The sequence below is a fragment of the Micromonospora arida genome (assembly GCF_003857035.1).
In the GTDB taxonomy this organism is placed as follows: domain Bacteria; phylum Actinomycetota; class Actinomycetes; order Mycobacteriales; family Micromonosporaceae; genus Micromonospora; species Micromonospora arida.
The window spans coordinates 56,348-114,018 of record NZ_QGSY01000275.1; the positions used below are offsets into that span (position 1 = coordinate 56,348).

Here is a 57,671-nt window from a genome sequence, read left to right on the forward strand (position 1 = left end):
CGGCCGCTGAGAGCCGGGGGGTGGGCGTGGTCATCGCGGGCGTCTACAACTCGGGCCTGCTCTCGCGGGACCGGCCGCCGGCCGACGCCGTCTACAACTACGAGCAGGCCCCGGCGGCGTTGATCGAGCGGGCGCGGCGGATCGCCACGGTCTGCGAGACGTTCGGGGTGACACTGCCGCAGGCGGCACTCGCCTTCGTCCGCCAGCACCCGGCCGTGGTGTCGACGGTGGTCGGTGTCCGCACCGAGGCGCAGGTCACCGAGACGGTACGACGCTCCGATGTCGCCGTACCCGAGGAGCTGTGGGACGACCTGGCGGCGGCCGGGCTGCTCACCGTGCCGCCCGGCCGGCTTCCCCTCGGTCCTGCCTGACTGACGACGACGTCCACCTTTGCTCTGCACCCGCGGATGCGACGGTGACGACGACGTCCCGGTCGGGACCGGCTCCGTTACTCGGACACCGGTCCCGACCGGGACGTCATCTGTTACCGCGACAGCCGCAGGGTCAGAGCGCGGTGAACCGCCACAGCTGGTTCGTCGCGTTGCTGCAGGTCCACTGCAACACCCGGGCGCCGTCGGCCGTGGAAGCGCCGTTGACGTCCAGGCAGAGCCCGCTCAGCACACTCTTCACCGTGTACACGCCGGAGGTTCCGGTCGCGGTGGCGGTGAACTTCTGCTGGTTGCCGTTGTTGCAGGTGGCCTGCTGGACGAAGGCACCCGCCGTGGTCGAGCTGCCGACGACCTCGACGCACTTGCCGCTGTGCACCGCCTTGAGGTAGAGCGCGCCGTTACCGGCGTCGACGGCCTGCCACTTCTGGTTGTTGCCACCGGTGGACGCCCACTGGGTGATCTGGGCGCCGTCGGCGGTGGAGACACCGCTGACGTCCATCAGCTTGTTGCTGTGCTGCGCCGTGACCGTGTAGGTCTTGCCGGCCAGGCCGGTGCCGGTGCCGGTGCCGGGTGTCCCGACGCCGTTGCCGCCGAAGGTGTGCGAGTCCAGATCGAAAGAGTTGTTGCTGTTCTTGAACACCATGTAGAGCGTGTGCGTACCGCCGAGGGCGGCGACGCTCACCGGTGTCGTGGACTGGTAGTTGTCCCAGCCACCCGTGCTGGGCACCGTGGTGGTGGCCAGCAGGGTGCCGGTCGGCGAGTCGGCCCGTAGCTCGACCGAGCCGCCGCCGGACGGCGACGACAGCCGGTAGCTGACCGTCGAGATCCCCGACAGGTTCATCGGGTTGAACGCGATCCAGTCGTTGCTGGAGATGTCACCGACGCGCTTGGTGCTCTCCGCGGCCGCCTGGTCGACCACCCGGATGCCGGACTGGCTGCTGAAGTACTCGGACTGCTTGTGCTTCGGTTGCAGGATCGCCTGTGCGGTGCCGGTGAGCGGGGACCCGCCGCCCGAGCCGCCGTTGTCGGTGTACCGCGCGTTCAGCACGTAGAACAGGTTGGCGCCATCGGGGTGCCCACCGAGCAGGTCGGTGGAGATGGTGCCCGAGCAGCCCGGGTACTCGGTGGTCTCGTGGGCGTGGTCGTCGTGACCCAGCGCCGGGTTGAGGAACACCTTCGAGCAGTCGACGGTTCCGCCGTCCGGATCGGTCACGGTGATCTGGTACGACACCTTGTCACCGAAGGTCAGCATGCCGCCGTTGCCCGGTGTGGTGATGGTGACCACCGGGGCGCTGTTGCCGACGGTGATCGGGACGTTGGCGAAGCCGGTCTTGCCGGCGCTGTTGGTGACCTTCAACTGGGCGGTGTAGTTGCCGTTGGAGGTGTACACCTTCGACGGGTTTGCCGCCGTCGAGGTGGTGCCGTCGCCGAACGTCCACAGGTAGCTCAGCGTGTTGCCGTCCGGGTCGGACGTGCCGGCGCTGCTGAACTGGACGGTCAGCGGTGCGCTGCCGCTGGTGGGCGTGCCGGTGGCCTTGACGATCGGTGACCGGCCGCCCTGGTTGTAGTCGATCCGGTAGAGCCCGGAGTCGCTGTTGCCGCCGCCGAAGTTGGTGCCCCACTCCAGCAGGTAGAGCGAGCCGTCCTTGCCGAACTCCATGTCCATCGGCTTGTTGAACCGCACGTTGGGCAGGAACGGGTTGGTGCGGGTGACCGCCGACGAGGAGTCGAAGTGCACCTCCTTGACGTAGTTGCGCGCCCACTCGTAGAAGAAGTGCACCCCGTCGTAGTAGGGCGGGAACTTCGTCGCGGAGGGGTTCGACGCGTCGTACCGGTAGACCGGGCCACCCATCGGCGCCGAGCCGCCGGAGCCCAACTCCGTAAAGGTCGGCGAGGTGCCGTAGCCATACCACATATTGGGTGCGACGACCGGCTTCAGGCTGGTCAGACCGGTGTTGTTCGGCGAGTTGTTGACCGGCGAGCTGCAGTTGAACTTGGAGCCGACGACGCCGGTGTCCGGGTTGAACGGCGCGTACGGCTGGTTGTCGCCGTGGCAGAACGGCCAGCCGTAGTTGCCGGCCTGCTTGATGACGTTCAGCTCGACCAGGCCCTCGGGCCCGCGGTTGGTGGTGGGCGGGTTCCGATCCGGTCCGTAGTCGGCCAGGTAGACCCAGCCGTTGGCCGGGTCGATGGAGAAGCGGAACGGGTTGCGGAAGCCCATCGCGTAGACCTCGGGCTTGGTCTGCGCGGTGCCCTGGGGGTAGAGGTTGCCCGTCGGGATGGTGTAGCCACCGTTGGCCGAGGGCCGGATGCGCAGCAGCTTGCCGCGCAGGTCGTTGGTGTTGCCGGCGCTGCGGGCGGCGTCCAGGTTGGACTTACCCGACCGCCAGTCCAGCGGGGCGTAACCCTGCCAGTTCGGGTCCAGGTTCGGCGGCGTGTCGTCGCCGGTGCCGATGAAGAGGTTGCCGTCCGGGCCGAACTTGATGTAGCCGCCGGTGTGGCCGGGCTCCGGGAACGTCCGGTCCCGGTACGCCGGAATGTCGATGATCGTCACGCCGCTGGACGTGTTCAGCGTGTCACCGCTGACCGTGTAGCGGGAGACCCGGTTGACGTCGGTGCTGCTGCTCGCCGGCGAGTGGTAGAGGTAGATGTAGCCGTTGGTGGCGAAGTTGGGGTCCAGCGCCATGCCGGTCAGGCCGTCCTCGCCGCCGGTGTAGACGCTGAGCGTGCCGGCGGTGACGGTGCTGTTGGTGGAGGGCTTGAAGATCTTCACCTGGCCGCCGCGCTGGACGTAGAAGACCCGGCCGTCCGGTGCCACGCCCAGCGCCATCGGGTCGACGGTGTTGTCGTCGAGGGTGCGCTTCTCGAAGTTGCCCCAGACGGTGCCGCCGCAGTCACCGGCGGCGTTACCGGCCGCCCACTTGATGCCACCGAGCACGTGATTCTGGAAGTTCGCCTCGCTGTAGGAACCGATCGCGTGGCCCATCGCGGTGGCCCACACCCGCCCGCCACTGGTGTTGCGGCACCAGGAGATCGGATGATCCGGGCCCATCGCCCGGGATCCCGGGTTGTACGTACGCTCGTCGGCGGTCACCAGCACGTGGACGTTGCCGCGGGGGTTGGCGTCGAAGTTGTACCACTCTTCGCTGCGGGTCCACCGATCCGGCAGGCTGGCCGTCGACGGGTGCTTCTTGTCGGCGACGATGGCGGTGCCCTGGAGTACGCCGGGGGAGTGCTCGGGCATGTGGGCGCCGCCGTTGATGGTCTGGTCCCACCACGGGTACTCGGACTCGATGCCCATGTCGAGGGCGTTGTGGATGCCCACGATGCCCTTGCCGCTGGCGAGGTAACCCTCCACCGCCTGGCGCTGCGCCGCCGAGGTCCAGACCATGCCGGAGGTCTGGAGCATGACGATCACGTCGAAGGTAGCCAGGTTGCTGGCGGTGAAGACGCTCGAGTCCTCGGTGGCCACCACCTCGAAGTTGTTCGCGGTGGCCTGCTGCTGGATCATGCTGATCCCGGCGGCGATCGAGTCGTGGCGGTAGCCGGTGGTCTTGCTGAACACCAGGGCGCGGAAGGCGGGGGCCGCCGACGCGGGTGGGGCGAGGCCGAGCGCCAGTAACAGGCCGGCGATCACCGAGATGAGCAATGTGTTACGACGCATGCCGTCTCCTAGGTTGGGCGGGCGTAGGGATTGCGACCACGGGCCCTGCGACGCGTCAGGTTGACCCTGGACACGTGCGGGGACACGGGCGCGCTTGTCTGCCTCATGCCGTTCGCCGCAACGGCAGTCAGACCTGCGGGACGTCACACAGCGTGATGGTGGCCGTGGTGCTCGTCCCGTGGTCCACGAGGTCAGGATGAGCTAGAGATCGAAGACTGTCAATGCACAAAGTAACGTCCGACGTCCTGCCCGGTGGACGGCGGTCGCGCTCGGCCCCTTTTGCTGCGGCACCGCCTGTCGATCGCGACCCGGCCTGCGGTCGGGCTTGATCGAGGATTGCGGACCCGCATCCAAACATCTATCTTCATACGTGTGATGTTTCGCGGATGTCAAGGGAATGTTTGCACCGCAAGAACGTAAGTCCTCGCTGTTGGCACGAAAGTTTGTTGTCCAGCGCCTCGAAGCCGCCGTAGTGTGGCATTTAATCTTGTCGATGACTACTGTCTGTGAGGGCTTTCGGGATGTCAGATCCGCCGCCGACGCCGCTTCTCACCCTTCGGGGCATCGGCAAGTCCTTCCTCGGAGTGCGCGTTCTCGACGGTGTCGACCTCGATGTCGCGCCGGGCGAGGTGCACGCCGTGGTCGGCGAGAACGGTGCCGGGAAGTCCACCCTCATGAAGATCGTCTCGGGCGGGTACGCCCCGGACGGGGGCACTGTCGAGTTCGCCGGTGCGAGACGTACGTTCCGTGGCCCGCGCGACGCGCAGCGGGCCGGCATCGGCATCATCCACCAGGAGTTCAACCTGCTCCCGGAGCGCACCGTAGCGGAGAACGTCTACCTGGGGCACGAGCCGGTCCGACGCGGGCTCGTCGATCGTCGGGGGATGCTCGACCGCACCACGCGGCTGCTCGCCTCGGTCGGTGAGACCACGTTGCCGGCCGACGCCCGGGTGGGGCAGCTGGGCGTCGCGCAGCAGCAGGTCGTCGAGATCGCCAAGGCGCTCGCCCTGGACGCGCGTCTGCTCATCATGGACGAGCCGACCGCCGCGCTGGCCGACCACGAGGTCGAGTTGCTCTACGGGCTGGTGCGCCGACTCCAGGAGCGGGGCATCGGGCTGCTGTACGTCTCGCACCGGCTCGCCGAGGTCTTCGACCTGTCCGGTCGGATCACCGTCCTCAAGGACGGCCGTCGGGTCACCACAGTGGACACCGCAGACACCACCGCAGACGAGCTGGTGCGGCACATGGTCGGCCGGGAGCTGTCCAGCTACTACCCGGACCGGGCCGCCCCCGAGGACCGGGGCCCGGTGCGGCTCAACCTTCGCGACGCGGGAAACCGGAAGCTGCGGGACGTCAACCTCCAGTTGCGCGCCGGCGAGGTGCTCGGTATCGGTGGCCTCCAGGGCTCCGGGCGCTCGGCGCTGGCCCGCGCGATCTTCGGGGTGTCACCGTTCACGACCGGCGACGTCACGCTCGACGACCGGCCGGTCCGACTGCGCTCACCCCGCACCGCGATGCGGGCCGGCATCGCCTACGTCACCGAGGACCGCAAGGGCGAGGGGATCGTCCCCCGGCAGTCGGTGCTGGACAACGCGCTGCTCGCCAGCCGGGCCGTCTTCGCCGCCCGGTCCGGTCGGGCGGCGAGGACCACCCGGGTACGCGAGTTGCTGGCCGCCGTGGAGATCCGTGGCGCCGGCGACGACCAGGAGATCCGCTTTCTGTCCGGCGGCAACCAGCAGAAGGTCGTGCTGGCCCGATGGCTCGCGCTCAACCCGCGGATCCTGCTCTTCGACGAGCCGACCCGGGGGATCGACGTGGGAGCGAAGTCAGCCATTCACGATCTCGTCCGCCGCCTTGCCCGTGATGGCGCGGCCGTGCTGATGATCTCGTCCGATCTACCGGAGCTGCTGGGGATGAGTGACCGGATCGTCGTCATGCGGGACGGCCACGTCGCGGGCGAACTGCCCGCCGGCGCGACCGAGGAGGAGGTCGTCGCGTTGGCGGTCGGCACCGTGCGGGAGCCGGCCCAGTGAGCGCGAGGAGTGAGCCGGGTTTGCGAGCCCCGCAGTCGCGAACCGAGGTGACCCAGTGAGCGCGAGGAGTGAGCCGGGTTTGCGAGCCCCGCAGTCGCGAACCGAGGTGACCCAGTGAGCGCACTGTCGCTGTTGCCGGCCCGGCGTTCCGTACCGGGCGTGTTCGTGGCCCTGACCCTGACCCTGACGATCGGCTGGCTGGTCGTCCTGCTCGACGGGGGTCAGCTCTTCAACCAGTCCACGACGGTGAGTCTGCTGCATGTGGCCGCCGGCCTCGGCCTCGTCGCGGTGGGCCAGACCCTGGTCATCCTGGGAGGCTCGCTCGACCTCTCGGTGGCGTACGTGATCAGCCTCAGCACCCTCGTCGCGGCCGAGACGATGAACGGCAGCGACGGCGCGGTGCTGCCGGCGATCGGCCTGGTGCTCGTCGTCAGCGCCGGCGTCGGGCTGCTCAACGGGCTGCTCGTCACCAGGTTCCGGGTCAACGCGTTCATCGCGACCCTCGGCGTCGGGCTGCTGCTCAAGGGTTACCTCGACAACGGCTACGACGGCCCGGCCGGCACCACCGCACCCTCGCTGGTGCACGCGCTCGGCTACCAGCGCATCGGGCCGCTGCCGGTGTCGTTCCTGCTGCTGATAGCGGTCACCGCGGCGGCCTGGTTCGCGCTCTCGCGGACCCGCTTCGGCCACCACCTGGTCGCCGTCGGCGGGGATCCGGAGGTGGCCCGGCTCTCCGGCGTCCGCAACGACCGGGTCCTCGTCACCGCCCACGTGCTGTGCTCGATGTGCGCAGGGCTCGCCGGCATCTACCTCGCCAGTCGGCTCGGCTCGGGCGCCCCACGCGTCGGCACCGAGGGCCTCTACGACCTGGAGTCGATCGCCGCGGTGGTGATCGGCGGTACCGCCCTCGCCGGTGGGCGCGGCGGCGTCATCGGCACGGTCGGTGGGGTGCTGCTGCTGGCCAGCATCGACGCCATCTTCAACCAGCTCGAGGTCGACGCCTTCTTCAAGCAGGTGATCCGGGGCGTCATCATCATCGCCGCGGTCGCCGTCTACGCCCGCCGGGCCATGCGAAAGGCGGCCTAGCCATGCAGACCGTCCAGCCCCGTTCCCTGCCGCTGCGTCTGCCGCGGGTGCGTCCCGGTGGTGTCCTGCCGATCCTCGCGATCCTCGCGGTGCTGTTGGTGCTCGTCGGCATCCGGCAGCCCGACTTCCTGGCCCCGCAGTCGCTGATGTCCTTCCTCGGCCGTTCGGCACCGATCATCCTGCTCGCCGCCGGTCAGTACTTCGTGATCGTGTCCGGCGAGTTCGACCTCTCGGTCGGTTCCCTGGTCACCGCTCAGGTGGTGGTCGCCGCCCGGCTGATCGACAGCGACCCGGCGCGTACCTGGCCGGTGGTGCTGCTCCTGCTCGCCTTCGGAGTGCTGGTCGGGCTGGTCAACGGCCTGATCACGACGCGGCTGCGGGTGCCGTCGTTCATCACCACCCTCGGCATGTTCCTGATCCTCGTCGGCGCGGTCTACCTCTGGTCCGACGGCGCCCCGAAGGGTGGGCTCTCCGAGGAGTTCCGGCGGTTCGGCCGGCGGGCCTTCGAGGACGTGCCGCTGCTGGGCCGCGTGCCGTACGCGCTGCTGGTCCTGGTGGTCCTGGCGGTGGCGGCCGTGCTGCTGATGCGCTCGGACTTCGGTCGGACGCTGGTCGCCGTCGGCGACAACCCGCGCACCGCCGAGCTGAGCGGTGTACGCGTGTGGCGTACCCGGACCTTCGCCTTCATCCTCAGCGGGCTCGCGGCGGCGGTGGCGGCCATCCTCCTGGGCGGCTACAGCGGTGTGTCGTTCCAGGCCGGTGCCGGCCTGGAGTTCGGTGCGATCACCGCTGTCGTCCTCGGTGGGGTGGCGCTCGGCGGGGGTCGCGGCGCGGTCGTCGGGGCGATGCTCGGCGCGCTGACCCTCGAACTGCTGTTCGCCCTCATGAATTTCTACGGCGTCTCCGGCGCCCTCAGGTCGACCGTCCAGGGCGCGATCATCCTGCTCGCCGTGGCGGTCTCGGCAACCCGTTCTTCGTCGAGATAAAGGGGAAACCATAGTGCGACGTTCCATGGCGGCCATTGCCGCTGTCACCCTGCTGTCCCTTGCCGCCTGTGCCACCGACGAGCCGGCCGCGAGCCCGTCGGGAAGTGCGTCCGCCGCCACCGGGTCCGGCACCGGGGACCAGTCGAAGTTCTTCGTGCAGGCCGACTACGACGCCGAGTTGGCGCTGCTCGACGCGGCACCGACGGGCCCGGCCGACAAGCCGTGGGAGCAGGTGCTCAACCCGACGATGGTCGACACCGCCAAGTTCAAGAAGAACGGCCCACACAAGATCTGCTTCTCGAATGCGGCCCTGAACAACCCCTGGCGGCAGGTCGGGTTCAAGACCATGCAGGCCGAGGTGGAGGCGCAGAAGAGCCGCATCAAGGAGTTCGTGCACGTCGACGCCGAGGGCAAGGACCAGAAGCAGATCGCGGACATCAACGATCTGCTCGGCAAGGGCTGCGACGCGCTCATCGTCTCGCCGAACACCACCGCCACGCTCACCCCAGCCGTCGAGGCGGCCTGCAAGGCCGGGCTGCCGGTCGTCGTCTTCGACCGTGGTGTCAACACGAAGTGCCCGGTGACGTTCATCAACCCCATCGGCGGTTACGGGTTCGGCCACGTCGGGGCCGAGTTCGTCAGCCAGAAGATGAAGCCCGGCGGCAAGGTCCTCGCCCTGCGGATCCTGCCCGGCGTCGACGTCCTGGAGACCCGCTGGTCGGCGGCGAAGGTGGCGTTCGACAAGGCGAAGGTCGACGTCGTCGGTGTCGAGTTCACCGATGGTGATCCGGCCAAGACCAAGAAGATCGTCGACGACTACATCCAGCGGTACGGCACGATCGACGGGGTCTGGATGGACGCCGGAGCGGTGGCCGTCGCGGCGGTCGAGGCGTTCCAGGACGCGGGCAAGCCCGTTCCGCCGATGAACGGTGAGGACCAGCTCGACTTCCTGAAAATCTGGAAGGACAAGAAGCTCACCGCGATCGCGCCGACCTACCCGACCTACCAGTGGCGTACGCCGATCATCGCGGCGCTGCGGATCCTCGACGGCCAGCAGGTGTCCAACCCGTGGAAGCTGCCGCAGCCGACCGTCACCCAGGACAACCTGGACCAGTACATCGACGCGGGCATGCCGCCGCTGCACTACGCGATGTGCGGCTGCACCGACCTGCCCGGTTACCCGCAGCGCTGGAAGTAGGGTCCGATGTACGCCATCGGCGTCAACCCCTGGGTCTGGGCCTCGCCGGTCGACGACAAGGCCCTGGCCGAGCTGATCCCGCGGATCGCCGCGTTCGGCTTCGACGCGATCGAGTTGCCGATCGAGCAGCCCGGCGACTGGGACCCGATCCGTACCCGGGACCTGTTGGCGGAGCACGGCCTCGTCGCCGCCGGCGTCTGCGCGGTGACCCCGCCGGGGCGGGAGTTGGTCGACGCCGCGCCAGCGGTCGTCGAGTCGACGGTGGCGTACCTGAAGGGCTGCGTGGCGAGCGCGGCGGCCGTCGGCGCTGGATGCGTCGGCGGCCCCGCGTACGCCTCGGTCGGCCGCACGTGGCGGATGTCGCCAACGGCTCGCGCGGCCTGCTACGCGGATTTCCGGCGGGCCCTGGCGCCGGTGGCCGAGCAGGCCGGCGAGTTGGGCGTGAGCATCGGTGTCGAGGCGTTGAACCGCTACGAGACGAGCGTCGTCAACACGATCGAGCAGACGATCGAGTTGATCGACGGGCTACCGCCGAACGTCGGCATCATGATCGATACCTACCACATGAACATTGAGGAGGCCGACCCCTACGCGGCCCTCGCCGTCGCCGGCCGGCACATCAAGCACGTCCAGGTCAGCGGCACCAACCGGGGTGCTCCCGGCGCTGACCACTTCGACTGGCCCCGCTTCTTCACGGTCCTGCGGGACACCGGTTACCAGGGTGCGATCTGCATCGAGTCGTTCACGGCGGAGAACGAGGCCATCGCCACCGCCGCGGCGATCTGGCGTCCGTTGGCCCCCTCGCAGGACCGTCTCGCCACGGACGGCCTGCGCTATCTCCGGGAGATCCTCGGATAACTGCCCGACCCGTCACCCCCGCGCTGGTCGAGGCCGTTGCGCCACCCCCACCCCGTTCTCACGTCAGGAGCACCGTCCCGTGTCCTCGTCCCTTTCGTCGCTGCGCCGACTGCTGGCCGGCGCCGCCGCGACAGCGGTGACCGCCCTGGTCGCGGTAACCGCCTCGGTGTCCCCGGCCCAAGCGGCCACCACCACCCTCTACGCGTCGCCCGCCGGCACCGGCACCGTGTGTTCCGCCAGCCAACCGTGTTCGCTGACCGCCGCCCAGACCGCGGTGCGGGCGATCAACAGCGCGATGTCCGGTGACATCGTCGTGGAGTTGGCCAACGGCGCGTACCGGCTGTCGTCGCCGCTGCGGTTCACCGCTGCCGACTCGGGCAACAACGGCTATCAGGTGATCTGGCGGGCGGCCTCCGGCGCACGTCCGACGATCACCGGCGCCCGGGCGGTCACCGGCTGGTCGCTCGTCGACTCCGGGAAGAACATCTGGCGGGCCAACGTCGGCGCCGGGCTCGACTCCCGTCAGCTCTACGTCAACGGGGCCGTGGCCACCCGGGCACGTACCGCCGTGAACCGCTCCGACTTCACCTTCACCACGTCCGGCATGCGGTTCACCAACGGCGCGCTCAGCTACCTCAACAACCTCGGCAACCAGAACCGGGTCGAGGTGGAGAGCGTCGGTTCGTTCACCGACCGGTACTCGCCGGTGCAGAGCATCAGCGGAAACTTCCTGACGATGCAGCAGCCCGCGTGGAACAACAACACCTTCGGGTTCGACACCCTCTCCAGCCCGCACCGCGCCGGCCCCTTCTACCTGACCAACGCGTACGAGTTCCTGGACTCGGCGGGGGAGTGGTACCTCAACCCCAGCAACGGTCAGCTCAACTACATCCCCCTCGCCGGGCAGAACATGAGCTCGGTCAGCGTCGAGTTGCCGCAGTTGCAGTCCCTGGTCAACGTGGGCGGCACCCTCGCCTCGCCGGCACACCACATCTCGTTCAGCGGCATCACCTTCACCGGCACCAGTTGGCTCGGCCCGAGCAGCAGCAACGGCTTCGCCGACCAGCAGACCGGCGCCCACATCACCGGCACCTGGTCCCGGCCGGCCGACGCGCTGACCTCCTGCCAGGCCGGCTGCCCCCAGTTCGAGGCCACCCGGCCCAACTGGAACCAGATGCCCGCCGCCGTGCAGGTCTCCGCGGCCAACACCATCACCTTCAGCGACTCCCAGTTCGTCAACCTCGGGCAGACCGCGATCGGCATCGGCAACGACGCCAACGCCCACGCCAGCGGTGTCGGTCTGGGCGCCAGCAACATCACCGTCACCCGCTCCGAGATCGCCCGCAACTCCGCCGGCGGCGTCGTGGTCGGCGGTGTACGCGCAGACGCCCACCACCCCAGTGATCAGCGGATGGTCAACCGCAACATCACCATCAGCAACAACCGGGTGCACGATCTCGGCCTGGAGTACCGGGGCGTGGTCTCGATCCTGACCACCTACGTGAACACGGCGACGGTTTCGTACAACGAGGTCTACAACATGCCGTACACCGGCCTGTCGGTCGGCTACGGCTGGGGCGCCAACGACGCGGGCGGCAGTCAGCACTACGCGAACCGGGGCCTGTACAACTACCAGCCGCGCTACACCACGGCGACCACCGCGGCCAACAACCAGGTCATCGGCAACTACGTGCACGACGTGATGCAGCAGATGACCGACGGCGGATGCATCTACACGCTGTCGGCGAACCCGGGCGCGACCATCAACCAGAACTACTGCCTGCGGACCAACGGCTGGTTCGGGCTCTACTTCGACGAGGGCTCCCGCTACTACACCGCCCGCAACAACGTGTTCTCCTCCACCGGTACCTGGGCCACCGCCAACTACTGGTACGCGGAGAACATGGGTAACTTCACGGTCACCAACAACTGGTCGACGAACAACTCCACGAACGTGACGAACGGCGACCGCGGCAACGTGGTCAACGGCAACGTCACGGTCAGCAACGGCAGTTGGCCGTCGGGCGCGCAGACGGTGATCAACGCGGCTGGTGTGCAGAGCGGTGGTGGCACCAACCCGCAGAACGTGCAGATCGTGGGTGCACAGTCGGGCCGGTGCGCCGAGATCGGCAACTCCAGCACGACAAACGGCACGCAGGCCCAGATCTGGGACTGCATCAGTGCGGCCACCAACCAGCGGTGGACCCACACCGCCAGCCGTCAGCTCATGGTCTACGGCACCAAGTGCCTGGACGCCTCCGGCCAGGGCACCAGCAACGGCACCGCGGTGGTGATCTGGGACTGCAACGGCGGCACCAACCAGCAGTGGAACGTCAACGCCAACGGCACGATCACCGGTGTGCAGTCGGGTCTCTGCCTGGACGCCAACGGCGCCGCGACGGCGAACGGCACGAAGCTGATCCTCTGGGCCTGCTCCGGCGGCACCAACCAGCAGTGGCAGTTGCGCAGCTGATCCAGTAGCTGGACACCGACAGGTCCGGGCCGGGGCGAGACGCCTCGGCCCGGACCTGTCCGGTTACGGCTCTGCGACCACCGTCAGCCCGGTCGAGGAGCTGTAGCGGACCGGGATGGGATCGGTGAGTTCCCCGACGAATGTTCCGTCGACGTGGTCGAGGAAGCCGATGAGGGACCAGTCGTCGGCGGGTCCGGGGACCAGCCGGGGCGCGTACAGGTGCGGGTGGGCGAACGGTTGGGCGGACGCGATGTCCCACGGCCCGAGGGTGGTCTCGCCGGTCGCCACCCAGATCCGGTGGTCGTCGCGCCGAGCGCTGCCGGTGGCCTCGGTGGAGAAGAGCAGCAGCGGCTGCCCGTCGAGGACCGCGACCTGGGGCACCTCCAGGTGACCGAAGCCGGCCGGAGTCGACAGCGGCGGCGCGACGGTCCAGGTGACGAGGTCGGTGGAGGTGGCGTGGCCGACGACGCCACGGGTGTTCGCCGGACCGGTGTTGGCGCGGGCGGTGATGAGCATGTGCCAACCCTTGCCGTCGGGGTCGGGGAACACCCACGGGTCACGCCACGCCTGCTCGTACCACAGCTCCTTGTCCAGCAGCTCGTACCAGGTGGGGTCGGCCTGGACGATCGGTTCGGTGCCGTGCCGGTGCCAGGTCATGAGGTCGTCGGAGACGGCCAGTCCGATGCGTTGGACGAGCCCGTCCTCCGCACGACCGACCCCGGTGTAGAACAGGTACCAGCGTCCGTCAGGCCCGCGGACGGTGCAGCCCGTCCAGGTCGCCAGGTCGTCCCAGCTGGGCGCGTCGGCGGGGACCACGGCGTCGGCGACCAGGCGCCACGAGCGCAGGTCCGCCGAGACGGCGTGGCCGATGGTGGCCCGGCGGTGGCGGCGGTGCGGGTCGTGCAGGGCACGGGACGCGCGCAGGAAGAACACGTGCCAGAGGCCGTTGTCGTCCCGCGTGTACCAGCTGTCCCACACCCAGTGGTCGGGTAGACGAAGCATGGTCCGAAACCTAGCACTAAACCGTTTTAGCGCCGGTCGAGGCCGAACCGCCGGCACGGATCGGAGGGCCGGTGGTCAGCCGGCCGGAGGCGCGAGGGACCGGCGTCGGCGCAGGGGCATCGGAACGAGCGAGGGTTCGGCGGCGCCCCCGTCCAGGAGCAGTTCGACCGCTCGCCGTCCCATCTGCTCGTGCGGCAGCGCCGTGGTGGCCAGGCTCGGACGCAACCAGGCGGCGATCGGGTCGTCGTCGAACGAGATCACCGAGATGTCCTCCGGGACGGTCAGCCCCGCCTCGCCGAGTGCCTGGTAGGCCCCGAAGGCCAACCGGTCGTTCATGCAGATGATCGCGCTGGGTCGCTTCGGCTTGCTCAGCAGGCTGCGCATGGCGGCGTACCCGTGCTCGGGCAACCACTCGGTGCAGAAACACTCGGCCAGGAGGCCGACCTTTGCCTCGTCCAGTGTCTGCCGGATGCCGTGCAGGCGGGCGCGGGCGGCGAGCGAGACCTCCGGGTCGTCCTCCTTGAGTCGGTTGCGGCCGATGAGCGCGATCGTATCGCGGTGGCCAAGCTCCAGCAGGGCGGTGGCGACGGAGCGGCCGGCCCCCTCGTCGTCGGGGACCACGCTGGGCAGGCCGTCGGGGCTGGTGGCGTTGAGCAGCACCACCGGGCCCCCGAGGATGGCCGCGGGCACCGTCAGCCGCCGGGTCGCCATCGCCGCGTAGATCACCCCGTCGACCTGCCGGTCCAGGACAGCCTCGATGGCGTACTGCTCGAAGGTGGCGTCGCCCTGCGTCTCGGTGATGAGCAGGACGTGGTCCCTTTCGCGGGCCGCGTCGAGGGCGCCGCGGATGAGGTCGCCGGCGAACCGGGTGGTGGCCACGATGTCGGAGACGAACGCGATGGTGGCCGTCTTGCGGGTGCGCAGGCTGCGCGCGGCGAGGTTGGGCCGGTAGCCGAGCTCCTCGGCGGCGGCGAACACCCGCTGGTGCGCCTCGGCCGAGAGTCGGGTGCCCTCCCTGCCGTTGAGCACCATCGACGCGGCGGTCTTGGACAGCCCGGCTCTCCGCGCGACGTCGGCGAGTGTTGCTCTGTTGCGGCCCATCAATCCTCCGAATCAGGCGCGGTGCCACAGGCGCCGCTCCCGCCCATCATGATGCGTCGCCGTCCGGGATCGAGCGCCGGTCACGTCGGGTGTGGTGTGAACCCGACGTTTCCGCACCGTTGCCAAGTTGTCCTTGACAGCTTCCCGTGCCGCGCGCATGCTCTGCTAAATCAGTTTAGCGACCACTTCTGGTGCATCCAGAGGCGCCTTCGGTGGCCGTGCCGGGTTCTTTTGTGCTGACGGTACGGGTGCTGCGCTCGGGCGACAGGTCACGGCGTACGTGTCGTGACCTCCGCCGGGTCGCGGTGGTCCCGGTGGAGCCGTCGCGCGGCCGTGGGTCGCGGGACGCGTGGAGATGTCAAGGAGTCATGAAATGGCAGAATTGCTGACAAAGTTTCCGCGACGGAGAGCTGTGCTCCTCGCGTCGCTGCTGGCGGTCGGGATGACCGCGACGGCCTGCAGCGCGCCGGGGGAGGACCGGTCGTCGACCCAGAAGTCCGACGCCGCCGTCAAGACGGAGCTGGGCGCCGATCCGATCACCCTGGAGATGTACGCGGAGACCGGCTTCCCGCTGGCCAAGGCGTTGGCCGACGAGTTCTCCAAGCAGCACTCGAACGTCAAGTTCAACGTCCGCGAGGACCAGTTCACGGTGATCGTGGAGAACGCGCCCCGGGTGATGGCGTCGGACAACTCGCCCGACATCATCCGGCTCCCGACCATGGTCGACCTGGTCAAGGACGACCTGCTCAAGAACCTCGACCCGTACTTCACCGCGTACGGCTGGGACAAGTTCCCCGCCTCGCAGCTCATGCAGCTGCGCGTCGGCGAGAACACCCGGGGCACCGGCTCGCTGTACGGGATGGGGCTCGGCTACAGCGTCACAGGCGTCTTCTACAACAAGAAGCTGGCCACTCAGATCGGCATGACCCAGCCGCCGGCCACTGTCGCCGAGTTCGAGGAGCTGCTGGCCAAGGCGAAGACCGGTGGGGTCCAGCCGATCATGCAGTTCAACAAGAACACCGCGGGCATCAACTTCCCGCACCAGGCACTGCAGAACCAGTTCGGCGACCCGACCCTGGTCGCCGACTGGATCTTCCAGAAGCCGGGGGCCACGTTCGACACGCCGGCCGCCCTGAAGGCCACCCAGACCATCCAGAAGTGGGCCCAGGCCGGCTACTTCACCAAGGACGCCAACGCCCTGGACTACGCGGGCATGGTGGGGGAGTTCCAGAAGGGCAACGGCCTGTTCATGTTCAACGGTGACTGGGAGTCGGCCAACCTCGACAAGTCGATGCCCGGCAACGTGGGCTTCTTCCTCTTCCCCACCGAGTCCGCCGGTGGAAAGCACGTGGCGATGTCCGCCCCCAACACCTTCGGCGTCTCCGCCAAGGCCAAGAACCCGGACGCCGCCGCGTACTTCCTGAACTGGGTGCACACCAACGCCAAGGCCCGCGAGATCTCGGTGACCGTCGGCGGCTCCAGCCCTGGCGGCCCGAGTGACCTGCCGGTGCCGAGCGCCGCCCCGAACACGGTGCTGGCCGAGACCCTGAAGGCGTCACAGCAACTCGGTGCGGAGAACGGCGCTGTGGACTTCACCGCGAACGCGACCGGCGGAATCTTCGCCGCCGCGATCACGCCGGAGATGCAGAAGCTGATCGCCGGTCAGCAGACGCCCGAGGGGTACGTGAAGGCGGTCCAGGCCGAGTATCAGAAGGAACTGTCCCGATGACGTCTGCCCTCGGCAGCGCACCAACCGGGCACGACGATCGTCGCGCCCGCCCCACCCCCGCGCGGGCCCACCGATTCCGGTGGGCCCGCGCGGCCGGGACCGGCTGGTTGTACGTCCTGCCCGCCCTGGTGATGTACGCGGTGTTCGTCCTGCGCCCGCTCGTCCTGACGCTCCAGTACTCGCTCTACGACTGGAACGGCATCGGGGTGGCCCGCTGGGTGGGCCTGGACAACTACCTCACCGTGTTCACCGACAGCGACCTGCTGAAAATCATCGGCAACGCGATCGTCCTGATCGTCTTCTTCAGCTTCATCCCCGTCGCGCTGGGGCTGTTGGTGGCCAGCATGGTTCGCCGGATCACCACCGGCGCGTTCGGCACCGTCGTCCGGACCATCCTGTTCCTGCCGCAGGTCATCCCCCTGGTGGCGGCGGGCATCGCGTGGAGCTGGCTGCTCTCGTCGAACGGTCTGGTCAACCAGGCGCTGCGCGCGGTCGGGCTGGGTGGCGTCGCCCGCGCCTGGCTCGGCGACTTCGACACGGCGCTGCCAGCCGTCGGCGTCATCGGGGCCTGGGTCCTGCTCGGCCTCTGCACGATCCTGCTGGTCACCGGCATGAGCAAGATCGACCCGGCGCTGTACGAGGCCGCCCGCCTCGACGGTGCCGGTCCGTTCCGTGAGTTCCTCGCCGTGACCCTGCCCAGCCTGCGCCAGGAGATCGGCGTCTGCCTCACCGTGACGATCATCGCGGCGTTGGCGAGCTTCGACATCGTCTACATCTCCACCAGCGGCGGCCCCGGCCTCCAGACCACTGTGCCGGGCCTGGAGATCTACCGGCTGGCCTTCTCGCAGCGGCAGGTGGGGCTCGCCTCGGCACTCGCTGTCGTACTCATGCTGCTCGTGCTGGCGTGTGTGCTGCCGATCCAGCGCCTGAGCCGAGGGGAGAAGCAGTGAATCTGAGCCGACGCGAACAGTTGACCGGCCGGGTCTTCCTGATCGCCCTGATCGTCGTCACCCTGCTGCCGTTCGTGAGCATGCTCTCGGCGGCGTTGCAGCCCCGGGGCACCGTGCCCAGCGGGCTCGAGTGGCCGTCCGACCCACAGTGGGGGAACTTCGCCGACGCCTTCACCGCCGCGAACATGGGCGCCCTGCTCCGCTCCAGCCTGCTCATCGTGGCCGGTGTCGTACCGGTGTCGGTGCTCATCGCGACCATGGCCGGCTTCGGGCTCGGTCAGCTGCGGGTCCCCGGTGGCCGCCTCGTCTTCGGTCTCTTCCTGCTGGGTCTGACCCTGCCGTTCGAGGCCGTGGTCACGCCGCTCTACTACCAGATGCAGGACCTCGGCCTGCTCAACACCCGCTGGGCCATCATCCTGCCGCTGATCGGGCTGTACATGCCGTTCGCGGTGTTCTGGATGCGGGCACACTTCACCAACGTGCCGGTCGAGTTGTCCGAGGCGGCCCGGGTGGACGGAAGCAGCACGTGGCAGTTGTTCTGGCGGGTCCAGGTGCCGCTCGCCCGGCCGGCGATCGCCTCGCTGACGATCCTGATGTTCCTCTGGACGTGGAACCAGTTCCTGCTCGCCATCGTCCTCGTGGACGACGCCACCAAACGCACCATGGCCGGGGCGCTCGGAGCGTTCCAGGGCCAGTGGGGCACCGACCTGGTGCTGCTGTGTGCCGGGTCGCTGCTGATCCTCACCCCGACCCTCATCGTGTTCCTGATCTTCCAGAGACAGTTCATCAAGGCTCTGATCCAAGGGTCAGTGAAGGGGTAGGCAGTGGTCACACAGCCGCAGATCCACGGCGACGTCGACGATCGCTTCGGCCGCGTCGCCGACGTCTTCCGCGACAACTTCACCTCCCGGGGAGAGGTCGGCGCCGCGGTCACCGTCTACGTGCGGGGCCGCAAGGTCGTCGACCTGTACGGCGGGCTGGCCGACACCCGTACCGGGCGGCCCTGGGACGCGCACACGCCGGTCGTCGTCTTCTCCTGCACAAAGGGGATCCTGGCGATCTGCGCCTACCTGCTGGCCCAGGAGGGCCGGCTCGACCTCGACGCTCCCGTGACGCGCTACTGGCCGGAGTTCGGACAGCACGGCAAGGCGGACATCCCGGTTCGCTGGCTGCTCACGCACCAGGCAGGTCTGCCCGCGGTGGACCGCTCCCTGACCCTCGACGACGTGCTGACGTGGGATCCGGTCATCAAGGCGATCGAGGCGCAGGCCCCGCTGTGGAAACCGGGTACGGCGCACGGCTACCACTCGATGACCTACGGCTGGCTGGTCGGAGAGGTGATCCACCGCATCAGCGGCCAACTACCTGGCGCGTTCTTCGCCGACACCGTCGCGGGCCCGCTCGGCCTGCACACCTGGCTGGGGCTCCCGGCCGCCGAGAGCGACACCGTCGCCTGGGGCCTGGCACCGCCCCCGGACCCTGACCCGTTCGTGGACCCGGTCGCCGAACGGGGCATCACCATGGGGGGCGCCTTCGCCTTCCCCGCCGACGCCGACGGCCTGGTCAGCTTCAACGACGACGCCATCCGGGCCGCGGGTGTTCCCGGCGCGGGCGCGGTGAGCACCGCCGAGGGCCTCGCGCGCCTCTACGCCGCCTGTGTGTCGGAACTCCAGGGTGGACCGCTGCTCACGGCGGCGTCGGTGGACGACGCGGTAGTGGTTCGCTCGCGTGGTCAGCAGCGGCACGGCCCGCCGGACACCGGGCAGCGCTGGGGCACCGGCTTCCTGCTGCACTCCCCACCGGCCCGGCCCTTGCTGGGTGAGCGCAGCTTCGGCCACGACGGCGCGGGCGGCAACCTGGCCTTCGCCGACGCCGAGCACCAGGTGGGCTTCGGCTACGTGGTCAACCAGATGCGCGGGATGGGCGACGAGCGCGCCAATCTGCTCACCGCCGCCGTCCGCGCCTGCCTCAGCGACTGAGGCGACCGGGCTGTGTGTCTCCCCGGTGTCGCCACAGTCGGCACCGGGGAGCCCGGCGGAGCGCCCGCTCCGGCGGGCTCGTGATCAGCGGTCACCGTCGACCCGTCTGTCCACTGTGGCCTGTCGACGGTGTTACGGGGATACTTCGGGCACGTTTCATCGATAGTCTTGACAGGCGTTGTTAGCGATAACACCATGGCCTTCACGCCGCTCTCGCGTTTGGAGCCAGCCTTGGTCCTGTCGGTCCGCTCGCGTGTCCTGAACATCGCCCGCGCATCCGCTGTGAACAGCCTGAACGCCGCCGCTCGCCACGCCACCACCACGTTGACTCGACTGACGTCCACAGTGCGCCCGGATCGCCTCCGTCCACTGTGTGCGCTCGCATCGGCGGCTGTTCTCATCGGTGCGAGCCTGGTGGCCACCCCCGCCGCCGCGCACGCTGCCGACGGATGGTCACCCCGATCGTCGTACACCTCGACCGACACCGGCGCCGGCACCTACTCGGTGCCGCTGCTCAACGCCGACGTGCCGGACATCAGCGTCGAGCGGGTGCCAGCCGCCGAGAACGACGAGGGCCGCGATCTCTACTACATGATCAGCACGACCATGCACCTGAGCCCGGGTGCGCCGATCATGAAGTCGTACGACCTCGTCAACTGGGAGATCGTCAACTACGTCTTCGACCGGGCGAGCATCGGCGACTCCTTCTCACTGCGCAACGGCCAGAACTCGTACGGCCAGGGCCAGTGGGCGTCGTCGCTGCGCTACCACGACGGCACGTTCTACGCCGTCTTCAACACCAACAACCTCAGCGGGGCGTACCTCTACCGCACCGACGACATCGAGAACGGCCCGTGGCAGCGCACCGCCCTCGGCCGTGGCCTGCACGACCCGTCGCTCTTCTTCGACGTCGACGGCACGCCGTACATCTTCTACGGCTCCGGCGGCACCAGCGCCGTACGCCTCAACGCCGACCTGACCGCCATCGCGGAGGACTACCCGAACATCTTCACCGCCAACAACTACGCCGGGCAGCCGTTCATCGGCGGTCTGTTCGAGGGCGCGCAGGTCTACCACATCGACGGCTGGTACTACGCCGTCATCATCACCTGGCCGTCCGGGCAAGGGCGCCAGGTGGTGATGTTCCGGTCGAAGGACCTGCTCGGGCGCTACACCTCCGCCGGCGGGGTCAACACCTACGAGGCGCGCGGAGTGCTCAACTCCAACGGCTTCGCGCAGGGCAGCCTGGTGCCGATCAGCCGGGCGGGCGGCGGGACCGACTGGCACGGCATGTTCTTCCGGGACACGTTCCCGATCGGCCGGATCCCGGCGCTCATCCCCGCCACCTGGCAGAACGGGTGGCCGACATTCGGCACCAACGGGGTCGTGCCGGTCAACGGCCTGTTCGACAAGCCGATCCGGCTCAGCCCGGCCGAGGAGCTGTTCGAGCGGCAGAAGAGCATCGTCGCCTCGGACGACTTCGCCAACGACGCGCCGCACAAGGCGTACCAGGACGAGCAGTGGACGGTCCCCGCCCCGCTGGACCCGGCGGAGATCGCCCCCAACGGCTCCCGGCTGGACCTGGCGTGGGAGTGGAACCACGCCCCGGACAACCGGTACTGGTCACTCACCGACCGCGACGGCTGGCTGCGGTTGACGGCCCGCACTGTGGTCACCGGCCAGTACGTCTACACGAAGCTGTCCAACCGGGCCGAGCTGGCGTGGTTCGAGGAGGCACGCAACACGCTCTCGCAGCGGACGTTCGGGCCACGACAGTCGGTCCAGACCCGGATGGACATCTCCGGGATGAAGAATGGCGACGTCGCGGGCCTGGCCGCCTACAACCGCGGATTCTCGTACGTGGCGGTCAAGCGCGTCGGTGACGTCAACACCCTCGGCGTGGTGAACCGGTCGCAGCCGTTCGCAGTCGACCTCGACCAGTCGACGCTGGAGAACTTCATCTCCGGCACGACGGTGTCGCTGGGCGACGCGACCGAGGTGCACGTGAAGGCGGACCTCGACTTCACCTCGCCGGTCGGCCAGCTGTGGACGACGTTCTACTACAGCCTGGACGGGGTCCAGTGGACCCGGCTGGGCAACCGCGTGGGCCCGCAGGCGCTCGACGGCAGCCTCGCCCACTTCATGGGCCACCGGGTCGGCCTGTTCAACTACGCGACCCAGGAGACCGGCGGCCACGTCGACTTCGACGACTACCTGCTCAGCGACGTGCTGACCGCGCAGGCCCGGCCACTGGACACCACCGCCCTCGACGCGGCCATCGCCCACGCGCAGACACTCGACCCGCGGCACTACCCGGCCGACGCCTGGGCCGCGACGCAGTCCGCGCTCACGGCGGCGACGTCGGCACGGGCCGGCCAGTTCGGCACGCAGAACCAGATCGACGCACCGGAGCGGGCACTCAGCTACCAGTTGGCCCGACTCGGAGTGCTGGCGGCGCTGCCCGTGACGGCCACCGCCCAGGTGCGCTGCCTGAGCGGCAAGGCGTACCTGGCGGTGCAGGTGCGCAACGACTCGGACGAGCCCGTCGAGATCACCGTCGAGACCCCGTACGGGAACCGGTCGTTCGCCGCCGTCGCGCCGGGGGCGAACGTCTACCAGTCGTTCAACACCCGTGCGTCGTCGGTGCCGGCCGGCTCGGCGACGATCCGTGCCACCGGGGCGGTCGCCGGCCGGGACGTGACCACCGTCCACGCCGCCCAGCACCCCGCCAACGCCTGCGGCGGATAGCCCCACGAGCCCTCGGCCCACCGACCAGCACCACCGGCGACCGGCCCGGCGGCACGGAACAGCGGACCTGTCCCGTGCCGCCGCCCACGGTCGGACCGGCGGCGGCAGTCGACCCCTGATGTCCGGACCACCCACGGAAGCGCACCCACCGATCCCCCGTACACCGATGACCGCACGTCAGAGATGAAGGAGGATGTCTCGTGGAACAACGAATGCGACGGGCGACCCGAGGACGGGTCGCAGCGCTCGCGACAGTCGGCCTGATGCTGACCACGGGGTTCGTCGCCCCGGCAGCGCCGGTCCAGGCCGCCGACACGAACCTCGTCGTCAACGGCGGCTTCGAGGACGGCCTGGCCAACTGGTTCGTCAACAACGGAAACGCCTCCGACGGCGCCCAGCTGTCGGCCACGTCGGACGCCCACTCCGGCGCGAACGCGGCGCTCGTCACCAGCCGGACGACCACCGGGTCCGGCCCGATGCAGGACCTCAGCGGCAAGGTGCAGGCCGGCCAGGCCTACACCCTCACGGCCCGCATCAAGTACGAGAACGAGAGCGGACCGGCGACGAAGCAGTTCTTCGCCACCATGCACTACGGCGGTGGCACCTACACCAACCTGGTCAGCGTGACCGCCACGAAGGGCCAGTGGGCACAGTTCAACGGAACGTTCACGATCCCGACGACGCAGAGCGTGTCGACGGCGCGCCTGTTCTTCGAGACCCCCTGGACGAGCACGCCGTCCACCGACCCGGCTCTGCACCTGATGGACTTCAAGCTCGACGACGTGTCCGTGGTCGGCGCCGCGCCGCCCGCGCCCGCGTCGAAGACCATCGAGGTCGTCGGCAAGCTGCCCGGCGAGCACAACCCGTTGATCGGGCACAAGTTCGGGGCTGACGGTTTCGGCCTCGTGCACGACGGTCGGGTCTACATGTACATGACCAACGACACCCAGGGCTACGCCCCGAACCCCACCACGGGAGTCTCGCCGGGGATCAACTACGGCGACATCAACCAGATCACGGTGATCTCCTCCGAGGACCTCGTGAACTGGACGGACCACGGTGAGATCCAGGTCGCCGGCCCCAACGGGGTGGCCCCGTTCACCGCCAACTCGTGGGCTCCGGGCATCACCAAGAAGGTGGTGAACGGAGTGGAGAAGTTCTTCCTCTACTACGCCAACGGCGGTGGTTCCAGCAACGTGATCACGGGTGCGTCGCCGCTCGGCCCGTGGACCAGCGAGCGCACCAGCACGCTGATCGACGGCCGTACCCCCGGCGCCGAGAGCGTCGCGTGGAAGTTCGACCCGGCCCCGTTCGTCGACGACGACGGCCAGCCGTACCTCTACTTCGGTGGTGGTCCCGCGTCGACGAGCATGCCGCCGGCCGAGCGCTTCAACAACCCGAAGAACATCCGGTCGATCGAACTCGGCGACGACATGGTCTCCACCGAGGGAACGGCCGCGGTGGTCGACGCCCCGGTCGCCTTCGAGGCGGGCCACGTCTTCAAGCGCGAGGGTAAGTACTACTTCTCGTACTCCTCGCACTTCGGCGGGAACGACTTCGGTGGCAGCCAGCAGCCGCTCCCCGGTTACCCCGGGGGTGGCCAGATCGGCTACATGATCTCCGACGGGCCGATGTCGTGGCCGAAGGAGACCTACGCCGGGGTGCTCTTCCCGAACCAGTCGCAGTTCTTCGGGGCCGGCACCGGTGGCAACAACCACCAGTCGGTGTTCGAGTTCGGGGGCAGGTACTACTTCACGTACCACGCCCCGACGCTGAACAAGCGCATCAACGGCAACACCACCCAGGGGTACCGCAGCCCGCACATCCAGGAACTGACCTTCAACCCGGACGGCACCATCCAGCAGGTCGTCGGCACCTACGCCGGCGTGGACCAGGTCCGCGACTTCGACCCGTACCGCGTCTTTGAGGCCGAGACGTTCGGCTGGAGCAAGGGCGTCGCGACCACGAAGGTCGACGGCAGCTCCGCCCAGTTCGGCGGCACGGCACCCAACCTCGTGGTCCGCGACATCGACAACGGGGACTGGACGGCACTGTCCTCGGTGACCTTCGGGGACAACGGCGCGCAGAGCCTGACGGCTCGGGTGCGTGCGCTCGCCGCCGGCGGGCAGATCCAGGTCCGGCTGGACGACGTCAACGGTCCCGTCGTCGGCACGGTCGCGGTGGACACGCCGGTCGGACAGTGGGCCGAGGTGACCGCCGAACTTGACGGCGTCAGCGGCGTGCACGACGTCTACCTCACCTACACCGGCCCGGCCGGCGTCGACCTCTTCGAGATCGACAACTGGGCCTTCGCGGCGGCCAGCTCCGACCTGCCCGTCACGCTCACCGCGTCCACGCGGTGCGTGGGCGGCAAGGCGTACGTGGCGGTGCAGGCGCGCAACGACCACGACGCGCCGGTGGGCATCACCCTCGAGACGCCGTACGGCGAGCGCTCGTTCACGTCCGTCGCGCCGGGCGCGAACGCCTACCAGTCCTTCAACACCCGCGCCGAGTCGGTGCCGGCGGGTTCGGCGACGGCCCGGGTGACCGGGGCGATCGGCGGACACGACGTGACGACCGTCCGCACCGTGCAACACCCCGCCGGCACCTGCGGCGGATAACCCCTCATGGCGGAGAACGGAGATCACATGAACACATACAAACGGCGACAGACACTCGCGGCCGGCGTCCTCGGCGCCGTGCTGACCGGGGCGGCTGTGCTGCCGTCGCCCGCACTGGCCGAGCCCGGTGACGACGCCAGCGTGCGGGTCACTGTCGACATCGACGAGATCAGGGAACCGGGCGTGCTCGCCCTGTCGATCGCGGGCGACGCCGTCGCGCTGTCCGAGGACGGCTCGACGCTGCTGGTACGCCAGTTCGTCGGCACGCTGCCGACGGTGACGGTCACCGACACCCGCGTCGCCGACGAGGTGCCCGACGGCGCCAACTGGGCGGTGCTCGGCAGCGCGACCGACTTCACCGGTGCCGCCGGCCAGGCGCCCATCACCGCCGACCACTTCGGCTGGAAGCCGCGCCTGCTCGACGGCGGGGAGACCGGCCTGGTCACCGAGGGCGAGGAGGTGGTGACCAGCCTGGACGAGCCGACCCAGCCGGGCAACAATGTCGGCCTCGTCGACCAGGAGCTGTTGGTCTCGGCCTTCGACTCCGAGGCCGTCGCCAGCGACTCGTACTCGGTCAACGCCGACCTGTACCTGCGGACTCCGGCGGAGGTCGCCGCCGGCGCGTACAGCTCCACGCTCACGCTCTCACTGTTCGAGTAGTGGCCTGGGCGGGGGCCCCGGACCGGGACCCCCGCCCAGCCCCGTGCCGAAGGGCCGATTCATGACCGTCACCCCGCTGCGCCGGGCGCTCGTCGTCCTCGCCGTCGCGTCCCTCGCGGTTGCGGCCGCGCCGACCGCGGCGGCGGCGGAACCGGACCCGAAGGCCCTGACCTGGACGGTCCAACCAGCAACCGCGACCGGGCCGGACCAACGCCGATGGATCAACGCCAGCCTCGACCCGGGGCAGGCGGTGACCGAGCACCTGGCGGTACGGAACTTCAGCCGCACTGCCGTCGCCTTCTCCCTGAAGGCCGCCGACGGCTATCTCACCGACAAGGGCCGCTTCAACATGCTGCCGTCCGACCGTCCCTCGGTCGACGGCGGCACCTGGATCGACGTGCAGGAGAAGGCCACCGTCGGTCCCAACGAGACACGGGTGGTGCCGTTCACGATCACGGTGCCCCAGGGCGCCACACCGGGTGACCACCCGGCCGGCATCGCCGCGACCGTCACCAGCACGGGCGGCACGGTCAACGTCGAGAGCCGTGTCGGCTTCCGGGTGATGCTGCGGGTGAACGGCTCCGCGCAGGCCGCTCTGGCCGTCCGGGGCCTCGACGCGACGTACTCCCCGTCGTGGAACCCCTTCGCCGGTGGCACGGTGCGGGTCCACTACACCGTCGAGAACGACGGCAACGTCTGGGTCGGCGGAACGAGTCGGGTGGCGATGTCCGACCTGCTCGGCCGGACCAACCACGACGCCACCAGCGCCGTCGAGGAGTTGCTGCCCGGCGGCGCTCGGACGGTGAAGACCCGGGCCGACGGCGTCTGGGCCCTGGGACGTCTCCGCACGACCGTCAGCACCTCGCCGACGTTGCTCGGCGACGGCCAGGCCGGGGCCGACCTCCGTCCGGCCTCGGCCACCGTCACCACCTGGGTCGTACCGTGGGCGCAGCTCGCACTCTTGGGCCTGCTGGCCGGCCTGCTCCTGGGTCTGCGGGCGGCGGCCCGGCACCGGCGGCGTCGGCTGGCCGGGCTGCTGGCCCGCGCGAGGCAGGAGGGCCGGCAGGAGGGTCAGGAGGCCGTGCTCGTCGGGGGCTCGCCCGCTGCTGCCGAAACCGACGCGGGCGACGCCCGCCGGTAACCCGTCGGCGCGAGGAAACCGCGCTGCCGGATCGCGGCGAGGCGTCGCCCGGTCCGCGGCCTCAGGGCTTGGACTGGCCCAGCAGCCAGCGCAGGATGCTGGCGTCCTCGTAGGTCGGCCCGAACGCCGCGTGATAGTCCGGCGACGAGAACGCGGCGTCGGCGTACTCGGTGTAGCGCACCAGGCCGGCGGTCTGCTCGGGCGTCTTGCCCCGGGCGGCGTACGCCTGCCGCAGCACGGCCGTGGAGTTGCGCGCGCCCGAGACGTTGAGCAGGTGGTCGTGCTCGCCGTGGGTGATCCACACCGGCACCTCGGCCGCCGCGATGGCGGTCGCCTGGGCGGCGTTGACCGGGAAACCACCGGTCACCAACCCGCCGGCGAACAGGTCCGGACGCTTGGCGAACGCCTCCCAGAGCAGTTGCGAACCGTACGACACGGTCGTCGCGTACACCCGACGGGTGTCCACCGCGAACTGGCCGACGAACTGGTCGAGCAGCTTGACCAGCAGGTCCGCCTCGGCGGCCCCACCGACCCGCTGGTGCTGGGGCGCCAGGACGATGACGTCCTCGGCGGTGCCGGTCCACCGGGGTTGGAGCCACGCGGTCGCCGGGATGTCGGCGGCGAGTTGGACGCCGAGGTTGTCGCCGTCCCAGCCCATCCCGTGACCGGGCAGGACGACCATCAGTGGGTACTTGCGGCCCGGCTGGTAGTTCTTCGGCAGGTGGTAGTGGTACGGCAGCACCATTCCGCCACTCAGGAACGAGCCGTAGGTGAACTCGTCGACCAGTTGGTTGACCGGCTTCTCGGTGACCGGTCGGGACTCGCGCGGGGTGGCCCGGGCGAGCACCGGCCCCTTGCCGGCCCCGCGGCCGGGCTGGCCGTGCACGTCCTCGCGCTGCACGACCCGGGTCGGCAGCTCGGGATTGACCTTCACCGTGCAGAGGAAGGTCGGGCACTTGGAGACGATGACCGTCGAGCCGCCGGTGTCGGCGGGGTCGAGCTCGACGATGACGTACCTTCCCGGCGCCGATCGGTGGTCGGCACGGGTGCCCGGTGTCCCGTTGGTGTAGGTGTGGGTGACGGTCCGGTCGGCGAGCTTCGGCAGGTCCTCGATGGGGTTGAAGCGGAAGTTGTAGATGGTGTCGGTCACCGAGAACGTGGCGGTGTCGAGGGTGCGGGGGTTGACCGTGGCTCCGTACTCGATCGCCACCGCCGAGACCTTCTGGCCGTACGTGTAGACGGTGGTGATCGGGGTGATGCTGCGGATTCCGTCCGTGTCGCCCCGGCTGCCGTACGCCGTGCCGGAGGCGCCGGCCAGGACGAGGGTGGCAGCGAGCGGGATCAGTCCTTTTCGCAGTCTCATGCGGGTCCTTTCTCGGGGGTGGTGCGCTCAGTCAGCGATCTCGCCCGGGGAGCCAGGAGTGGGACGGGTCGACGCGAGCCGGTCGCTAAACTGATTTAGCAGAGCATCGATGGCGGGCCCAGCCGTGTCAATACCGAGCGCGCAACAAGCCGGGAACCCGCGCCACCGACGGCCCGGACCGCGCTGGCCCGCACGCCCGACCCTCCCCGCGAGCACTGCAACAAACCTGCAAGCGTCAGCTATTGCCTTCAGGGAAACCGCTTTCCTACGATTGCGTTACATCGATGTTTCATTTAACGGTCGGGCGAGCGGTGTTGCCGGGCACACCCGTTCGCACGACACATCCCCGCTTCTACCAGGGCGCGAGAGACCTCGATGAAATCCTCGCGATTGACTGTCGCCAATTCCGAATGATGTTCGTCGGCAGGTGCGGTCGCGATGTCCGTCGGGGCGAAGCCTGGAACGAGACGAATGCGAAGGTGAGGCGACATGAGACGACCAGTCGTGTTGCGACGTCAGGCGGTACTGGCCGCGGCGGCTGCGGCGGCCGTGGTGATCGCGGCCGGGGTGGTGCTGCCGACCCCGCAGGCATCGGCGGCGGTCGGTAACGCCACCGGCTACGCCACCCAGAACGGCGGGACCACCGGCGGCGCGGGCGGGCAGACGGTGCGGGCCAGCACGGGCACGGCGATCCACGCGGCACTGTGCGGACGGACCAGCAGCAGCACCCCGATCACCATCGAGGTGACCGGAACGATCAACCACGGCAACACCAGCAAGGTGTCCGGGTCGAGCTGCAACACCGCCGCGGGCGTGATCGAGCTCAAGCAGATCAGCAACGTCACCATCATCGGGGTCGGCAGCGGCGCCGTCTTCGACCAGCTCGGCATCCACATCCGTGATTCCAGCAACATCATCATCCAGAACGTGACAGTGCGGAACGTCAAGAAGTCGGGCTCGCCCACCTCCAACGGTGGGGATGCCATCGGCATGGAGAGCACGGTCCGCAACGTCTGGGTCGATCACGTCACCCTGGAGGCCTCGGGCGGGGAGTCCGAGGGGTACGACGGCCTCTTCGACATGAAGGACAACACCCAGTACGTGACGCTGTCCTACAGCATCCTGCGCAACTCAGGTCGCGGTGGTCTCGTCGGGTCCAGCGAGAGCGACCTGTCGAACGGCTTCATCACGTACCACCACAACCTCTACGAGAACATCGACTCCCGCACGCCGTTGCTGCGCGGCGGGGTCGCCCACATCTACAACAACCACTACGTGAGCCTGCATGAATCCGGGATCAACTCCCGGGCAGGGGCCAGGGCCAAAGTGGAGAACAACTACTTCCGCGACTCCAAGGACGTCCTGGGCACCTTCTACACCAACGAGCGCGGCTACTGGCAGGTCGCCGGCAACGTCTTCGACAACGTGACCTGGTCCAGCGCCGGCAGTGAGAACTACCCCGCCGGCCCCAACCCGACCTCCAACACCACGGTCAGCATCCCGTACCCGTACAGCCTGGACGGGGCGAACTGCGTGCCGGACATCGTCCGTCAGACGGTCGGCGCCAACACGGGCCTGAGGGTGTCCAACGGCAGTTGCTCGCCGCAGACCCCGCCGCCCACGACGCCTCCGCCGACCACGCCTCCGCCGACGACACCTCCGCCGACCACGCCTCCGCCCACGACGCCTCCGCCCGGCGGCGGGACCAACCTCAGCCTGGGCGCCGGCGCCGACGGCTCCAGCAAGGCCAGCGGGACCAGCTACGGCAACGTGCGTGACGGCAACCTGAGCACCTACTGGTCGCCGGCCGGGTCGACCGGCACGATCTCGATCAAGTGGGGCTCGGCGACTCAGGTGTCCCGGGTGGTGATCCGCGAGCCGTCCGGTACCCAGGGCTCCATCGGGTCCTGGCAGCTGATCAACAACGACAACGGAGCCGTCCTGGCCTCCGGTAGCGGGGCCGGTTCGATCACCTTCTCGGCCGCCGCGATGAGCAAGATCAACTTCAAGATCAACAGCTCCAGCGGTACGCCACGGGTCGGTGAGTTCGAGACGTACGCCAGCTAGCGCCGAGCACGGGCGGGAGCGGGCAGGTGACCCCGTTCCCGCCCGTGCGCGTCCGTCACGAATCCGTGGACGGCAGGGTGTCCATGAAGGAGCTGACCGAGAAGACTGCTCGCCCGGGTCCGGCGGGGCCGTACCCGGGCGGGCTGGACAGGCCGTGGGCGTCCATGGTCGCCCGGTAGGCCTCCAGCAGGCGGACGTGGTATTCGAGCGGTGCGCCCTGCGGGTTCGTCCGGCCCAGCGGTGTGGTGGGCTCCGGGCACCAGGTGGTGAACCGGGGCGTGATCCCCCGGGACATGAAGTAGTCAAGCCCCTCGGTGGTGGAGGCGATCGCCTCGTCGACGCTCGTGAAGCCGTGTGGGGCGGCCATCTCGACGCCCGCCACGAAGTTCGGGATCACGTTGCGCGGGCCGAAAACCTCGGCGGAGTCGAGGATGCGCCGGTGCCACTCCTCCCGGCCGACGTACCGCTCCTTGCCCGGGCAGTACAACTCGAACAGCCGCTTGTCCCACACCTCGTAGTTGGGGTGGTAGATGCGGATTCCGTAGTCGTGGAACCGCTGCACATCGGCTCGGGGCAGCGCCTGGGCGACGACCTTGCCGATCCACCGTCCGGGAAACCGCTCCTCGATCGCCTGCGCGTACCGGCCGTAGAAGTCCGCCTCAGCCAGCCCGTTGACCTGCGAGGTGATGCTGCCACCGGTCAGCGTGTACGCCTGCGACGCGCGGTCGACGTCGTGCCGGTTGATGATCTCCAGGGCTTCGAGGACCTCGTCGACGGGCTTGACCCCGGTGTAGGGCCGGCCGGCCTGCTTGTGCTGCCGCCAGTTGTGGTTGATGTCGCAGTACTGGCACTCCTCCTTGGCGCCGAAGTACTGACAGACCCGGAACGCGGTGAGGTAGATGAGGTAGCCCCACTGGATCGTCGGGGCGACCTCCATCACCGACTTGCCGTTGGCGAGCGTGTGGCGGTAGTACGCCGGCATGGGGGGCAGCCCGACATCGGCGATCGGCCGCCCGTCCAGGAACAGGCGCAGCCGACCGTCGCTGTCGGTGCCGACGCGGTACGGCGAGCTGGGGTTGGTGCGGACCGAAACGACGGTACGACGCAGCTCGTACGGACCCCCGGTGAGCACGATCTCCTCCGGTGGCCGCCGCAGCGCCGCCGTCCCCAACTCCGGCAGCGTCCGGTGGTCGAAGGAGAAGATGAAGTACGACTTCGGCTTGACGTCGCCGTGCTCGTTGTCGGTCAGTGCCGCGTCGTCGAAGGCGAGCCCGCCCCGCAGCAGGTCCTCCTTGAGGACCGATTCCCGCGGCACGTGTGGAAAACGGCCCATCAACTCTTCGACGAGGTCGGTGCGCGACGTCATGCGGTTCCTCCCGAACGCGGTACGCCGAACCGGGTGGCCGGTGCCACCCGGTGCCGGCTGATCAGCTCTGCTTGGTTTCCCAGAAGATCTTCGAGATCTCCTCGATCTTGCCGAGGAGCTGCTCGGCGACCGCCGGGTCCGCGGCGCCCTTCGCGCCGCCGGCACCTGCCAGCTTGGTCGCCTCGTTGAAGAGGCCGTGCAGCTGGGGGTACTTCTCGAAGTGCGGCGCCTTGAAGTAGTCGGTCCAGAGGACCCAGAGGTGGTGCTTCACCAGCTCGGCGCGCTGCTCCTTGATGAGCAGCGCGCGCGTGCGGAACTCCGGGTCGTTGCTGGCCTGGTACTTCTCGGAGACCGCCTTGATCGACTCGGCCTCGATGCGGGCCTGCGCCGGGTCGTAGACGCCGCAGGGGAGGTCGCAGTGCGCGCTCGCGACGGTGCGTGGGCGGAGAAGGTGGGACAGGAACATCGGAATCCCTTCGACTGTGGCGTTCGGCTGACGTGCGTCCGGGCGCGGCGGCCCGGACGTGATCATCTAGGGACGCTAAAACCTCAACCGCACTTCATGTCAAGGTCGAGTCGATGGCGAGTGCTGTTTCCGGATGAGCGTCAGCAGGGCGGCGTGCGTCCGCTCGTCCGCGGCCACGACGAGACCGTCCCCACCGGCGTGCAAGGGCTGGCCGTCGAGCCCGGTGACCACGCAGCCCGCCGCCTCGCAGAGCGCGATTCCGGCCGCGAAGTGGACGCTGTTGCGCAGGTCGTGGCGGTCCGTCACGTAGGCGGCGCGGCGGCCGGCGGCGACCCAGGCCACGGCCAGGCTGGTGGAGACCACCCGGGGGCGGAACTGTTCGAGGAAGCTCTCGTCGGCGAGCATGCGGGCGGCCAGGAAGACGTCCCGGTTGGGAAAGGGCGGGTCGAGGTTGAGGTCGACAAGCGCCGACTCGGCCGACGGGACGAGTCGCCCATCCGTTCCCGCGCCCCGGACGTACGCGGCGGTGCCGTCGGTCCAGAACACCTCATCGGCGAACGGGTCCACCGAGGCCGCCACTGTGACGTCCGACCCGACCCGCAGGGCGACGTTGACCGAGGCCAGCATGGTCCGCGCGGCGAAGTTCAACGTTCCGCACAGCGGGTCGACCAGCCAGGTGCGCCCGTTGTCGCCGGCACCCGTGCGCCCGCTCTCCTCGGCCACCACGGCGTCGCCCGGACGCGCCGCGCGCAGGACGTCGATGATGGCCTGCTCGGCCTCGACGTCGGCGGCGGTGGCGAAGTCGCCGGCGGTCTTCATGACGCGCGTCAGTGCTGAGCCGTACCGGGAGCGGACAACTGAGGCTCCAGCTTCCGCCGCCTCGACAACCAGCGCATGGTCTGTGATCGACATGCACGAACCATAGGAGCTGTGGGCAAGGTCGATGACAGCCCCGCACCCAGGCCGTGGGTCACCTGGCAGGTCAGTCCGACAGTTCGATGATCGGTAGCTGACTGACGACCGCCGTCATGATCATCGGAGCGTCGCCGTCACACTGGTTGACTGAGACCGCGACCCACCGCCCCTCGGTCACCGTCGGCCCCCAGACGGTCAGGTCGCCGTAGCAGTCCAGGTCGCAGAGCGACTGGAACAGCGCCGGCATGGGTTCACCGGCCTGACCCCGAAACAGCGGCACCCGCATGGAGACCTTGCGGTGCGTGCCCCACCTCTGGTCCAACTCCGCTACGACCAGGGCCAGGTTCGCCTCGGCGGCCTCCTCGGCCTCGTTCCATTCGCGACCGTACACACCCGTCAGGGCGTCGCTCTCCCAGAGCGGGGCGACCCGAAAGCCCTCGCCACGGGTGCCGGTCCACTCACCGGTGGCCGGGTCCCCCTCGCTGACCGGCACGCCGCCCGTGGGCAGGTCCGCGGCGAGCAACGACTCGATGTCGGACACCGTCCGACCGGTGTCGAACACCTCACCGGCCCGGCCGGTCATCGGGGGACTCGTCGTACCGTCGGCGGCTCATACCGCATCGTCCGCACCACCTGTCTCCGTCGGCTCCGGGCCTCGATCATCGCACCGTGAGCCAGCCAACGAGAGGGCGGGCGTCGGTCAGGAGACCGCAGTCCGCACCAGCTCGGTGATCTTCTTCTCCACGGCCGGGCTCCACTGCTGCAACGCGTACGCCACCGGCCAGAAATCCCCGTCGTCGAGGTTGGCCGGGTCCTGGAAGCCCACTGTCGAGTACCGGTAGTTGAACTTGCCGGAGTCCTGGAAGAAGACGACGATCTTGCCGTCCTCGTTCGCGTAGGCGGGCATCCCGTACCAGGTCTTCGGCGTCAGGGCCGGGGCGGCGGCGGTCACCGTCACGTGCACCCGCTCGGCGAGCGCACGGTCCTCCGGTTCCATCTGCGCGATCCGGTCGAGGACCGCCTGCAGCCCGTCCGCCTTCTTGGCGCCCTTCTTGCCCTCGGCGCGCAGTTCGTCGGCGCGCTCCTTCATCGCGGCCCGTTCCTCGGCGCTGAAGCCGTTGGACCCGGTCGTGGTGCTCTTCGCGGACATTGTCGGGCTTCCTCTCGTCGTCTGGCCCGGCGCGCTGCCGACTGCCTGGGAAAAGGCTAGGTCGGGCGGCGCTCCCGAGCTTCTCGATTCCTGATCGTTCGAGGACCGCCCTCCTGCCGGTGAGGTGCCGCTGCGGGGTGACCTCGGCCTCTCGAAGGTGCTCAGCAGCCCGCCCGGTGGCTAAGTTGCCGGACGAGGGCGAGCGAGCGTTCCGGGGGAACCAGACATGAGCACCACCGCCGACCAGATGGCGACGGCGTACTTCGACGCGATCCAACTGCTCTGCCGGGTGACGCCGAAGGGCTGGTACGCCGAGCGGGGCACCGCCCGTGCGGGGCTCACCCACGCCAGCGTTCCGACACTCAACGGGGTCCTCGAAACGGCCACCGAGCCGGATCTCGCGGCCATCGACGAGTTGGCGACCGAGGTCAGCCGGCAGACACCGCACTGGTCGATCATCATTCGCGGTGCGGCGAGCGACGAGGTCGCCGAACTGGCGGCCCGGCACGGGCTACGCGGACGCGGCGACCTCCCCCTGATGGCCTGCGCCACCGACGACATCGTGTTCCGGGCCGGCTCGACCCAGCAGGCGATGGTCCGCCGGGTCGGAGCCGCCGAGAGCGACAGGTACACCGACGCCCTCACCCGGAGCTTCGAGGCGCCCGACGGCGTTTTCGGCCCGCTGATGGGCGGCGCGGTGCTCGATACCGACGCCATCACCGGGTATATGGCTGAGGAGGCTGGCAGCCCCGTCGGCACCGGGCTCGGAATGCGCACACCCGGCGTGATCGGGGTGTTCAACATCGCCGTCGTACCGTCCGCCCGGGGTCGCGGCCTGGGCCGGGCGCTCACCGAGGCGGCGCTGCGCGACGGCGTCGCCGCCGGCGCGGACGCAGCGTACCTGCACGCCAGCCCGATGGGTCGCCCGCTCTACGAGGCGATGGGCTTCACGCTCGTGGAGACCTGGACCGTGTTCCAGGCGGCCTGACCGGCGCGACCGGCCAGAAGGAGGAAGACCTGTGACCTTCAGCGAGAACGTCCGCTCGGCTTTCCGGCGTGGCGAGACCGACGCCGTGGTGCGGATGAGCGAGGCCGAGATCGAGCGCGCCCAGGCGGCCGGTGACCTGGTGGGCGAGGTGGAGGCCCGGTACAGCCTCGCCCGGGTCGCCATTCGCGGCGGTGACCTGCCGGGGGGCGAGGCACGGGCCCGGGAGGCCCTCGCGGTGGCGCTGCGCTCCGGCGACCGGGCCCTGGAGGAACGACCGAGGCACGTGCTGGCCGGCGTGGCGAGGATGTCCGGTGACCTGCTCCGCGCTCGGGACCTGTACCGGGAGAGCATCGCGCTCAACGAGGCGCTCGGCCAACCCAAGACGGTCAACTCCGAATTCCACAACCTCGCGTTCTGCGAGTTGGGGCTGGGCAACCTGGACGTGGCCCGAACGCTGTTCGCCGAGAACCGCGAGCGGGTGTTCCGCAACCGCTGGGCCGACTTCGTGCCGTACGTCTGCGTCGCGGGTGCCGCGCTCGCGACCGCCGACGGGGACCACTCCCGCGCGGCCCGGATGATCGGCGTCGCCGATGCCGCGTTCGCGGCACTCGGCCAGGTGCCGGACCCGGACGACGCGGCGGACCTGGCCAGGATGCGCGCCGCCGCGACCGAGGCGCTGGGCCCGACCGGCTTCGACGAGCAGTACGCCGTGGGCCAGCGCCTCGAACCGCGGGCGGCGTTCGACGCTTAGGCAGCCTCGGGCGAGGTCGAGGCTCGGGCAGCGGTGATGATCCGTCCCCGCTCCGACTCTCCGAAGCGGTCGAGCATGGCGCGTACCTCGTCGGCGCTCACGTTGGCGCCGAACAACTCGCTGCCCGGCTCGAGTCGTACCCCCTCGGCCAACGGGCCGGCGACGACCGGATCGAAGCCGAGCGCGTCCACCAGGGCCGCGACCTCGGTGAGGTCGGCGTTGTCGTCGCCGGCGATCGCGATGGCCTTGCGGCCGGTCGCCCCCGCCGGCCGGGCCTCGTCCTCCAGGTCGTGATAGCCCATGTGGTTGAAGGCCTTCACGACGCGTGAGCCGGACAGGAACGCCTGGACGGTCTCGCTCGACGAGGTACGCGGGTTGGTGAGGTCGTCGCGGATGCCGTCGATCTCCCACCAGTAGTTCATGGCATCGACGACGAGCTTGCCGCGCAACGCGTCGGCGGGAACGCTGCGGTACTTGCCCAGGGGTAGGGCGAGGATGACGACGTCGGCGTCGGCCGCCGCGTCGACCGCCGTCGTGGCCTCGGCCCCCGGGGCGAGGACCTCGACGGTGAGGGCGATCTTCGCCGGGTCGCCGGAGCCGGCCACCCGTACCCGGTAGCCGGCGGCGACGGCGAGCCGGGCGAGCACCGTGCCCACCTTGCCGGCCCCGAGGATGCCGAGGGTCGCAGGCCGGCTCCGGTCGTTGTCGTTCATGTCGTCCTCTCGCTTGGAAAGTGCTGATCAGGCCAGCAGTTCGCGGACCATGGGGATCACCTTCGAGCCGTAGAGTTCCACGGCGCGCATCCGGGCGCTGGCCGGCTGCGCTCCGGCCGAGTAGATGAGGTCGAACCGGCCGACGCCGAGGCTGCGGATCGCACGGGCCATCCGGCGGGCCACCGTCTCCGGTGAACCGATGTAGAGGGAGCCGTTCTCCACCTCGGAGTCGAACTCCGGACGGCGGATCGGGGGCCAACCCCGCAGTTTGCCGATCCGGTCTCGCATGATCCGGTAGTGCGGCCAGTAGATCTCCTTGGCCTGCTCGTCGGTGTCGGCGATGAAGCCCGGCGAGTGCATGCCGACCGGGTGCGCGGTGGTACCGAGCTGATCGGCCGCCCGGCGGTACAGGTCGATGTAGGGCGCGAAGCGCTCGGGGGCGCCGCCGATGATGGCGAGCATGAGTGGCAGCCCGTACTGAGCGGTGCGGACGACCGACTGCGGCGAGCCACCCACACCGACCCAGGTGTCCAGGTGGCCCGATTCGGTCTTCGGGAACACGTCGGCGTTCTCCAGTGGGGCACGTAGGGTGCCGCTCCAGGTGACCGGCTTCTCGTCCAGCAACTTGACGAACAGTTCGATCTTCTCCTCGAACAGCGTGTCGTAGTCGCGCAGGTCGTAGCCGAAGAGCGGGAACGACTCGGTGAACGAGCCGCGACCGAGGATGACCTCGGCTCGGCCGTTCGAGAGCGCGTCCACTGTGGCGAAGCGCTGGAACACCCGTACCGGGTCGTCCGAACTCAGCACGGTCACGCCGGAGGCCAACCGGATCCGCGAGGTGCGGGTGGCGATTCCGGCCAGCACCGTCTCCGGCGTGGAGACCGAGTACTCCGGCCGGTGGTGCTCGCCCAGGGCGATGACGTCGACCCCGAGTTGGTCGGCGAGCACGGCCTCGTCGACGACCTGCCGGATCGCCGCCGCGTGGGAGACGAGCTTGCCGGCGTCGTCCTGCGGTACGTCGCCGAAGGTGTCCAGGCCGAACAGCAGATCAGACATGGTTGGGCTCCTTAGCCAGCAGCTCCCGGACCCGCGGCGCGACCTCACTGCCCAGCAGTTGGATGGTGCGCGCGCGTGCCTCGCGGGGCAGGTGCATGATGTCGTACTTCAGGTCGAAGCGGCTCAGTCGCAGGTCGCGAGCGACCTTGGCGATCTTCTGCGCCACCGTCTCGGGCGATCCGACGAAGAGCGCCCCGTGGTCGATTTCGGCCTCGTAGCGCGCGCGGTCTGGTTTGTAGAAGCCGCGTTCGGCGGCCAAGGCCGCCACGACCGGCTGCCAGTATCGCCACCACGTCTCCACCGCCTCCTCGTCGGTGTCTGCGACAAGGCCGAGTGAGTGCTGCCCGATTGGCTGCAGGGTATGCCCGAATTGTTCGAGCGCCCTGGTGTAGAGGTCGACGTGGCCGGCGAAGCGCTGGGGGCGCCCGCCGATGATCGCGAGCATGAGCGGAAGTCCGTGCCGGGCGGCGCGGATGACCGAATTTGGGCTTCCCCCGACACCGATCCAGGTCGGGATGCCGCCCGGCTGCATCCGTGGGTGCAGCCGCTGCGCTGTCAGTGGGGTTCGTACCGACCCGGACCAGGTGACCGGTTCGTCCTGCTGAAGCCGCAGAAAGAGGTCCAGCTTCTCCTCGAACAACCGCTCGTAGTCGGCCAGGTCGTAACCGAACAGCGGAAACGACTCGGTAGCGGATGCGCGGCCGAGGACAATCTGGGCGCGACCGTCGGAGACGGCGTCGAGGGTGGAGAACTCGTGGTAGAGCCGTACCGGGTCGTTGGTGCTGAGCACGGTGACCGAGGTGCCGAGGCGAATTCGCTCGGTCGCCGTCGCGGCCGCGGCCAGCAGTACGGGTGTGGCCGAGTCGTTGTGGCCCTCGCGGTAGTGCTCACCGACGCTGAACACATCGAGTCCGGCCGACTCCGCGAGCCGTGCCTCGTCCACGAGTAGCCGTACGGTCTCGGCGTCGCTCAGAACCCGGTCGCCGTCGGTGGCCACCTCCCCGAACGAGTTGAGCCCCAGCTCGAAGTCTGCAGCTGCCATCGTCTCCTCCTCCGTGCAATCCGCCGCCGGCCCACGGGAGCGGACCTACCGGTTGACGTGTCAATGATGCTAACTTGACGATTGACACGTCAATTCCCGGGAGAGTGAGATGACGGAGGCCACACCCGGCCGGCGGGGCGGACGACAGCTCCCGACCGCCGACGAGCTGCGAATCTGGCGGGACTTCATCGAGGCGACGGCAGCGCTCGGCTCCCGGCTCGAATCCCGACTACAGGGCGACTCCTCGCTCTCGACCGGGGACTACTCCGTGCTCCTCGCCCTCAGCGAGGCGGAGGGCCAGGCGATGCGGTCGTCCGAACTCGCCTCGCACATCGGGTGGGAGCGGAGCCGACTCTCCCACCACCTCGGGCGGATGGAGCGGCGCGGCCTGATCCGCCGCCAGGAGTGCGCCACGGTTCCCCGCGGGTCGGAGGTGCTGCTCACGGCGGCCGGCGCCGAGGCGTTCAGCGGAGCCACCTTTCCCCACCTGCGCGCCATCCGGGAGCTCTTCGTCGACGCCCTCACCCCGGATCAGATCGTCGCGGCGGGCGAGATCGCCACGGCGCTGCGAGCGCGGCTCGACGTCCTGGCGAAGGATTGATCACTGGGCTTCCCGGTCATCTGGCGAGCTGCCCGAGCACAGTGGTGTCGGTGATCGTGTCGTCGGCGGCCAACATGAACGCCTTGGACAGGATCGTCGACAACATGGGGTCGTCGTCGAAGGGCAGGTGCAGCCGGCCTGTGCGGTCGCGCGCCGCGACGATGCAGAGATAGGCGTCGTCGGGCTCCATCATGATGTTGCCGGACCCGAGGTGGATCCGGTAACTGCGGATGGTGCCGCGGACGTGCAGGTACCGTTCGGAAAGGCGCACCCGATCGGCGATGTTCGTGCGGGGCAGCAGCCGAGCCAGTGCGTCCTTGCGCACCTGCGCCGACGGGGTCAGCTCCGCGACGGCAGTGCTGTGCCAGTAGGCGTGGAAGCGATCCTCGCCGCGATCGGCCCACTGCGGGTCACTGGCGATCGAGGTGACGCCGACGAACAGGTCCACGTCCCGCATGGCCTCGCTGAACACCAGCGGTGGCACGTCGACGACCGGCGTCGGTTGCCAGGTCGCGCCGTCGCGTTGGGCGAAGCGGACCTGGTCGGTGGAGCAGAACTCGACGTCGTGGCGGCGTTCATCCGTGTTGGCGACCAGTTGGTGGTGGAACGATGCCCGCCACATACCACCGCCGAAGGGCTTTGTGGCTTCGCTCTCGTAGCCGCCGTCCCAGGTGCCGAGGTATCCGGCCTGCCAGCCACGGGCGCGGACGAGCGCGTTCGCCTGCCGGTAGCGCAGGATGTGCGCGGCGAACCGGTTGGAATAGGTGTGCGTCCGTTCCTCGGCGGGCGTGAGCAGGTAGACCTCTCGGAAGGCCTGCTTGAACGGCTGCGTCAGACCGGTGGCGAGGACGTGCTCCCGCCAGGCGAGGACCTCGTCCGTCGTCGCGCGGACGGGATGCCAGAGCCTGACCTGATCCCCCGGGGCGGCCCGACCCTCCAGGTCGGCGATCGTCCAACCGTCGCTGTCGCGTCGGGGCAGGCCCGCCGTCCACCGGTGGCCGTCGCTGCTGGTCTCCCACACCAACCGCCGCCCGTAGGTCGCGGTGATCGGGTGTTCGAGGTATCGGGCCGACCAGTCCGAGTACGACCAGATGCGCTCCTCGGACAGCAGCCCCTCCACCCGCTGGCGCTCGCCGGACAGCGTCGCGCCGACACTCTTGGCGAGGTCACGCAGTCGCTGGAGTTCGCCACCGTACGCCTGCTTCACCGCAGCCGGAACGCCCTTGAGCGCGACGGCGTCACGCGAGAAGGTCAGGCGCGCCTTTTCGCCGATCACCTCGACCGCCGCCTCGTACGGCCCGACCCCTGTGCACAGTCGACCGTCGGGGGCGAGCCCGTGGTCGTCGACGGCGAGCTCCATCACCTCGTTGAGCGACCACCCGCGCAGCGCCCCGAGGGTGGCCAGTGCGGTCTGGACGCGGCTCTGCACCGCCTTGTTCCGGACCGTGACCGCCAGCCTCGCCAGCGTGCGTAACGGCGCCTCGCCGTCGCGTCCCGCGAGCAGCTGAATGGCCGCCACCGCCGTCTTCTGGGCATGGGGGAAGCCCGGCGACTGTCGTGGCGCCGCCGCCGCGGCGGCGGTCACCCGCGCCAACAGGTCCGTCGCCCGCTCGTCCGGCTGGCGCGACAGCGCCCAGACCAGGCCGCGTAGGAGGCGGTCGGTGTCGTCGTGCAGGGGGACACCGTAGGCGGCGAATGCTTCCAGGATCGATTGCACGGCCGCGGTGCCGCCCGGCGCGGTGGCGAGGAGGTCGTCGACGCGGCGCTGCCACTTCGCTGGCGCTGTCGGCTTCTCCAACGAGGCGCAGTGCGCCAGCAACTCCGGCACGCCCGGCGCGGCGAGGACGACACCCAACTTGGCGCGGGCGAGCGGCCCGAACCCGTCTCCGTCGTGGAGCAGCCAGGACGGCACACTCCGGCCGGTGGCACGATCGAGGCCCGCACCGATCAGGAGGACAGCGCGTCGTCGAGGCTCCACTGCGACGAAATGGTCACCGACCAGTTCGCTGACGAGGGCGTCGAGGGCAGGCACCAGGTCGGCCAACTCGGCCGGCGCCAGGCGCGCGGCGACCACGGCCGGTAACTCCAGGTGCGCCCCGTTGTCGTAGCACTCGCCGCGTGCGCAGACCTCCAGGCACCAGACGAGATCCTCCCGCGTCCAGGGCAGCTCGCCGTCGGCGAGGCTCCGCACCACATCGTTGAGCGCGGTGGGAGTCGAACTGGTCGCCGACTCCAGGTGCATGGCCAGGGCGGCGCTACGGCGTAGCTCGACGGGCCACGTCTCGACCGCGCTCCACTCCGGCACGTTGGTCACCGAGTACCGCCAGTGGTAAGTGCTGGCGGCGTGCAGGACGGCCCTGATTCGAGCGTCCGCCTCGGCGAGACTGAACTCCACCCGACGTCGGTCCGCCTCGGTCAGGACGGGGAGAAGCGCTGCCCAGTCAGCCATGTCAGCCACCCACCAGCGGGACGAGCCGTACGAACGCCACGTCCGGGTCGGCCAGCAGATCGATCTCCTCGTCGAGGTCCTCGATCTGGCGGTGCCCGACCAGCAGCAGGAAGCCGTTGCGGGCGAAGGCCTTACAGGCGGCATCCGCCTGCTGCTCCCAGTCGAGCCGCCGGCCCGAGGTGACCCGGTAGCCGTTCAGGGTGGCCTCCGTGTCGGTTGGCTGAACCAATCCCCGGAAGTGCTCGGACTGCTGGGCGTTGAACCGGGCAACCTCCTCGCGGACGCGTAGCCGGACCAGCTCCCGAGCGGAGATGCGCTCCGGCAGCCCGGTCAACGGCCAGTGGTCGATGGCCTTCCCTGTCGCTGTCTCGTCCCGAACGATCGCCGTGGCCATGCCGCCATGCTCCTTGCTCTGAGGTGAGCGCGATCATGGCACGGGCGTCCGACGCGATGCAGTGGCGCCGCATCCGGCCACCACGTCAGTCATGACAATTAGTGACCGGCCAATTGCTAAGGGCTATACCCGGGTGGTCCAATCCTCCAGGAACCCGCCAATCCGCCTGCGCTGGCTGAGACGGCGACGGCAGCCGCCCCGGGAGGTACGACCATGATCGAGACCGCCACCGCAGAGGCTCGCCGCGTTCGACCGGGCCAACCCGGCCCGGGGCGTACCGAGTCGGTGCTGCCGGAACTGCGGGAGATGTGGTGGGAGACGGGGGTCCGGGCGCGCGCGGAGGCCGGCGTCTTCGCCGTCTTCGCGGAGCTGCCCAGGCTCGTCTGGACAGCCATCGGTATCAGTTGGCGCGCGGACCGGCTCCGTACCGGTGTGGTGGCCGCGGCCACGGTCGGCGCGGGGGTGATGGCCGCCTTCGGCCTGTTGGCCACGCAGCGGGTGTTGGTGGAACTGTTCGCCGGCGGACCGACCGCGGACAAGGTTCGGGCGGCGCTGCCCGCGTTGGCCGTGCTGGCGGCGACGGTCGCGCTCCGCGCCGGGATGGGCATCGCCACCGGGTACGCGCAGAACGGGTTGACGCCCCGGGTGAGCCGTGAGGTGGAGCGGGGCCTGTTCGAGGTGTCCACAGCGGTCCGGTTGGAGGCGTTCGACGCCGACGCGTTCGCCGATGACATGGAACGCGCCTCGCGCGGCACCGAGTCGACGATCGGGCTGGTGCAGGCGTCGATGAACCTGCTCGCCGGGCTGGCCGGGCTGCTCGCCGTGGCGGCCGCCGTCGTCATCATCCACCCGCTGCTGCTGCTGGCGCTGCTGGTCGCCACGGTGCCCAATGCGTGGGCGTCGTTGCGGGCCGGGCATCTGCGCTACCAGACGTACACCGCCGGATCGGTGCGTCGACGTCGACTGTGGCTGTTGCACAAGTTGATGGCCGAACGTGCCTCGGCCCCGGAGTTGCGCTCCTACGGGCTGCGCCGGTTCCTGCTCGACCAGTACGACCGGGTGATGCAGGTGGAGACCGACATCCAGCTTGCCCTCGCCCGGCGGGTCACCACGACCACCACGGTCGGAGCCGTCGTCGGTGGCCTCGCGACCGGCACCGTCTACGCCCTGCTCGGGTTGCTGCTCCTCGACGGGCAGATCCCGCTCGCCGCCGCGGCGACCTGCGTCATCGCGGTGCAGTCCGCGCAGCGGTCCCTGGCCATCGCCACCTTTCAGGTCGACCACGTCTACACCGAGGGGCAGCACTTCGGCGACTACACCGGGTTCATGACCCGCGCCGACGCCTACCTGCCGACCAGCACCGGGTCCGTTGCCGCGGCCGATCCTGAGCGGCTGCGGGAGTTGACCGTCAACGAGGTGAGCCTGCGCTACCCCGATCGGGACGACCCCGCCGTCGACGGCGTGACGTTGACGATCACCGCCGGGCAGACTGTCGCGTTCGTCGGGGAGAACGGCTCGGGAAAGACGACCCTCGCCGCGATGATCGCCGGCCTTCGCGTCCCCAGCGAGGGCAGTATCGAGTGGAACGGCCGCCCGTTGTCGGACTGGAACGTCGACGGGCTGCGCGCCCGGATCGCGGTGGTGACGCAGGAATACCACAAGTGGCCGTTCACCGCGGCCACGAACATCGCCATCGGCGACGTCGACAGCGAGGCCCGGCAGGATCGCATCGAGGCCGCCGCCGGCCGCGCCGTCGCCCACGACATGATCAATGAACTTCCGCACGGGTACGAGACGCTGCTCGACCGGACCTTCGCGCGAGGCCAGGACCTCTCCGGTGGGCAGTGGCAGCGCATCACCGCGGCTCGCGGGTTCCTGCGCGACGCCGAGCTGCTGATCATGGATGAGCCGTCCTCCGCGCTCGACCCCCGCGCCGAGGACGCCCTGTTCCAGACCATCCGGGACCGGAGAGGTCGTGCCACCACGATCCTCATCACGCACCGGCTCGCCAACGTCCGGCACGCCGACCGGATCTTCGTCCTGCACCACGGCCGGCTCGTCGAGGCCGGCACACACGCCGACCTCGTCGCCACCGGCGGCCGGTACGCCGAACTGTTCGCCCTCCAGGCCGCCGGCTACGACGCGAACCTGGCCGAGGGCCACCGGCACACCTGAACCGTCCAGTCGGACCTTCTCCCGCTGGATCGCGGGAGGCTAGGCTTCGGCCCATGTCAGGGTGGCGGGGCCGGACGGCGGACGTGGCCCTGGTGCCCGCCGTGGGTCTGGTCGCCGTCACGGGCCTGGTGGTGCAGTCGCGCGGCATCGACGCCGCCGCCGAATGGGCGGCGCTGCTGGCGGTGCTGCTCTCCACCGGCGCGCTGTACGTCCGCCGCCGCCACCCGGTGCTGGTGGGCGTCGTGGCGCTGGCTGCCATCGGCGCGTACGGAGCGTTGCTGCACCGGCCCGGCCCGATCATGTTGGTGTTCGTTGTGGCGCTCTACACCGTCGTCGACGAGGGATATCTCGCGGTCGCCATCGGGCTCGGTCTCGCCTCGGTGATCGCCTTCGCCGTGGCGGACAGCTACAACCGGTCCCCGAACTCCATGAACGGGGCGACCCTGCTGCACGCCGGTTGGCTCGTCGCGGTCATCGTCGGCGTGACCCGCAACCGCCGCGCCTACCTCGCCGAGGCGCAGGCCCGAGCGGTCGTCGCCGAGCAGCGGATGGAGGAGGAGGCCCGGCGACGGGCCACCGAGGAGCGGCTGCGCATTGCCCGGGAGTTGCACGACGTGCTCGGCCACCACCTGTCGTTGATCAACGTGCAGGCCAGCGCCGCGTTGCACCGACCCGACCCGGTCCGGTCCGAGCAGGCCCTCACCGCGATCAAACAGACCAGCAAGGAGACGTTGAGTGAGCTGCGCGCGACGCTGGGCGCACTGCGCCAGGCCCCGGCGGTCGCGCCCGCACCTGGCCTGAACCGCCTCGGTGATCTGATCAGGACAGCCGCCCGGCCGGAGTTGGAAATCCGCACCGAGTTGGCCGAGACGCGGTCGCTACCGCCGGAGGTCGATCTGGCGGTGTATCGGATCGTCCAGGAAGCGCTCACCAACGTGGCGCGTCACGCGCGTGCCACCACCGCGGTGGTCCGGGTCCGGCCCGATCACGACGACGTGCTCGTGGAGGTCGAGGACGACGGCACCGGCCAGCCGGGTTCGCCGGGCAGCGGGATCCGCGGAATGCGGGAGCGGGCACGGGCACTCGGCGGTTCGTTGACCACTGGCGCGCAGCCGGACGGGGGCTTCCGGGTCTGCGCCCGTCTGCCGATGCGACCTGACCCGGCACCGGTGGGGGAGCAGGCGTGATCCGGCTGCTTCTCGTCGACGACCAGACCCTCGTACGCGCCGGCTTCCGGTCCATCCTCGACGGTGAGGACGGTCTCGAGGTGGTCGGCGAGGCTGCCGATGGATTCGAAGCGGTGCGGCTGGCCCGGCAACTGCGACCCGACGTCGTCCTCATGGACATCCGGATGCCCGGGCTCGACGGCCTGGCCGCCACTGGTGAGATCGTCGCGAACTCCGATGCTCGCGTCATCATTCTGACCACGTTCGACCTGGACGATTACGTCTACGACGCGCTGCGGGCCGGTGCCAGCGGCTTCCTGGTCAAGGACACCGAGCCAGCGGAGTTGATCCACGGAGTGCGGGTGGTGGCCCGGGGTGACGCGCTGATCGCGCCGTCGATCACCCGGCGGTTGATCGCCGAGTTCGCGGCCCGGGCCAGGCATCCCGACCCCGGGCCGCGACTGAGCGTGCTCACCGAGCGGGAGCGTGAAGTGCTGACGCTGGTCGCCGCCGGCCTCTCCAACGACGAGATCGCGGCGCGGTTGGTGCTGAGCCCGGCGACCGCCAAGACACATGTCAGCCGGATCATGACCAAGGCCCATGCCCGGGACCGAGCCCAGTTGGTGATCCTCGCCTACGAGTCCGGTCTGACCGTGCCGGGTTGGCTCGCTCGCTCCTGAGCACCACCATCGGCTGGTCGGCCGAAACGACCACCGACGGGGCAGCCTCCGGATGGAACGAGATCAGCCCGGCCGATCCCACGCCGGGACCGGTCAGGGTCAGCCCGCCAGGCGGCCGGTGCGGCGAGCGCGAAGCAGGGCCAGCCCGCCGAGCACCACGCCGGCCAGTCCGACCACCAGCGCCACATAGGCCCCGCCTCGCCCGTTGCCCGTGCCGATGCCACTGTCGGAGGTGGCCACCACCAGCCCGCCGAGCGCCACGCCGATCACCCCCGTCGCCAGGGCCAGGACGGCTCCGCGGCTTCCCGAGCCGGTACCGAGCCGACTCGCGGGACGGGCCAGGGCCAGTCCTCCGATGATGGTGCCGACCAGCCCCAGCAGGACGGCCGCACTGGCGCCGAGGCGCCCGGAACTCATGGAGAGAGCAGCGGCGGCGGTCGGCTGGGCCAGGAGGTGCGCGGCTGTCGGTGCGGCCAGTTCGGTTCCTCCGAGCGGCGCGACGACGGCGGCGGCGAGCAGGTGACTGATGGACATCGTGGATCCCCTCGGTCGCGTGACGGTACGGGTGGCAGCCTAGGAAGCGAACCACTGGTGAGTCGTCATGCCGGAGTTGCCGATGGACCTACCACCCGGGGTGTACGCCCTCGGGACGTCGTACCGCCGCAGTTGACTCCCGGCCTGGCAGCGCATCACGACGTTGGGGAGTCGCCCTCCGATCTGGGCTCCAGCACCACCACTGTCGTTTCGGACGATCGCCGCGCAGCATGGGCGTCGAAGTTCTTGTCGGCCTCGCGCCAGCGTGGCCACAGTCGTGTCCGCTCGTCGTCGGTGGCGACGCGGCCACGCACCAGCCGCCGTCCGTCGACCAGATCGGCTGACGCGTCCGGGTGCGCCCGAAGGTTGAGCCACCAGGCAGGGGCGCCCTCACCCCAGCCGTTCATCGCCACGCCGACCAGGTTCGGGCCGTCCTCGAAGTACGCGAGAATGACGCTGCGCTGCTGGCCGGTGCGGCGTCCGGTCGTGGTCAGTCGCAGCGTGCCCCACCGGTGCTCGCGCGGTCGCCACAGCCCGACCCGGCTGCCGGTGACCCGGTACAGGCCCCGGTGCACCGACCAGGCCAGTCGGATGAACCACCGCGGCGGGAGCCACGGCGCCTTCGTTTCCTGACCGTCCGACATGACGACCTCCTCCACCGACCAACGCTGATGGCCCGGGTGGCTGCGTCACGCGGTCGCGGTCGCCACAGTGGACCGAGATCCTCAAGTCTTCCGGCGCGACCGCGACTCGCGTCCGCGTGTCCATGATCCGACTGAGGATCGAACCGATCGGTGGAAGCCCCGCTTCGGTGGCGGGCGGGCGGATTACCGCTGCCAGGCGTCGATGGTGCGTACGCCGTCGCGGACAACTCGGTCCAGGATGGCGGGGTTGCCGCTGGTGCCCTCCCACCCCTGGTCGTCGAGGACCGTCACCGCGCTGTCGACGCGGGCCACCGCGATCTGGCTGGACGCCGTGTCGCCGGTGCGTTCGCCGTTCAGGCTCGTCTCGGGCCAGGTCCGGGTCAGCAGCAACGCCTCGTCGCCGACCCCGGGCAGTGCCTGACTCTTGACGGTGACGCGGATTCCGGCCTGGTCGTACGAGGGGCACGCCTGCACGGCGGTGCGGAGACGGCCCAGGTAACCCGAGGCGCCGTCGCCGTCGAAGGTGAAGATGGTCTGGTGGATCATCCCCTGCGGCACGTTGCTGGAGGGCTCGCCGGCCTTCTGGTAGGTGACGGTCATCGCGGCGCTCGCGGTGACCTGCCGGCCGCCGGTGCCGAACTCGTTGCCGCACAGCTTCGGCAGGGCCTCCTCGACGGGCGTCGTCCGTCGCGGAGACTTCCGCAGCTCGGCGGGCAACTCGACGAAGGCCGAGGTCGGGATGGTCACCGGGGTGCTCGCGCTCGGCGATGGAGGCTCTGTCGGGGGCGCTGATGCCGACGTGGTGGCCGGTGCGGTGGTCGCCGGGGCCGAGCCGGGCGGATCCTCGGTGGTGGTGCAGGCAGCGGCGAGCGTGACGGCGCCGAGCAGTGGGAGCAGCGCGAGCGCGCGTCGCGTACGGGTCACCGGCAGTGGTGTGTATCGGCTCATCGTCACCCCTCGTCTGTCCCTTGGCAGTTCCCTGCCCGGTGTCCAACGAAACGACCACGCCCCGAGCATCGACCGGACCACTGGAATTGAGATGTCGTCGCTCGGCCGGGCCGCTAGGCTACCCCGCATGACCAGCGTGATCGCTCAGTGCACCGGACTGTCGTGTGACGTCCAGGTCGGTGCGCGGCGACGCCGGCGATCCGTCGCCCGCCCACGCTGACCTGTTTTCTCTGCGACCGGCGGATCGAGCCGCCGGTCGTTCGCTGGTCGTCCTCGGTCCGCCCGTATCTCCCCGTCAACGGCTCGCGTGACAGCGCGGGTCCGAGCGAGATCGGCGTACTCATGGATCTTGAAAAGTTGTTGTCGGACCGGCTGGCACCGGCGTTCGCGGCAGTGGCCGGCGGCCCGGTCGACCCGCTCGTGCGGCGGTCTCCGCGTGCGGACTTCCAGTCCGACGCGGCGCTGGCCCTGGCCCGGCGGCTCGGCCGGCCGCCGCGCGACATCGCCGCGGCGGTGCTGGCGCTCGCGGTGCTCGACGACGTCGGCGTGTCGGCGGAGGTCTCCGGGCCGGGTTTCCTCAACCTGACGGTTGCCGACCGGGCCCTGGCCGACCTGGTCGCCGGGCTGGCCGGTGACGCCCGGCTCGGCGTGCCGCCGACGGCGACGCCGCAGACCGTGGTGGTCGACTACTCGGCGCCCAACGTGGCGAAGGAGATGCACGTCGGCCATCTCCGTTCCACAGTCATCGGTGATGCGGCGGTGCGGCTGCTGGACTGGCTCGGGCACCGGGTGGTGCGGGTCAACCACCTGGGCGACTGGGGGACGCCGTTCGGCATGCTGATCGAGCACCTGATCGACCTCGGTGAGACCGAAGCCGCGCAGAACCTGTCGATGGGGGACCTGGACACCTTCTACCGGGCGGCCCGGGTGAAGTTCGACGTCGACGAGGAGTTCCAGGAACGGTCGCGGCTGCGGGTGGTCGCGTTGCAGGGCGGTGACGAACGGACCCGCCGGTTGTGGCGGCTGCTGGTGACGCAGTCCGAGCGGTACTTCCTGACCGTGTACGACCTGCTCGACGTGACGTTGTCCGGGGCCGACTTTCGGGGCGAGAGCGCCTACAACGACCTGCTCGCGGGCGTCGTCGACGACCTGGAGCGGCTGGGGCTGCTGCTGCCCAGCGGTGGGGCCGAGTGCGTCTTTCCGCCCGGGTTCACCGGCCGGGACGGCGAGCCGTTGCCGCTGATCGTGCGCAAGAGTGACGGTGGGTACGGCTATCCGGCCACCGACCTGGCCGCACTGCGGCAGCGCGTCGGCGAGCTGGGCGCGACCCGGCTGCTGTACGTCGTCGGCCTACCGCAGCGGCAGCACTTCGCGATGGTGTTCGCCGTCGCTGAGGCGGCCGGCTGGCTCTGCCCACCGGCCCGGGCTGAGCACCTGGGCTTCGGGTCCATCCTCGGCACCGACGGGCGGATGCTGCGCAGCCGGGCCGGTGAGTCGGTGAAGCTGGTCGGGCTGTTGGAGGAGGCGGTCGCCCGTGCCACCGACCTGGCCCGGAGCAGGAACCCGGAGCTGGCCGCCGAGACCGCTGACGAGATCGGCCGCGCGGTGGGCATCGGTGCCATCAAGTACGCCGACCTGTCCGTCGACCGGACCAAGGACTACGTCCTGGACTGGGAGCGGATGTTGGCGTTGGACGGCAACACCGCTCCCTACCTCCAGTACGCGTACGCCCGGATCCGGTCCGTGCTGCGGCGGGCCGGGACCGCCGTGCGGCCGGACGCGCCCATCGTGGTGGCGCAGCCGGCGGAGCGCGCGCTCGCGGTCGAGCTGCTCGGCTTCGCCGCTGTGGTCGGCGAGCTGGAGCGGAGTCTCGAGTTTCACCAGCTCGCCGGTTACCTGCACCGACTCGCGACCGCGTTCAACGCGTTCTACGAACGCTGCCCGGTGTTGCGTGCCCCGGATGAGCTGCGGGAGAGCCGGCTGCTGCTGGCCGAGCTGACCGCCCGGACCCTGCGGCAGGGGCTGCACCTGCTCGGCATCCGCACGGTGGAGCGGATGTGACGAGCCGGCCTTCCGGGCCGGTCAGCGGGCCCTCTTCGTCGCCCGCTTCCGGGGCGGCGTCAACAGGTCGGCGATCTGCGCGATCGCGGCGGGCACCAGGCGGTAGTACGCCCAGACCCCGCGCTTGTCGCGTTCGAGTAGGCCGGCCTCGGTGAGGATCCGAAGGTGATGACTCACCGTCGGCTGGGAGAGATTGAGCGCCGCAGTGAGGTCACTCACGGACGCCTCACCTTCCGGCGCGGACTGGATCAGGCTGAGCAACCGGAGTCGCGCCGGATCGGCGAAGGCCTTCAGCACCCCCGCTAGCCGTTCGGCATCGGCCCGCTTGATGGGATCGCCGGTGAGCGGCGAGATCGCAGGCATGGCAGTTTTCGCAGTTCCCACGCCTGCCATAGTGACACCAACACCATCAATAAACCGGCAGATCCGGCACCAGCCCTCCGATGGCGTCCGGATGGCGCGATGGAACCACCGAACGTGAGTCGAACGTCGACGTCCGTGGTGGCACACGGGCCGTGTGGAGCTTCGGGAAGCTCCACACGGCCCTCGGCGTCAACGGCGGGGCTTGGGTGCGATGCGGGGCAGGACGTACGGCGGCCCTGCGAAGATCAGGTCGGACTTCAATTCCTGGTACGCCCGCTTGGGCTGGTAGTTCTCGTCGTAGATGGTGGCCAGGCCCTCCGGCGGGTCGTCGAACCAGCCCGGCACCCACGAATGGTTGTCACTGAAACCCCAGACCGTGTACGACAGGCAGCTCCGCACCGCGAGGCACGCCTTCATCAGCACGCTGAAGTTTGCGGCCGACGCCTGTAGCCGGGGGTTGATCTCCTCCGAGTTGCCGGCCTGGACGCCCTCCGTCAGCTGGCTGCGGACGTCGACCTCGGTGAACGCGGTCGCGACGCCGAGCCCGCTGAACTTCTTCAGCGCGGCGGTCACCTGGAGGGTGTCGAAGTTGCCGTACTGGGTGCCCAGGTGGCCCTGGGCGCCGACACCGTCGATCGGGACGCCCTGGGCGCGCAGGCTCTTGGTCATGTCGTACACGAACTGGGTCTTGTCGTCCGCCGGGTTGCCCGAGCCGAACGCCTCGATGTTGTAGTCGTTGTAGAACAGCAGGGCCTTGGGGTCGGCGGCCCGCGCCCAGCGGAACGCGTCGGCGATGTAGCCGGGCCCGAGGTTCTGCGCCCAGAAGCCCTTGTAGTGCAGGGTCGACGGGGTGTCCCACGGGTCGCTGACCGCCTCGTTGACCACGTCCCACTGCCAGATCTTGCCCTTGTAGCGGTTCACGACGGTGGTGATGTGCTTGCGCAGCAGCTCGCGCAACTCCTGCTTGCTGATGGAGCCGTCGGCGACGCCGCTGGTCAACCAGGCGGGCAACTGGTTGTGCCAGACCAGCACGTGACCGCGCACGCTCTGCCGGTTGCGCTTGGCGAAGTCGACGAACTCGTCGGCCGGACCCCAGTTGTAGGTGCCGCGGGTGGGCTCCAGGCTCTCCCACTTCATCACGTTCTCGGCGGTGACCGAGGCGAATTCGGAGGAGGCCAGCTTGCGGTACTGCGGGTCGCTGGCGTCGTTGAGGGCGTCCATGCTGACCGCGGTGCCGACGTGCAGGCCATGGCGCAGGCCGAGGGTGCCGAGGCTCTGCGTCGTGGGGTCGTACGGTCGACTCGCGGTCGCCGGCACCGTGTTCAGCGTGGCGATGGTCGCGACGGCGACCAGGCCGACGGTCGACCACTGTCTTAACTTCATGTGCCTGCCCTTCCAGACGATCAATAGATAGATGTCGATCTAGGAGGTGAGGGTTCGGTGTTGACGGGCGGGAAGCTGATTGGGTCGGGTGGCGCCGGTAGTTCCGGCCGGAAACCGGAAACTTGCTCGAAACGTTAAGCCGATCGATGTCTGGGCGTCAACGCTGAAAACTTCCGGAAATTCATCACATGACCTGCCCAGCGCTGAGTGGCCAGCGGTCGAAACTTTCGGCGACCGGCGACCGGCGACCGGCGACCGGCGACCGGCGACCGGCGGCCGGTTCGCTTGGTGAGGTCATCGCGGCGCACGCCGCAGGCATCGTCGGTCCGGTGGCCGACGATGCCTGGTGGCGCTACGGAAGAGTGATCAGCGCAGACCGGCGAAGAGGTCGTCCTCGGGGGTCGGCGCGCCCGTCCGGTCCCGGACCCCCACGAAGGTCTCCACGCCCATCAGCTCGGTGAACCGTTCCTGGCCCAGTTGCAGGAAGAAGATGTTCTCGGTCTGACTGGCGTGCGTGGCCAGTGCGTCGAACTTCTGCGCGCCGTACTTGCTCGTGTCGACCCAGGTGGTGATCTCGTCGTCGGGCAGGCCGAGCTGCGGCCCCGGCTCCGTCGCCGCGTCCGGCTCGGCCCACTCGACGCCGAGCTCCTTCATGATCCGGCCGAACTCCGCGAACGCCGTAACCGGCACCGTGGTCCAGTAGACCTTCGCCGGGACGTCCGTCTGCTCGACGGCGGCCATGGTGATCCGATGGGCCTGGATGTGGTCCGGGTGGCCGTAGAAACCGTTCTCGTCGTACGTGACGATCACGTCCGGCTGGTACTGCCGAATCAGCTCGGCGAGCCGGGCCGCCGCCTCGGACACCGGTGTCGTCCAGAACGCGCCGGGCAGGTCGTTGGTGGGCCAGCCCATCATCCCGGAGTCGGCGTACCCGAGCGTCTCCAGGTGGGTGACCTTCAGCGTGGCGCAGCTGGCCTCCAACTCGGCCTGGCGCATCGCCACCACGGCCGCCGGGTCGTGCCCCTCCTCGCCCGGCTTGACCCCACCCGGGCCGTCCCCACATCGCCCGTCGGTGCAGGTAACCAGCACGGTGGTGACCCCCTCGGCGGCATAGCGGGCAAGGACGCCGCCGGTGCTCGTCGCCTCGTCGTCGGGGTGGGCGTGTACCGCCATCAGGGTCAGAGGTCGCTCAGCCATGCCATCACCCTACGGTCATCCGGCTACGGCCCCACGACCTCCATCGCGGACGGGCATCGTACCCAGCTCTGCCTCCGTCCAGCGGTCCTTTCGTGAACGGCGCGCAGGCTCCGGGCGGCTCGCTAGATTCGGGCCTGATCGGCACATCCGAGCAGGTCCGGAAGCGGGGAGAAGTCGATGGCAAGGGCCACTGGCGGGTTCACTGACCTGCGACAGGTCGACGCCGGAGTCCTGAACGTCGGATACGTGGACGCCGGGCCGCCCGACGGGGACGCGGTGATCCTCCTGCACGGGTGGCCCTACGACATCCACAGCTTCGCCGACGTCATGCCGCTGCTCACGGCCGCCGGTCAGCGGGTCGTCGTCCCGTACCTGCGGGGCTACGGCACGACCCGGTTCCTCTCCGACGACACCGTGCGAAACGGTGAACCGGCGGCCATGGGGCTCGACCTCATCGCCCTGATGGACGCCCTGAACATCGGCACCGCGAAGCTCGCCGGGTTCGACTGGGGCGCACGGACCGCCGATGTCGTCGCCGCGCTGTGGCCCGAACGCTGCCGGGGTCTGGTCTCGGTGAGCGGTTACCTGATCGACGGGCAGAAGTCGGGCACGGTCCCGTTGCCGCCGAAGGCGGAGTTCGCGTGGTGGTACCAGTACTACTTCGCCACCGAGCGCGGTCGGGAAGGGTACGACAAGAACCGGCGCGACTTCGCCAAGCTGATCTGGCGCACCGCGTCCCCCCAATGGGCGTTCGACGACGCGGCGTTCGACCGCAGCGCGGCGGCGTTCGACAACCCCGACCACGTCGACATCGTCATCCACAACTACCGCTGGCGGCTGGCCCTCGCCGACGGCGAGCCGCAGTACGAGGAGATCGAGGAGCGGCTGGCCGCGAAGCCGAAGATCACGGTGCCCAGCATCTCGCTGGAGGGCGATGCCAACGGTGCGCCGCACCTGGATCCCACCGTCTACGGCAAGCAGTTCGCCGGCCCGTACGAGCACCGGACCGTCGGGGGCGGTGTCGGGCACAACCTGCCGCAGGAGGCGCCGCAGGCATTCGCGGACGCGGTGCTGGAGGTCTGAGTCGCTAGCCTCCCGGTCACCGGGGCGTCGGACGTTCCACCCGCACCGGATCGCCGCGAACCAGCCCGTCGTGGATGCGCCACCGGGCGGTGGTGACGGCACGCCGCGCCGCCTCGTCACCCTGCTCGATGCGTTGGCGCAGCAGGTCCAGGGCGATCCGGCGGTTGAGGCTGAACTGCCGTTCCTCGTCCACCACGACCACCAGGCCGGATGGGCGGTGCGTTGCGCGTACCGCCGTGCTGGCCTTGTTCCGGTGCTGACCACCCGGCCCGCCGGTGCGGCAGGCGACAATGTCGACGTCCGCCTCGCGAAACGTCGTCGGCGGGGCGTCGCGTTCGGGCGGCTGGGCGGTGACGTACCAGTTCTTCCGGCCGGTGCCCGACCGGTACGGGCTCGGGGCCTGCCAGCACAGCGTCCCGGTCCACGAGGCGGCGAACGCCTCGGCGTCGACGCCGGAGATCCGGATCAGGACCGACCGGTAGGTGCCGGCGCGGTCACCGGGCACCGCCTCGACCTGCTGGATCGTCAGACCTCGGCGGACGCACTCGCCCCGCAGACGGTGCAGCAGTTGACTCAGTGCCCAGGCGCACTCCTGCGGCCCACGCCCGGCCGACAACAGCAGGGACGTGGTCACGAGCGGCCTCGCCGGCCGCGGTGGCCCCGCCGCTCCGAGCGTGCGGCGGACCCGAGGTCGGGCGTCTTGTAGGTGACCAGGGGCGTCGTGCTGACCACCGGTGTGGCCAGCCGGTGCTCGACCAGATCGGCGATCACCTGCTCGATGCGCTTGTACGCCGTGGGCGCCTCCTCGAAGAGCAACTGCCGGTCACCGCACACCACCAGCGAACCCACCGGGGTGCGGCGTAGCTCCTCGACAGTGTGCTTGGCCCGGCCCCGCCGCAGGGCGTCGGCGCGCGACATCTTGCGGCCGGCACCGTGTGCCACCGAATGGTTGGCCTCCGGCCCGGCGTGCGCGGCCACCAGGTAGGACGACGTTCCCCGGGTACCGGCGATGAGGACATCCCGCCCGTCACCCGGCGCCGCGCCCTTGCGGTGCAGGTAGATCCCGTCCCGGACCTCGACCAGGTTGTGGCACTGGTCGACGATCGGCGCGGTGGGCGCGGCTCCCAACGCGTGTGCCACCCGGGCGGCCAGCACCCGGCGGTTGAGCGAACCCCAACGCACGGCGTCGTCGTGCATACCCAGGTAGGCGGCGGGGTCGGGCGCCGCCCCGGCGCCGTGGACCTCGGTGTGCGCCCGCAGGATCCGCTCGCCCAGACCACGGGAACCGCTGTGCACGATCAGCACGAGATCGCCCGCGTCGAGTCCGAGTCGGCCTGCGTGCCGTACGTCGAAGACGGTGTCGACGCGGGCCAGTTCCACGAAGTGGTTGCCGCGGCCCACCGTCCCGAGGCCGTCCAGGTGACCGGCCGGAACGTCACCGTCGACGGCGGCCCAGGCGGGGTCGTCGGCGTCGCGCACCGGGTCGAGCGCCTGGTCGAGGTCGGGGAACCGGGCGGCGAGCCGTTCCGGTACGGCCCGCTTGAGCTTGATCGGAAACACGGCGATGCCGCAGCCGATGTCGGAGCCCACCAGGAACGGGTACAGCACTGTCGACGCCATGGCCGCGCCGATGGGCGCACCCTTGCCGGGATGCAGGTCCGGCATCGCGGCGACGTGCCGCATGCCGTCCAGGGCGGCGACCTGTTGGCACTGTGCGAGCGCATCGGACTCGATCCAACTCGCGGGAGAGGCGAACACCGTGACGGTGGCCGGGGCGGACGGGGGCAGGGGCTCCCGAGGGAGGTGGTGCTGGGACAAGGAGGCTCATCTCTGGCTGCGAACGTGAAAGCGGACGGCGTCACGGCCCCCGGGAGGCATCACCGGTGGCGCGGAGCAGGGGGTGGAGTCCGTCAGTACGTCATGGATGTCACTCTGGCCGAGCCGCGCCAGGCACGACAACTGATTTTCCTTCACGACGTACGCTGCCGCGATGAGCGCACCGCGTCGCATCCTGGTCTACGGGGTGTACGGCTCCGGCAAGTCCACCCTCGCGGCGCGGTTGGCCGAACACCTCGGACTGCAGTGGTATCCGGTGGACGACCTGCTCTGGCAACCGGGCTGGGTCGAGGTGCCGGTCGCCCAGCAGCGCAGCCGGATCGAGGAGATCTGCCGACGGGACCGCTGGATCATCGACGGGGCGTACCACGGCTGGCGGGACGTCCCGATGGCCCGCGCCGACCTGGTCGTCGGCCTGGACTATCCACGATGGCTGTCGTTCGGGCGGTTGCTCCGCCGCACCGTCCGCCGGGTGGTGACCGGCGAGGTGATCTGCAACGGCAACCGTGAGTCGCTGAGCAGTGTGCTGTCCCCGGACTCGATCCTGGTGTGGCACGTCACCGCGTTCGGCCGGGCCCGACGGCGGATGCGGGCCTGGCAGGCCGACCCGTCCGCGCCGCCCGTGGTGTTACTTCGCTCCCCAACGGAGCTGGACGTCTGGCTGGCCGGGCTGCCCCGCCGGTGAGCGCTGCGATCGACGGCGCGGTCAGGCCGGCCTGACCGCGCGGCCGAGGACGCAGGGGGAGGAGGGGCTGTTGCTGGTGGCCGGGAAACGGAACCTGCGCAGTTCCTGCACCTCGAAGCCGGCCGCGCCGATGGCGGCGACGGTGTCGCGGTTGGTGTGGCAGCCGGCGAACAGCTTCGGCCACAGTGTGGCGTCGAGGAGTCGTTGGGCGCGGTGCAGACCGCTGGCCTCCTCGGCGGCCACGTGCTCGAAGAACCGCACCTGGCCTCCGGGGCGCAGCACCCGGCTGATCTCGGCCAACGCGCTCGCCTGGTCGGGCACGGTGCACAACACCAACGCGACCACGGCCGCGTCGAACTCGCCGTCTGCGGCGGGCAGCGCCTGGGCCAGACCGTCGACGACCGTGACCGGAACCGGCGCGGTTGACGCGGCGCGCTCGGCAGCGGCACGCAGACGCCGCTCCGGTTCGACAGCGAGGACCTGGGTCACCCCCGGCGGGTAGTGGGCGAACATTCGCCCGTTGCCCGCACCGATCTCGATCACCCGGCCGGACAGGCCGGCGACCAGCTCCCGCCGGAAGGCCGCCGTGCCAGCGCGGTCCATGGCGACGCTGAGCCGCTCGTAGACCCGAGCGAACACCGGGTGGGACACCGTGGCCACGTCGACCTCCTGATCTCCGTCGAACTGTTCTCCGGCGATTGTCCTGCATCCGCGCACGCTTTCCGTCTTACTGGTTGGCAGCACGACCCAACCCAGTGCAGACAGGACGTGGTTCGACCATGAAGATCGTCGTCATCGGGGGCAGCGGCCTCATCGGTTCCAAGCTCGTGGACCGCCTCGGCGCCCAGGGCCACGAGGCGGTGCCGGCATCGCCGAAGACCGGCGTGAACACCCTCACCGGGGAGGGTGTGGCCGACGCGCTCACCGGCGCCGAGGTCGTCGTCGACGTGTCGAACTCGCCGTCGTTCGAGGACGCC

The 57,671-nt window shown here is 69.7% G+C and carries 49 protein-coding genes (2 of these 49 running past the window's edge); 26 read left to right on the forward strand and 23 right to left on the reverse strand.

The features are described 5' to 3' along the window. Positions 1-371: the 3' portion of an aldo/keto reductase gene (locus DLJ58_RS27700; protein WP_124860626.1), read on the forward strand. The gene continues 634 nt to the left of window position 1, outside the view; the window shows 371 of its 1,005 coding nt (coding positions 635-1,005); its start codon lies off the left edge, out of view; its stop codon occupies positions 369-371. A 133-nt stretch (positions 372-504) separates the two neighbouring features. Here DLJ58_RS27700 and DLJ58_RS27705 read toward each other — a convergent pair whose 3' ends face one another. Continuing rightward, positions 505-4,053, reverse strand: coding sequence for a ThuA domain-containing protein (locus DLJ58_RS27705; RefSeq protein WP_124860628.1), 3,549 nt, complete (start codon positions 4,051-4,053; stop codon positions 505-507). Positions 4,054-4,574: 521 nt separating this feature from the next. On the opposite strand from DLJ58_RS27705, the gene DLJ58_RS27710 reads away from it, so the two are divergent. The 6 genes from DLJ58_RS27710 (at position 4,575) to DLJ58_RS27735 (ending at position 12,687) form a co-directional block, all read left to right on the forward strand. After that, positions 4,575-6,086 (forward strand): sugar ABC transporter ATP-binding protein, encoded by a 1,512-nt coding sequence (locus DLJ58_RS27710; protein WP_124860630.1) that lies wholly within the window; start codon positions 4,575-4,577, stop codon positions 6,084-6,086. Between the two features lie 114 nt (positions 6,087-6,200). Beyond that, positions 6,201-7,172, forward strand: a complete 972-nt coding sequence (locus DLJ58_RS27715) for an ABC transporter permease (RefSeq protein WP_124860632.1) — start codon at positions 6,201-6,203, stop codon at positions 7,170-7,172. 2 nt (positions 7,173-7,174) lie between these two features. Next, the gene (locus DLJ58_RS27720) at positions 7,175-8,158 is read left to right on the forward strand and encodes an ABC transporter permease (RefSeq protein ID WP_124860634.1); all 984 of its coding nucleotides are present in this window, start codon (positions 7,175-7,177) and stop codon (positions 8,156-8,158) included. 25 nt (positions 8,159-8,183) lie between these two features. Next, complete coding sequence (locus DLJ58_RS27725; RefSeq protein WP_124860636.1) at positions 8,184-9,356, forward strand: substrate-binding domain-containing protein; 1,173 nt, start codon at positions 8,184-8,186, stop codon at positions 9,354-9,356. A gap of 6 nt (positions 9,357-9,362) precedes the next feature. Then, positions 9,363-10,214: a sugar phosphate isomerase/epimerase family protein gene (locus tag DLJ58_RS27730; protein ID WP_124860638.1), complete on the forward strand. Its 852-nt coding sequence runs from the start codon at positions 9,363-9,365 to the stop codon at positions 10,212-10,214. A 79-nt stretch (positions 10,215-10,293) separates the two neighbouring features. Continuing rightward, positions 10,294-12,687, forward strand: a complete 2,394-nt coding sequence (locus DLJ58_RS27735) for an RICIN domain-containing protein (RefSeq protein WP_208741363.1) — start codon at positions 10,294-10,296, stop codon at positions 12,685-12,687. 63 nt (positions 12,688-12,750) lie between these two features. Here the strand turns inward: DLJ58_RS27735 and DLJ58_RS27740 are convergent, their stop codons facing one another. Next, positions 12,751-13,746, reverse strand: a complete 996-nt coding sequence (locus tag DLJ58_RS27740) for a family 43 glycosylhydrolase (protein ID WP_279635916.1) — start codon at positions 13,744-13,746, stop codon at positions 12,751-12,753. Positions 13,747-13,764: 18 nt separating this feature from the next. Then, a complete protein-coding gene (locus tag DLJ58_RS27745; RefSeq protein WP_124860642.1) occupies positions 13,765-14,790 on the reverse strand; it encodes a LacI family DNA-binding transcriptional regulator in 1,026 nt (341 codons plus the stop codon). Between the two features lie 412 nt (positions 14,791-15,202). On the opposite strand from DLJ58_RS27745, the gene DLJ58_RS27750 reads away from it, so the two are divergent. The 8 genes from DLJ58_RS27750 to DLJ58_RS27785 all read left to right on the forward strand — a co-directional run bounded on the left by DLJ58_RS27750 (position 15,203) and on the right by DLJ58_RS27785 (position 26,618). Beyond that, positions 15,203-16,519, forward strand: a complete 1,317-nt coding sequence (locus tag DLJ58_RS27750; RefSeq protein ID WP_244219153.1) for an ABC transporter substrate-binding protein — start codon at positions 15,203-15,205, stop codon at positions 16,517-16,519. Then, a complete protein-coding gene (locus DLJ58_RS27755) occupies positions 16,516-17,469 on the forward strand; it encodes a carbohydrate ABC transporter permease (RefSeq protein WP_208741365.1) in 954 nt (317 codons plus the stop codon). The genes DLJ58_RS27750 and DLJ58_RS27755 overlap by 4 nt, the downstream gene beginning before the upstream one ends. Further along, positions 17,466-18,290 carry a carbohydrate ABC transporter permease gene (locus DLJ58_RS27760; protein WP_124860646.1) on the forward strand — a complete coding sequence of 275 codons (825 nt, stop codon included), beginning with the start codon at positions 17,466-17,468 and terminating at the stop codon, positions 18,288-18,290. The genes DLJ58_RS27755 and DLJ58_RS27760 overlap by 4 nt, the downstream gene beginning before the upstream one ends. Before the next feature lie 3 nt (positions 18,291-18,293). Beyond that, entirely contained in the window at positions 18,294-19,448 is a 1,155-nt protein-coding gene (locus DLJ58_RS27765; RefSeq protein WP_124860648.1) for a serine hydrolase domain-containing protein, read from the forward strand. A gap of 414 nt (positions 19,449-19,862) precedes the next feature. Beyond that, positions 19,863-22,196 carry a family 43 glycosylhydrolase gene (locus DLJ58_RS27770; protein ID WP_244219154.1) on the forward strand — a complete coding sequence of 778 codons (2,334 nt, stop codon included), beginning with the start codon at positions 19,863-19,865 and terminating at the stop codon, positions 22,194-22,196. 263 nt (positions 22,197-22,459) lie between these two features. Then, a complete protein-coding gene (locus DLJ58_RS27775; protein ID WP_244219155.1) occupies positions 22,460-24,817 on the forward strand; it encodes a family 43 glycosylhydrolase in 2,358 nt (785 codons plus the stop codon). A gap of 27 nt (positions 24,818-24,844) precedes the next feature. Next, positions 24,845-25,477, forward strand: a complete 633-nt coding sequence (locus tag DLJ58_RS27780) for a hypothetical protein (RefSeq protein WP_124860651.1) — start codon at positions 24,845-24,847, stop codon at positions 25,475-25,477. Between the two features lie 61 nt (positions 25,478-25,538). Beyond that, positions 25,539-26,618, forward strand: a complete 1,080-nt coding sequence (locus tag DLJ58_RS27785; RefSeq protein WP_208741367.1) for a hypothetical protein — start codon at positions 25,539-25,541, stop codon at positions 26,616-26,618. Positions 26,619-26,679: 61 nt separating this feature from the next. Here DLJ58_RS27785 and DLJ58_RS27790 read toward each other — a convergent pair whose 3' ends face one another. Beyond that, a complete protein-coding gene (locus DLJ58_RS27790) occupies positions 26,680-27,981 on the reverse strand; it encodes a hypothetical protein (protein WP_124860653.1) in 1,302 nt (433 codons plus the stop codon). A 489-nt stretch (positions 27,982-28,470) separates the two neighbouring features. Here DLJ58_RS27790 and DLJ58_RS27795 point away from each other — a divergent pair, with 489 nt between their 5' ends. After that, positions 28,471-30,048 carry a pectate lyase family protein gene (locus tag DLJ58_RS27795; protein WP_124860655.1) on the forward strand — a complete coding sequence of 526 codons (1,578 nt, stop codon included), beginning with the start codon at positions 28,471-28,473 and terminating at the stop codon, positions 30,046-30,048. Positions 30,049-30,103: 55 nt separating this feature from the next. On the opposite strand, the gene DLJ58_RS27800 is transcribed toward DLJ58_RS27795, so the two are convergent. From DLJ58_RS27800 to DLJ58_RS27820, 5 genes are all read right to left on the reverse strand, one after another. Then, on the reverse strand, positions 30,104-31,414 hold the full coding sequence (locus DLJ58_RS27800; RefSeq protein WP_124860657.1) for a radical SAM protein: 1,311 nt from the start codon (positions 31,412-31,414) through the stop codon (positions 30,104-30,106). A gap of 61 nt (positions 31,415-31,475) precedes the next feature. Continuing rightward, the gene (sodN, locus tag DLJ58_RS27805) at positions 31,476-31,880 is read right to left on the reverse strand and encodes a superoxide dismutase, Ni (RefSeq protein WP_124860753.1); all 405 of its coding nucleotides are present in this window, start codon (positions 31,878-31,880) and stop codon (positions 31,476-31,478) included. 99 nt (positions 31,881-31,979) lie between these two features. Further along, entirely contained in the window at positions 31,980-32,792 is an 813-nt protein-coding gene (locus tag DLJ58_RS27810; RefSeq protein WP_124860659.1) for an inositol monophosphatase family protein, read from the reverse strand. A gap of 70 nt (positions 32,793-32,862) precedes the next feature. After that, positions 32,863-33,378, reverse strand: coding sequence for a hypothetical protein (locus DLJ58_RS27815; RefSeq protein WP_124860661.1), 516 nt, complete (start codon positions 33,376-33,378; stop codon positions 32,863-32,865). Between the two features lie 117 nt (positions 33,379-33,495). Further along, the gene (locus tag DLJ58_RS27820) at positions 33,496-33,945 is read right to left on the reverse strand and encodes an iron chaperone (RefSeq protein ID WP_124860663.1); all 450 of its coding nucleotides are present in this window, start codon (positions 33,943-33,945) and stop codon (positions 33,496-33,498) included. A gap of 226 nt (positions 33,946-34,171) precedes the next feature. Between DLJ58_RS27820 and DLJ58_RS27825 the strand changes: the two genes are divergently transcribed. Together DLJ58_RS27825 and DLJ58_RS27830 are read left to right on the forward strand one after the other, a co-directional pair. After that, positions 34,172-34,933: a GNAT family N-acetyltransferase gene (locus DLJ58_RS27825; RefSeq protein ID WP_124860665.1), complete on the forward strand. Its 762-nt coding sequence runs from the start codon at positions 34,172-34,174 to the stop codon at positions 34,931-34,933. Between the two features lie 31 nt (positions 34,934-34,964). After that, entirely contained in the window at positions 34,965-35,684 is a 720-nt protein-coding gene (locus DLJ58_RS27830) for a tetratricopeptide repeat protein (RefSeq protein WP_124860667.1), read from the forward strand. On the opposite strand, the gene DLJ58_RS27835 is transcribed toward DLJ58_RS27830, so the two are convergent. Genes DLJ58_RS27835 through DLJ58_RS27845 form a run of 3 tightly spaced genes read right to left on the reverse strand, consistent with a single transcriptional unit; the run spans position 35,681 to position 38,495 of the window. After that, positions 35,681-36,397, reverse strand: coding sequence for an NADPH-dependent F420 reductase (locus DLJ58_RS27835; RefSeq protein WP_124860669.1), 717 nt, complete (start codon positions 36,395-36,397; stop codon positions 35,681-35,683). The genes DLJ58_RS27830 and DLJ58_RS27835 overlap by 4 nt on opposite strands. A 27-nt stretch (positions 36,398-36,424) precedes the next feature. Next, positions 36,425-37,453: an LLM class flavin-dependent oxidoreductase gene (locus DLJ58_RS27840; protein ID WP_124860671.1), complete on the reverse strand. Its 1,029-nt coding sequence runs from the start codon at positions 37,451-37,453 to the stop codon at positions 36,425-36,427. Next, on the reverse strand, positions 37,446-38,495 hold the full coding sequence (locus DLJ58_RS27845; RefSeq protein ID WP_124860673.1) for an LLM class flavin-dependent oxidoreductase: 1,050 nt from the start codon (positions 38,493-38,495) through the stop codon (positions 37,446-37,448). The genes DLJ58_RS27840 and DLJ58_RS27845 overlap by 8 nt, the downstream gene beginning before the upstream one ends. Before the next feature lie 109 nt (positions 38,496-38,604). Here DLJ58_RS27845 and DLJ58_RS27850 point away from each other — a divergent pair, with 109 nt between their 5' ends. After that, positions 38,605-39,096, forward strand: a complete 492-nt coding sequence (locus DLJ58_RS27850; RefSeq protein ID WP_124860675.1) for a MarR family winged helix-turn-helix transcriptional regulator — start codon at positions 38,605-38,607, stop codon at positions 39,094-39,096. A gap of 16 nt (positions 39,097-39,112) precedes the next feature. On the opposite strand, the gene DLJ58_RS27855 is transcribed toward DLJ58_RS27850, so the two are convergent. Then, a complete protein-coding gene (locus DLJ58_RS27855; protein WP_124860677.1) occupies positions 39,113-41,545 on the reverse strand; it encodes a DUF4132 domain-containing protein in 2,433 nt (810 codons plus the stop codon). 1 nt (position 41,546) lies between these two features. Next, on the reverse strand, positions 41,547-41,939 hold the full coding sequence (locus DLJ58_RS27860) for a hypothetical protein (RefSeq protein ID WP_091401103.1): 393 nt from the start codon (positions 41,937-41,939) through the stop codon (positions 41,547-41,549). Between the two features lie 306 nt (positions 41,940-42,245). Between DLJ58_RS27860 and DLJ58_RS27865 the strand changes: the two genes are divergently transcribed. The 3 genes from DLJ58_RS27865 to DLJ58_RS27875 are packed head-to-tail and all read left to right on the forward strand — an operon-like array spanning position 42,246 to position 45,960. After that, a complete protein-coding gene (locus DLJ58_RS27865; RefSeq protein WP_124860755.1) occupies positions 42,246-44,114 on the forward strand; it encodes an ABC transporter ATP-binding protein in 1,869 nt (622 codons plus the stop codon). A gap of 53 nt (positions 44,115-44,167) precedes the next feature. After that, positions 44,168-45,301 carry a sensor histidine kinase gene (locus tag DLJ58_RS27870; RefSeq protein ID WP_124860679.1) on the forward strand — a complete coding sequence of 378 codons (1,134 nt, stop codon included), beginning with the start codon at positions 44,168-44,170 and terminating at the stop codon, positions 45,299-45,301. Further along, positions 45,298-45,960, forward strand: a complete 663-nt coding sequence (locus DLJ58_RS27875; RefSeq protein ID WP_124860681.1) for a response regulator — start codon at positions 45,298-45,300, stop codon at positions 45,958-45,960. Before DLJ58_RS27870 ends, DLJ58_RS27875 begins: the two co-directional genes overlap by 4 nt. Before the next feature lie 99 nt (positions 45,961-46,059). Here the strand turns inward: DLJ58_RS27875 and DLJ58_RS27880 are convergent, their stop codons facing one another. The 3 genes from DLJ58_RS27880 to DLJ58_RS27890 form a co-directional block, all read right to left on the reverse strand. Then, entirely contained in the window at positions 46,060-46,494 is a 435-nt protein-coding gene (locus tag DLJ58_RS27880) for a DUF6223 family protein (RefSeq protein WP_124860683.1), read from the reverse strand. A 155-nt stretch (positions 46,495-46,649) separates the two neighbouring features. Next, positions 46,650-47,138, reverse strand: coding sequence for a nitroreductase/quinone reductase family protein (locus tag DLJ58_RS27885; protein ID WP_124860685.1), 489 nt, complete (start codon positions 47,136-47,138; stop codon positions 46,650-46,652). Positions 47,139-47,321: 183 nt separating this feature from the next. After that, on the reverse strand, positions 47,322-48,086 hold the full coding sequence (locus DLJ58_RS27890) for a hypothetical protein (RefSeq protein WP_124860687.1): 765 nt from the start codon (positions 48,084-48,086) through the stop codon (positions 47,322-47,324). Between the two features lie 342 nt (positions 48,087-48,428). On the opposite strand from DLJ58_RS27890, the gene argS reads away from it, so the two are divergent. Continuing rightward, complete coding sequence (gene argS / locus DLJ58_RS27895; RefSeq protein ID WP_124860689.1) at positions 48,429-50,147, forward strand: arginine--tRNA ligase; 1,719 nt, start codon at positions 48,429-48,431, stop codon at positions 50,145-50,147. A gap of 21 nt (positions 50,148-50,168) precedes the next feature. Here argS and DLJ58_RS27900 read toward each other — a convergent pair whose 3' ends face one another. The 3 genes from DLJ58_RS27900 to DLJ58_RS27910 form a co-directional block, all read right to left on the reverse strand. Beyond that, positions 50,169-50,510, reverse strand: coding sequence for an ArsR/SmtB family transcription factor (locus DLJ58_RS27900; protein WP_112585316.1), 342 nt, complete (start codon positions 50,508-50,510; stop codon positions 50,169-50,171). A gap of 189 nt (positions 50,511-50,699) precedes the next feature. Continuing rightward, a complete protein-coding gene (locus DLJ58_RS27905) occupies positions 50,700-51,893 on the reverse strand; it encodes an endo-1,4-beta-xylanase (protein ID WP_124860691.1) in 1,194 nt (397 codons plus the stop codon). 366 nt (positions 51,894-52,259) lie between these two features. Then, positions 52,260-53,090 carry a PIG-L family deacetylase gene (locus tag DLJ58_RS27910; protein WP_124860693.1) on the reverse strand — a complete coding sequence of 277 codons (831 nt, stop codon included), beginning with the start codon at positions 53,088-53,090 and terminating at the stop codon, positions 52,260-52,262. A 177-nt stretch (positions 53,091-53,267) separates the two neighbouring features. On the opposite strand from DLJ58_RS27910, the gene DLJ58_RS27915 reads away from it, so the two are divergent. After that, entirely contained in the window at positions 53,268-54,173 is a 906-nt protein-coding gene (locus tag DLJ58_RS27915; protein ID WP_124860695.1) for an alpha/beta fold hydrolase, read from the forward strand. Between the two features lie 16 nt (positions 54,174-54,189). On the opposite strand, the gene prfH is transcribed toward DLJ58_RS27915, so the two are convergent. Then, a complete protein-coding gene (gene prfH / locus DLJ58_RS27920; RefSeq protein ID WP_124860697.1) occupies positions 54,190-54,807 on the reverse strand; it encodes a peptide chain release factor H in 618 nt (205 codons plus the stop codon). Then, positions 54,804-55,991: an RNA ligase RtcB family protein gene (locus DLJ58_RS27925; protein ID WP_124860699.1), complete on the reverse strand. Its 1,188-nt coding sequence runs from the start codon at positions 55,989-55,991 to the stop codon at positions 54,804-54,806. Before DLJ58_RS27925 ends, prfH begins: the two co-directional genes overlap by 4 nt. Before the next feature lie 172 nt (positions 55,992-56,163). On the opposite strand from DLJ58_RS27925, the gene DLJ58_RS27930 reads away from it, so the two are divergent. Next, the gene (locus DLJ58_RS27930; RefSeq protein ID WP_124860701.1) at positions 56,164-56,694 is read left to right on the forward strand and encodes an AAA family ATPase; all 531 of its coding nucleotides are present in this window, start codon (positions 56,164-56,166) and stop codon (positions 56,692-56,694) included. Between the two features lie 21 nt (positions 56,695-56,715). Here DLJ58_RS27930 and DLJ58_RS27935 read toward each other — a convergent pair whose 3' ends face one another. Then, complete coding sequence (locus DLJ58_RS27935; RefSeq protein WP_244219156.1) at positions 56,716-57,354, reverse strand: class I SAM-dependent methyltransferase; 639 nt, start codon at positions 57,352-57,354, stop codon at positions 56,716-56,718. A 119-nt stretch (positions 57,355-57,473) separates the two neighbouring features. Here DLJ58_RS27935 and DLJ58_RS27940 point away from each other — a divergent pair, with 119 nt between their 5' ends. Further along, positions 57,474-57,671, forward strand: partial view of an SDR family oxidoreductase gene (locus DLJ58_RS27940; RefSeq protein ID WP_124860703.1) — the start only. The gene runs 558 nt beyond the window's last position; the window shows 198 of its 756 coding nt (coding positions 1-198); the start codon lies at positions 57,474-57,476; its stop codon lies off the right edge, out of view.

Excerpts from the sequence above, each read along its gene's own strand:
- DLJ58_RS27705 (WP_124860628.1), bottom strand. The coding sequence starts at position 4,053 with ATGCGTCGTAACACATTGCTCATCTCGGTGATCGCCGGCCTGTTACTG.
- DLJ58_RS27710 (WP_124860630.1), top strand. The coding sequence starts at position 4,575 with ATGTCAGATCCGCCGCCGACGCCGCTTCTCACCCTTCGGGGCATCGGC.
- DLJ58_RS27720 (WP_124860634.1), top strand. The coding sequence starts at position 7,175 with ATGCAGACCGTCCAGCCCCGTTCCCTGCCGCTGCGTCTGCCGCGGGTG.
- DLJ58_RS27725 (WP_124860636.1), top strand. The coding sequence starts at position 8,184 with ATGGCGGCCATTGCCGCTGTCACCCTGCTGTCCCTTGCCGCCTGTGCC.
- DLJ58_RS27730 (WP_124860638.1), top strand. The coding sequence starts at position 9,363 with ATGTACGCCATCGGCGTCAACCCCTGGGTCTGGGCCTCGCCGGTCGAC.
- DLJ58_RS27745 (WP_124860642.1), bottom strand. The coding sequence starts at position 14,790 with ATGGGCCGCAACAGAGCAACACTCGCCGACGTCGCGCGGAGAGCCGGG.
- DLJ58_RS27755 (WP_208741365.1), top strand. The coding sequence starts at position 16,516 with ATGACGTCTGCCCTCGGCAGCGCACCAACCGGGCACGACGATCGTCGC.
- DLJ58_RS27775 (WP_244219155.1), top strand. The coding sequence starts at position 22,460 with ATGCTGACCACGGGGTTCGTCGCCCCGGCAGCGCCGGTCCAGGCCGCC.
- DLJ58_RS27780 (WP_124860651.1), top strand. The coding sequence starts at position 24,845 with ATGAACACATACAAACGGCGACAGACACTCGCGGCCGGCGTCCTCGGC.
- DLJ58_RS27785 (WP_208741367.1), top strand. The coding sequence starts at position 25,539 with ATGACCGTCACCCCGCTGCGCCGGGCGCTCGTCGTCCTCGCCGTCGCG.
- DLJ58_RS27790 (WP_124860653.1), bottom strand. The coding sequence starts at position 27,981 with ATGAGACTGCGAAAAGGACTGATCCCGCTCGCTGCCACCCTCGTCCTG.
- DLJ58_RS27795 (WP_124860655.1), top strand. The coding sequence starts at position 28,471 with ATGAGACGACCAGTCGTGTTGCGACGTCAGGCGGTACTGGCCGCGGCG.
- DLJ58_RS27800 (WP_124860657.1), bottom strand. The coding sequence starts at position 31,414 with ATGACGTCGCGCACCGACCTCGTCGAAGAGTTGATGGGCCGTTTTCCA.
- sodN (WP_124860753.1), bottom strand. The coding sequence starts at position 31,880 with ATGTTCCTGTCCCACCTTCTCCGCCCACGCACCGTCGCGAGCGCGCAC.
- DLJ58_RS27810 (WP_124860659.1), bottom strand. The coding sequence starts at position 32,792 with ATGTCGATCACAGACCATGCGCTGGTTGTCGAGGCGGCGGAAGCTGGA.
- DLJ58_RS27815 (WP_124860661.1), bottom strand. The coding sequence starts at position 33,378 with ATGACCGGCCGGGCCGGTGAGGTGTTCGACACCGGTCGGACGGTGTCC.
- DLJ58_RS27820 (WP_124860663.1), bottom strand. The coding sequence starts at position 33,945 with ATGTCCGCGAAGAGCACCACGACCGGGTCCAACGGCTTCAGCGCCGAG.
- DLJ58_RS27825 (WP_124860665.1), top strand. The coding sequence starts at position 34,172 with ATGAGCACCACCGCCGACCAGATGGCGACGGCGTACTTCGACGCGATC.
- DLJ58_RS27835 (WP_124860669.1), bottom strand. The coding sequence starts at position 36,397 with ATGAACGACAACGACCGGAGCCGGCCTGCGACCCTCGGCATCCTCGGG.
- DLJ58_RS27840 (WP_124860671.1), bottom strand. The coding sequence starts at position 37,453 with ATGTCTGATCTGCTGTTCGGCCTGGACACCTTCGGCGACGTACCGCAG.
- DLJ58_RS27845 (WP_124860673.1), bottom strand. The coding sequence starts at position 38,495 with ATGGCAGCTGCAGACTTCGAGCTGGGGCTCAACTCGTTCGGGGAGGTG.
- DLJ58_RS27850 (WP_124860675.1), top strand. The coding sequence starts at position 38,605 with ATGACGGAGGCCACACCCGGCCGGCGGGGCGGACGACAGCTCCCGACC.
- DLJ58_RS27855 (WP_124860677.1), bottom strand. The coding sequence starts at position 41,545 with ATGGCTGACTGGGCAGCGCTTCTCCCCGTCCTGACCGAGGCGGACCGA.
- DLJ58_RS27860 (WP_091401103.1), bottom strand. The coding sequence starts at position 41,939 with ATGGCCACGGCGATCGTTCGGGACGAGACAGCGACAGGGAAGGCCATC.
- DLJ58_RS27865 (WP_124860755.1), top strand. The coding sequence starts at position 42,246 with ATGTGGTGGGAGACGGGGGTCCGGGCGCGCGCGGAGGCCGGCGTCTTC.
- DLJ58_RS27870 (WP_124860679.1), top strand. The coding sequence starts at position 44,168 with ATGTCAGGGTGGCGGGGCCGGACGGCGGACGTGGCCCTGGTGCCCGCC.
- DLJ58_RS27880 (WP_124860683.1), bottom strand. The coding sequence starts at position 46,494 with ATGTCCATCAGTCACCTGCTCGCCGCCGCCGTCGTCGCGCCGCTCGGA.
- DLJ58_RS27885 (WP_124860685.1), bottom strand. The coding sequence starts at position 47,138 with ATGTCGGACGGTCAGGAAACGAAGGCGCCGTGGCTCCCGCCGCGGTGG.
- DLJ58_RS27890 (WP_124860687.1), bottom strand. The coding sequence starts at position 48,086 with ATGAGCCGATACACACCACTGCCGGTGACCCGTACGCGACGCGCGCTC.
- argS (WP_124860689.1), top strand. The coding sequence starts at position 48,429 with ATGGATCTTGAAAAGTTGTTGTCGGACCGGCTGGCACCGGCGTTCGCG.
- DLJ58_RS27900 (WP_112585316.1), bottom strand. The coding sequence starts at position 50,510 with ATGCCTGCGATCTCGCCGCTCACCGGCGATCCCATCAAGCGGGCCGAT.
- DLJ58_RS27905 (WP_124860691.1), bottom strand. The coding sequence starts at position 51,893 with ATGAAGTTAAGACAGTGGTCGACCGTCGGCCTGGTCGCCGTCGCGACC.
- DLJ58_RS27910 (WP_124860693.1), bottom strand. The coding sequence starts at position 53,090 with ATGGCTGAGCGACCTCTGACCCTGATGGCGGTACACGCCCACCCCGAC.
- DLJ58_RS27915 (WP_124860695.1), top strand. The coding sequence starts at position 53,268 with ATGGCAAGGGCCACTGGCGGGTTCACTGACCTGCGACAGGTCGACGCC.
- DLJ58_RS27930 (WP_124860701.1), top strand. The coding sequence starts at position 56,164 with ATGAGCGCACCGCGTCGCATCCTGGTCTACGGGGTGTACGGCTCCGGC.